Annotated in this window: 47 protein-coding genes; 23 read left to right on the top strand and 24 right to left on the bottom strand. The window is 61.4% G+C overall.

Going from position 1 to position 56810, the window contains the following annotated elements; genetic code table 11:
• Positions 1-110: 110 nt before the first annotated feature.
• Complete coding sequence (locus GHK62_RS11950) at positions 111-1109, top strand: ABC transporter permease (RefSeq protein ID WP_153439323.1); 999 nt, start codon at positions 111-113, stop codon at positions 1107-1109.
• Between the two features lie 25 nt (positions 1110-1134).
• On the opposite strand, the gene GHK62_RS11945 is transcribed toward GHK62_RS11950, so the two are convergent.
• Complete coding sequence (locus tag GHK62_RS11945) at positions 1135-2379, bottom strand: S41 family peptidase (RefSeq protein WP_153439321.1); 1245 nt, start codon at positions 2377-2379, stop codon at positions 1135-1137.
• Positions 2380-2655: 276 nt separating this feature from the next.
• Between GHK62_RS11945 and GHK62_RS11940 the strand changes: the two genes are divergently transcribed.
• Positions 2656-3129 (top strand): DUF1772 domain-containing protein, encoded by a 474-nt coding sequence (locus GHK62_RS11940; protein ID WP_153439339.1) that lies wholly within the window; start codon positions 2656-2658, stop codon positions 3127-3129.
• Positions 3130-3134: 5 nt separating this feature from the next.
• Here the strand turns inward: GHK62_RS11940 and GHK62_RS11935 are convergent, their stop codons facing one another.
• The 4 genes from GHK62_RS11935 to GHK62_RS11920 form a co-directional block, all read right to left on the bottom strand.
• Positions 3135-3695 carry a DUF1772 domain-containing protein gene (locus GHK62_RS11935; RefSeq protein ID WP_234886863.1) on the bottom strand — a complete coding sequence of 187 codons (561 nt, stop codon included), beginning with the start codon at positions 3693-3695 and terminating at the stop codon, positions 3135-3137.
• A gap of 19 nt (positions 3696-3714) precedes the next feature.
• Positions 3715-4845, bottom strand: coding sequence for a site-2 protease family protein (locus tag GHK62_RS11930; RefSeq protein ID WP_153439319.1), 1131 nt, complete (start codon positions 4843-4845; stop codon positions 3715-3717).
• A 150-nt stretch (positions 4846-4995) separates the two neighbouring features.
• Positions 4996-5298: a hypothetical protein gene (locus GHK62_RS11925; RefSeq protein WP_153439317.1), complete on the bottom strand. Its 303-nt coding sequence runs from the start codon at positions 5296-5298 to the stop codon at positions 4996-4998.
• 162 nt (positions 5299-5460) lie between these two features.
• On the bottom strand, positions 5461-6498 hold the full coding sequence (locus GHK62_RS11920; protein WP_153439315.1) for a substrate-binding domain-containing protein: 1038 nt from the start codon (positions 6496-6498) through the stop codon (positions 5461-5463).
• A 135-nt stretch (positions 6499-6633) separates the two neighbouring features.
• Between GHK62_RS11920 and GHK62_RS11915 the strand changes: the two genes are divergently transcribed.
• The 6 genes from GHK62_RS11915 (at position 6634) to GHK62_RS11890 (ending at position 12946) form a co-directional block, all read left to right on the top strand.
• Entirely contained in the window at positions 6634-7662 is a 1029-nt protein-coding gene (locus GHK62_RS11915; protein ID WP_184108777.1) for a Gfo/Idh/MocA family protein, read from the top strand.
• A gap of 8 nt (positions 7663-7670) precedes the next feature.
• The gene (locus GHK62_RS11910; protein ID WP_153439311.1) at positions 7671-8573 is read left to right on the top strand and encodes a sugar phosphate isomerase/epimerase family protein; all 903 of its coding nucleotides are present in this window, start codon (positions 7671-7673) and stop codon (positions 8571-8573) included.
• Positions 8574-8634: 61 nt separating this feature from the next.
• On the top strand, positions 8635-9864 hold the full coding sequence (locus GHK62_RS11905; protein ID WP_153439309.1) for an ABC transporter substrate-binding protein: 1230 nt from the start codon (positions 8635-8637) through the stop codon (positions 9862-9864).
• Positions 9865-10086: 222 nt separating this feature from the next.
• Positions 10087-10989, top strand: coding sequence for a carbohydrate ABC transporter permease (locus GHK62_RS11900; RefSeq protein WP_153439307.1), 903 nt, complete (start codon positions 10087-10089; stop codon positions 10987-10989).
• A complete protein-coding gene (locus GHK62_RS11895; protein WP_153439305.1) occupies positions 10986-11813 on the top strand; it encodes a carbohydrate ABC transporter permease in 828 nt (275 codons plus the stop codon). The genes GHK62_RS11900 and GHK62_RS11895 overlap by 4 nt, the downstream gene beginning before the upstream one ends.
• Positions 11810-12946, top strand: a complete 1137-nt coding sequence (locus GHK62_RS11890) for an ABC transporter ATP-binding protein (protein WP_153439303.1) — start codon at positions 11810-11812, stop codon at positions 12944-12946. Before GHK62_RS11895 ends, GHK62_RS11890 begins: the two co-directional genes overlap by 4 nt.
• Before the next feature lie 81 nt (positions 12947-13027).
• On the opposite strand, the gene GHK62_RS11885 is transcribed toward GHK62_RS11890, so the two are convergent.
• The 9 genes from GHK62_RS11885 to GHK62_RS11845 form a co-directional block, all read right to left on the bottom strand.
• Positions 13028-13783, bottom strand: a complete 756-nt coding sequence (locus tag GHK62_RS11885; RefSeq protein ID WP_153439301.1) for a FadR/GntR family transcriptional regulator — start codon at positions 13781-13783, stop codon at positions 13028-13030.
• A 20-nt stretch (positions 13784-13803) separates the two neighbouring features.
• Positions 13804-14772 carry a galactofuranose ABC transporter, permease protein YjfF gene (yjfF, locus tag GHK62_RS11880; RefSeq protein WP_153439300.1) on the bottom strand — a complete coding sequence of 323 codons (969 nt, stop codon included), beginning with the start codon at positions 14770-14772 and terminating at the stop codon, positions 13804-13806.
• Positions 14769-15794 carry an ABC transporter permease gene (locus tag GHK62_RS11875; protein WP_184108775.1) on the bottom strand — a complete coding sequence of 342 codons (1026 nt, stop codon included), beginning with the start codon at positions 15792-15794 and terminating at the stop codon, positions 14769-14771. The genes yjfF and GHK62_RS11875 overlap by 4 nt, the downstream gene beginning before the upstream one ends.
• A complete protein-coding gene (gene ytfR / locus GHK62_RS11870; protein WP_153439298.1) occupies positions 15791-17308 on the bottom strand; it encodes a galactofuranose ABC transporter, ATP-binding protein YtfR in 1518 nt (505 codons plus the stop codon). Before ytfR ends, GHK62_RS11875 begins: the two co-directional genes overlap by 4 nt.
• Before the next feature lie 142 nt (positions 17309-17450).
• Positions 17451-18413, bottom strand: a complete 963-nt coding sequence (gene ytfQ, locus GHK62_RS11865; RefSeq protein ID WP_153439296.1) for a galactofuranose ABC transporter, galactofuranose-binding protein YtfQ — start codon at positions 18411-18413, stop codon at positions 17451-17453.
• Positions 18414-18542: 129 nt separating this feature from the next.
• Positions 18543-19589: a glutathione synthase gene (locus GHK62_RS11860; RefSeq protein WP_153439294.1), complete on the bottom strand. Its 1047-nt coding sequence runs from the start codon at positions 19587-19589 to the stop codon at positions 18543-18545.
• A gap of 9 nt (positions 19590-19598) precedes the next feature.
• On the bottom strand, positions 19599-21473 hold the full coding sequence (locus GHK62_RS11855) for a flavohemoglobin expression-modulating QEGLA motif protein (protein ID WP_153439292.1): 1875 nt from the start codon (positions 21471-21473) through the stop codon (positions 19599-19601).
• Positions 21470-22300: an N-formylglutamate amidohydrolase gene (locus tag GHK62_RS11850; RefSeq protein ID WP_153439290.1), complete on the bottom strand. Its 831-nt coding sequence runs from the start codon at positions 22298-22300 to the stop codon at positions 21470-21472. Before GHK62_RS11850 ends, GHK62_RS11855 begins: the two co-directional genes overlap by 4 nt.
• Before the next feature lie 147 nt (positions 22301-22447).
• Positions 22448-22660 (bottom strand): hypothetical protein, encoded by a 213-nt coding sequence (locus GHK62_RS11845; RefSeq protein WP_153439288.1) that lies wholly within the window; start codon positions 22658-22660, stop codon positions 22448-22450.
• A gap of 361 nt (positions 22661-23021) precedes the next feature.
• Between GHK62_RS11845 and GHK62_RS11840 the strand changes: the two genes are divergently transcribed.
• Positions 23022-24767, top strand: coding sequence for an adenylate/guanylate cyclase domain-containing protein (locus GHK62_RS11840; protein ID WP_327791081.1), 1746 nt, complete (start codon positions 23022-23024; stop codon positions 24765-24767).
• Positions 24768-25045: 278 nt separating this feature from the next.
• Here GHK62_RS11840 and GHK62_RS11835 read toward each other — a convergent pair whose 3' ends face one another.
• From GHK62_RS11835 to GHK62_RS11790, 10 genes are all read right to left on the bottom strand, one after another.
• Positions 25046-25999: an alpha/beta fold hydrolase domain-containing protein gene (locus GHK62_RS11835; protein ID WP_153439284.1), complete on the bottom strand. Its 954-nt coding sequence runs from the start codon at positions 25997-25999 to the stop codon at positions 25046-25048.
• A 67-nt stretch (positions 26000-26066) separates the two neighbouring features.
• Positions 26067-27386, bottom strand: a complete 1320-nt coding sequence (locus GHK62_RS11830) for a glycosyltransferase family 4 protein (protein ID WP_153439282.1) — start codon at positions 27384-27386, stop codon at positions 26067-26069.
• The gene (locus tag GHK62_RS11825) at positions 27383-29602 is read right to left on the bottom strand and encodes a hypothetical protein (protein ID WP_153439280.1); all 2220 of its coding nucleotides are present in this window, start codon (positions 29600-29602) and stop codon (positions 27383-27385) included. The genes GHK62_RS11830 and GHK62_RS11825 overlap by 4 nt, the downstream gene beginning before the upstream one ends.
• A 10-nt stretch (positions 29603-29612) precedes the next feature.
• Positions 29613-30344, bottom strand: a complete 732-nt coding sequence (locus GHK62_RS11820; RefSeq protein WP_153439278.1) for a hypothetical protein — start codon at positions 30342-30344, stop codon at positions 29613-29615.
• A 10-nt stretch (positions 30345-30354) separates the two neighbouring features.
• Positions 30355-31617: a glycosyltransferase family 4 protein gene (locus GHK62_RS11815; protein ID WP_167528220.1), complete on the bottom strand. Its 1263-nt coding sequence runs from the start codon at positions 31615-31617 to the stop codon at positions 30355-30357.
• A complete protein-coding gene (locus GHK62_RS11810) occupies positions 31614-32456 on the bottom strand; it encodes a class I SAM-dependent methyltransferase (RefSeq protein ID WP_153439276.1) in 843 nt (280 codons plus the stop codon). The genes GHK62_RS11815 and GHK62_RS11810 overlap by 4 nt, the downstream gene beginning before the upstream one ends.
• Complete coding sequence (locus GHK62_RS11805; protein ID WP_184108773.1) at positions 32453-34696, bottom strand: glycosyltransferase family 2 protein; 2244 nt, start codon at positions 34694-34696, stop codon at positions 32453-32455. Before GHK62_RS11805 ends, GHK62_RS11810 begins: the two co-directional genes overlap by 4 nt.
• Positions 34697-34768: 72 nt before the next feature.
• The gene (locus tag GHK62_RS11800) at positions 34769-35428 is read right to left on the bottom strand and encodes a calcium-binding protein (protein WP_153439274.1); all 660 of its coding nucleotides are present in this window, start codon (positions 35426-35428) and stop codon (positions 34769-34771) included.
• Between the two features lie 381 nt (positions 35429-35809).
• Entirely contained in the window at positions 35810-37234 is a 1425-nt protein-coding gene (locus tag GHK62_RS11795; protein ID WP_153439272.1) for an HlyD family type I secretion periplasmic adaptor subunit, read from the bottom strand.
• Positions 37234-39000, bottom strand: a complete 1767-nt coding sequence (locus tag GHK62_RS11790) for a type I secretion system permease/ATPase (RefSeq protein ID WP_153439270.1) — start codon at positions 38998-39000, stop codon at positions 37234-37236. The genes GHK62_RS11795 and GHK62_RS11790 overlap by 1 nt, the downstream gene beginning before the upstream one ends.
• Positions 39001-39206: 206 nt before the next feature.
• Here GHK62_RS11790 and GHK62_RS11785 point away from each other — a divergent pair, with 206 nt between their 5' ends.
• The 14 genes from GHK62_RS11785 to GHK62_RS11720 all read left to right on the top strand — a co-directional run bounded on the left by GHK62_RS11785 (position 39207) and on the right by GHK62_RS11720 (position 56603).
• On the top strand, positions 39207-39779 hold the full coding sequence (locus GHK62_RS11785) for a MarR family transcriptional regulator (RefSeq protein WP_167528219.1): 573 nt from the start codon (positions 39207-39209) through the stop codon (positions 39777-39779).
• Positions 39780-39824: 45 nt separating this feature from the next.
• Positions 39825-41072, top strand: coding sequence for a glycosyltransferase family 4 protein (locus GHK62_RS11780; protein ID WP_153439266.1), 1248 nt, complete (start codon positions 39825-39827; stop codon positions 41070-41072).
• Positions 41073-41242: 170 nt separating this feature from the next.
• Positions 41243-42727, top strand: coding sequence for a DUF6212 domain-containing protein (locus GHK62_RS11775; protein ID WP_184108771.1), 1485 nt, complete (start codon positions 41243-41245; stop codon positions 42725-42727).
• Positions 42714-45392: a glycosyltransferase gene (locus GHK62_RS11770; protein ID WP_153439264.1), complete on the top strand. Its 2679-nt coding sequence runs from the start codon at positions 42714-42716 to the stop codon at positions 45390-45392. Before GHK62_RS11775 ends, GHK62_RS11770 begins: the two co-directional genes overlap by 14 nt.
• 37 nt (positions 45393-45429) lie before the next feature.
• A complete protein-coding gene (locus tag GHK62_RS11765; RefSeq protein ID WP_153439262.1) occupies positions 45430-46608 on the top strand; it encodes a polysaccharide pyruvyl transferase family protein in 1179 nt (392 codons plus the stop codon).
• A 45-nt stretch (positions 46609-46653) separates the two neighbouring features.
• The gene (locus GHK62_RS11760) at positions 46654-47826 is read left to right on the top strand and encodes a polysaccharide pyruvyl transferase family protein (protein ID WP_153439260.1); all 1173 of its coding nucleotides are present in this window, start codon (positions 46654-46656) and stop codon (positions 47824-47826) included.
• Positions 47827-47926: 100 nt separating this feature from the next.
• A complete protein-coding gene (locus GHK62_RS11755; RefSeq protein WP_153439258.1) occupies positions 47927-49039 on the top strand; it encodes a glycoside hydrolase in 1113 nt (370 codons plus the stop codon).
• A 52-nt stretch (positions 49040-49091) separates the two neighbouring features.
• Positions 49092-49973, top strand: a complete 882-nt coding sequence (rfbA, locus tag GHK62_RS11750; protein WP_153439256.1) for a glucose-1-phosphate thymidylyltransferase RfbA — start codon at positions 49092-49094, stop codon at positions 49971-49973.
• Complete coding sequence (rfbC, locus tag GHK62_RS11745; protein ID WP_153439254.1) at positions 49966-50529, top strand: dTDP-4-dehydrorhamnose 3,5-epimerase; 564 nt, start codon at positions 49966-49968, stop codon at positions 50527-50529. The genes rfbA and rfbC overlap by 8 nt, the downstream gene beginning before the upstream one ends.
• A gap of 10 nt (positions 50530-50539) precedes the next feature.
• Positions 50540-51610, top strand: coding sequence for a dTDP-glucose 4,6-dehydratase (gene rfbB / locus GHK62_RS11740; RefSeq protein WP_153439252.1), 1071 nt, complete (start codon positions 50540-50542; stop codon positions 51608-51610).
• A gap of 492 nt (positions 51611-52102) precedes the next feature.
• Positions 52103-52414 carry a type II toxin-antitoxin system HigB family toxin gene (locus tag GHK62_RS11735; protein WP_184108769.1) on the top strand — a complete coding sequence of 104 codons (312 nt, stop codon included), beginning with the start codon at positions 52103-52105 and terminating at the stop codon, positions 52412-52414.
• Between the two features lie 17 nt (positions 52415-52431).
• The gene (locus tag GHK62_RS11730) at positions 52432-52812 is read left to right on the top strand and encodes a helix-turn-helix domain-containing protein (RefSeq protein ID WP_153439250.1); all 381 of its coding nucleotides are present in this window, start codon (positions 52432-52434) and stop codon (positions 52810-52812) included.
• A gap of 630 nt (positions 52813-53442) precedes the next feature.
• The gene (locus GHK62_RS11725; protein WP_153439248.1) at positions 53443-54816 is read left to right on the top strand and encodes an ISNCY family transposase; all 1374 of its coding nucleotides are present in this window, start codon (positions 53443-53445) and stop codon (positions 54814-54816) included.
• Between the two features lie 359 nt (positions 54817-55175).
• Entirely contained in the window at positions 55176-56603 is a 1428-nt protein-coding gene (locus GHK62_RS11720) for an ISNCY family transposase (protein WP_153437736.1), read from the top strand.
• Positions 56604-56810 lie beyond the last annotated feature (207 nt).

Genomic DNA, 56810 nt, shown 5'->3' with positions numbered 1-56810 from the left:
AGACGCGCAAAGGACGCTGTAGCACTTTGAATTGCTGCATGTTTTTATCTTTAAATCGGCCACGATTTAAGGAAACATGCAGTGGCCGCGGAGAGAGACGAAGGTCGACGATGGCAACAACGCTGGAACGGACCATAGAACACAGACAACAAACCTGGCCGGCGGCGTTGCTCGCGAGCCAGACTTTCTGGGTGCTGATCGCGGTGATCTTCGCCTGCATATTCTTGTCCTTCGCTACAGACTCGTTCGCCACGGCGAAGAACCTCTACAATATCACCCGCAACGTGACTTTCGTCGCGATCATCGCTCTCGGCATGACCCTCGTCATCATTACCGGCGGCATCGATCTGTCCGTCGGATCCGTGCTTTGCCTGTGCAGCATGATACTCGCGGTCGTCATGCACGCCGGCTATGGCATCGAGGTCGGCATCGCCGCCTCGATCGGCACCGCGCTTCTGATCGGTGCCTTCAACGGGGTCATGATCGCCTATCTGGGCTTTCCGCCTTTTGTGATCACGCTCGGCATGCTGTCGATCGCACGCAGCCTGGCGATGGTGGCGTCCAACAACACCGTCGTTTTTCAGTTCGGACCGGACCATGACAAGTTGCTGGCCCTCGGCGGCGGCGCATGGTTCCTCGGCATCGCCAACCCGGTGCTCTACATGGTCGCGCTGGCGCTCCTCACCGGTTTCGTGCTGCGCTGGACCAAGTTCGGCCGCTACGTCTTTGCCATCGGCGGCAACGAACAGGCGGCCACCCTCACGGGCGTCCCGGTCAGAAGGATCAAGGTCGCCGTTTATATGATCTCCGCGCTCGCGGCCGGGATCGCCGGCATCATTCAGACCGGCTGGCTCGGTGCCGTCACCACCAATATCGGCGCTGGAATGGAGCTTCAGGTGATTGCCGCGGCGGTGATCGGCGGTGCCAATCTCGCCGGCGGTGTCGGCACGGCCTCCGGAGCATTGATCGGAGCGGCGCTCATCGAGGTAATCCGCAACAGTCTCGGCCTGCTCGGCATCAATGCCTTCTGGCAGGGCACCTTCATCGGCGGCGCCACGGTGCTCGCCGTCCTGTTCGACCGGATCCGCAATTTCCGGCAGAGCGAATAGGCACCAGCCTCATCGGAACTGCCGCTCAGCCCTTCGCCAGAACGCGCCGCATCTCCTCGATCGCGGCGTCGAACTGCGGATCTTTTCCCGCCGCGTAGGGCAGGCTGAATGGCACCGGAATGTCGGGCTCAACGCCTCGCCCTTCGAGCCGCAGCCCCTCGTCGATGACGGCATCCGAGACTGCCAGTTCCAGCAGGCTGTCGTCAGGCAGCAGATAAGCGCGGCCGGCGAGCAGAGCACCGGCCGTTCGCGTGCCGACGAGCGGAATTCCGTTCACCTTCAAGGCATAGGCGAAGAGTTCCAACCCGCTTCTGGCGCCTTCGTCGATGATCGCCACCACCGGCCGGCGCCAGCGCACATTGGCGAGCGTCTCCTTGCCATTCCGATTGATCAGCCGGAAAGTCGGCGTGTCGCCAACGAAAAGCTCGGCCGCATCGGCCGGCCCGCCGCCCCACCGGCCGCGCAGATCGACGATCACGCCCTCAGCATCCTTGAGGCGCCCGGTTGCAAGCTCGCGTGCGACAATGTCCAGTCCGTCTGCGGTCGAGAGCGTCCACAGCCGAAGATAACCGATCCGCCGCCCATCATGCTCCGTCACTTTGACGCTGTTCTCGATCGCCCTCTCGAATGTCCGCAGCGGCCTCAGCCGCTCGACGGCAACCTTGACGGCGATGGGCTCGGCACCCGCCTGACGCCGCAACCGCACCTCGACGTTTCGCCCGGCCTTGTCCCGAAAGGACTCGACTTCCCGGTAGGGGGCGCCATCCACCGAGAGAATCTCGTCGCCAACGAGAATTCCCGCGCGGTCGGCGGGTGACCCGTCATAGACATCGGTGACGAACCGCGGGCCAGTGCTTTGTGTGACCATGCCGATGCCGGCATAGTTCACTTCGCCGTCAGGCGGAAACAATCGCCGCATGTCGTTGCGTATGGCAAAGCGGAATATATCAACGAGTTCGAAGTAGTCGATCGTATCGCGTTTGAAGCGGGCGGTATGGGACGCACCGAGACTGGCGAGGATCGTGTCGATTGCCCTGTCGACCTCGGCCTGCGAACTCTTGGCGGTTAGCGGCACATCTTCAATCTCGTGACGCACCGTCGCGGCAAACCGATCGAGCGCCGCTGTGTCATGAAAGTTGTCGACCACGAGCTGCACGGCTCGGTCGAAGACCGGATGTCCCGATCGCGGCGGCTCAAGGGCGAAGGCGTGCCCGGTTGTGAGAAATAGCAAAAAGATGAAGGGGAGGGAGCCGACCGTCCTTGCGCGCATAGGCCGATTTCCGTTTCTGTTTCGGCTGCTGCATGTTTCCCTAGAACGTCGCCGATTTAGGGATAAAAACCTGCAGTAATTCAACGTGCTACAGCGTCCTTTGCGCGCCCAATGGAGACGCGCGGCGCTGTAGTATCGGCGAAACCGCGGCTGGATTGCGACGTTGGCAAACAACATTCCGTGATGTCGCGGCGCTTCCGGTGGTTTGTGAGCGCAGCCGGGAACAACGCCCAGGCGGGCAATGTTCGGTGATTTGTCATGGCTGAAAGACGAACAATGCCCTTATACCTGACTGCACTTGCCACGCTCTTGCTGACGGCGCTCAGTCTCGGCCCGTCATTTGCCCATGTGCTGGAGGCGCCGCCGCGGCTTATCGTGTGGTCGCCTGAACTCTGGCGAGAGGCGACAGTCTTCAACGGTCAATTCGAACTCTTTGCCCGGATCGGTGGCCCGCTGGACGTCGCGGCAATGTTGGCGGCGGCGTTGCTCACTTATCTGCTCGCGGGTGAGCGCCCTGCCGTCTGGTTTGCCTTGGCGGGCACCTGTCTGTTGGTACTGGGCCTCGGAGCGTGGTTTACACTCGTTGCACCGGTGAACGCCGTGTTGGATAGCTGGACGCCTGGTCCCATCCCGAGCGATTTCGCGTCGATTCGGTTGCAATGGGAAACGGGACATATGGTGGTCGCGGCGGCAAAATTCCTGGCCTTCGCGTCGATAGGCATAGCAGTGCTGGGGCCGCGGCTGCCGTAAATGGCTCAGAGCGCGACAGCCATCACAAGGAGGATGAAGCTGATCAAGCCAAACACCGCCCGTGCGACATGGGAAAATTCCCACTGATCACGCAGATTGGTCCAATCCGGATCATCGGATTGAGCAGGATCGCGCGAAGCGGCGAGCGAAAAGAATCCGGCACTCACGCCTCTCAATTCGACATCCTTCAGCCAGAAATTGTTCACCGGATGCGTCAGGGCCCAGTAGGTCGCCTGCATGGCCAATAGTCCGATGAAGGCTGAGGCTATCAGCCAGAAAGCCAGCGTGCCGGGAGGCGTCAAGAACAGGAGAATGGCGCTGAACAACAGGCCGAGAGGTTCGGCCGCACCTCCGATGGTAAAAAAGCCGGGATAGTAGATTGGTTGAATGGCGAAATACTGTTCCCTGGCCAATCTGAGCTTGCCCGGCAATTCGAGCGCATGCGCCAGCGCCAGCGCCATGGCGACAGCCACGATGGTGATCGTCAGAACCTGCAAGGCAAGGAACATTGTCGAACCCGTTTCCGCTTCAGGGGTCGAACGCTTCATCCCATGTTCGGTTCCCATGCATTCGCCGCTGAAAGATTCAAAAATGGGTGTATTCACCCTTGTCCCGGCGCAGGTGGCCGAAACGGAAGCTGCCGGATGCGGCCGCGCGGACCATCATCATTTCGCCGATCGTCTCATGGGTCATGAGACCGACGAGATGGTCCGAACCGTCGACCACCGCAACAGCGGGAGAACTTGTCTGCTGCATCAGCTTCAGGCTCTCTTCGAGACGTTTGCGATAGTGGATCCGCGGTATGTCGTTGCGCATCGCGGTGACGACCGGCGTCTCGGCTCCTCTTTCCTTCAGAGTGCGGATCATGTCGTCGCGTGTCAGCAGGCCCTCGAAACGCCCGGTGGCGTCGACGACGGGGAACTCGCGTTGCGTCGTTGCAAGCAGCATCTCGATCGCCTCATCGATGCTCGCCGAGCGGTCGAGCCTTGCGAATTCGGTGATCATGACATCGGCGATGAGTACACTGCCCGACACAGCGCGGATATGCGCGTTCTGTGCTTCGGCCGTCGCAGCCAGATAGACGAAGATGGCGATGAAGATCAGCAGCGGATTATAGAACAGGCCGATGAAACCAAAAACAAAAGCGAGACCCTGGCCGATTGCCGCGGCGATTTCGGTTGCCCGTGCCCAGGTGAGGCGCGAGGCAAGCGCTGCGCGCAGCACGCGGCCCCCATCCATCGGAAAGGCCGGGATCATGTTGAAAAGCACGAGAAACACATTGACCCCGGCAAGCCTTGCGAGAAAGCTCCTTCCGGGATCTTCGACTCCGGCCATCTGCTCCATGCCGACCGTTCCGCCGAGCGCAAGAAAGATGAGTCCCGCGATCACGACGTTGACGAGGGGACCGGCAATGGCGATCACAAACTCCTCGCGCGGTTCCTCGGGCATGCGTTCGAGGCGGGCCACGCCGCCGATCGGCAGCAGCGTGATATCCGGCGTCCTGATTCCGAAATAGCGCGCGGCGGCGATGTGCCCGAATTCATGCAGCACGACGCAGACAAAGACGGCGATGATGAAAACGATGCCTTCCCATGCGGCAGGCGCGCCGCCGATGCGGTAATGCATCAGCCATATCCAGACAAGCAGGAGCGCGAAGGTGACATGCAGCCGTATCGCCGTGCCGCCAATCGTTCCAATCCTGAGAGACCAACCCATGTGCGTCCGCTCCCGCGTCCAGTTGCCGGCAGGCAGGCGTCCTCTTCGATGACTTCGGCCGACGTGCCGACAACGCTATGATAGTCGATCACCTCGGCTTCGATATGGCGAAGATTTCCAATTGCGACGGTCGAGTTGCTTCAAAAAAGTTCAATAGGCCCGCGGCGGCACGAACAGACAAATTGTCTTGCTGTGTTCCTCACCCGCGGCGGAGCACCAATGGTAAAAGCCGTCCGGCGAGATCCGCACCCTCCCGTCGGTGTAGGGCAACACTTCGCCGGTGGCCCTGATGATATAGCCTTGCGGACGTTCGCTTATTGCCGTCTGGGTGACCTGCCGGCAATCCAAGTTTGAGCAGCAGGAATTCGGGTATTTCCATCCGCTAGGGGCGTCATGGGCAAAGGCGGTCGTTGACAAGCCGAGAAGGGCAGGGACGAGGAAAATTCCGCGCATCGCGATCTCCTTTCAGGACGGCTCCGACGGGGAATGGGAAGCCGACAATTGACCTAATTCCCCAAACGCCGGAATCGCTGAAATGATCCGTTGCGTCGGTCGGCACATGTTCAATTCGGGGGGCGGCTACAACGACGCCAGCCGCGGGGAGGATGCGGTCACTCAGCGCTGCGGGATGAGGAATGCATCGCTCTCGCCCTCGACAAGTTCCATGGGCCAGACCATGTTTGCCGGCGCGTCCGGGTAATGATCTTTGAACGCCGGCATGGCGGAAAGCAGGGTTTCCGCCAGCGCGATGCCTAGGTCGCGCAGCGACAGGCGGAAGCACGTGAGTGGTGGCGAGAGGAAATGCGCGTGCGGGCTGTAGCGGCCGATCACGGCGATGTCGCGCCCTGGCTTCATGCCAGCCTCGGAAAGCGCCTGGTAGAATCCGATCGCGATCGTCTCGTTGATCAGCACGATCGCCGTCGGCGGTTCGTCGAGTGCGAGTAGGTCACGAGCGATCTGGTAGCCGCCCGCCTCGTTCGGCGTCGAGCGGAAGATCAGATCCTCCTCCAGGGGTAGTCCGTGCTCCGCCAGCGCCCGGCGGCAGCGGTCGACGAAGATGTAGCCGAGATTCACGTCGTCGTGCGGCCGCGTGACGGCAATGCGCCGATGCCCGCGCGCAACCAGCCGGTCGATCGATGCCTGCGCCATGCCCTCGAAATCGAGATCGAGCCAGGGTTGGCCGGCATCCGTCAGGCTTCGGCCGAGCGTGACGAAGGGGATGTTGCGTTCGGCCAGGAATTCGATACGGGGATCGTCCCGCTGGGTTGCCGAGAGGATCAGCCCGTCGGCGAAGCCGCGGGCCACGACGCGGCGCAGATAATCGTTCGGATCCTCCTGCGACGAGCAGAGCAGGGCGACGAGATCGAGTTTGTGTCTGGCAAAGACCGCCTGAACGCCATCGAAAACGCTCATGAAGAATATGTCGCCCTGGCCGGTGATCTCCGTGCCGGTCTGCATCATGAAGCCAATGATATTGGTCGTGCCCTGCCGGAGGCTGCGGCCCGATTGGTTCGGGACGTAACCCAGGTCCGCGGCAGCCTGCAGCACGCGCTTACGGGTCTCTTCATTGACGTCAGGCTTGCCGTTGAGCGCCCGCGAGACGGTTCCTATGGAAATATCGAGATGTTGCGCAAGGCGCCGAATTCCCTTCATCCCGACCGTTATCCTCCGCCGTTCGTCCACTCGTGTCCGAATCCCTATTGACATGTTTCGGAAACTCCGCATAGTTCCGTAAACGTTTACGGTCGCCAAAACAAGGCGATTTCGGAGGCTTGCGGGAGGAGAAACGTGATTTTGCGCGCAGTTCTGTGCGGGTGCGGAGCTATGGCCAAAGGTTGGCTCAAGGCGATCGCCGCAAACCGCGAACTTCAATCATCGATCCGCATTGTCGGGTTCGTCGACGTGAATATCGATGCGGCCCGGGCGCTTGCCAGGGAGTTCGATATCGCGGACGTGATCATCGACTCCGATCTCGATGCCGTGCTGAGCGAAACCAAACCGGACCTGCTTTTCGACATCGTCGTGCCCACTGCCCGTCATGAGGTGGTTGCTGCAGGCTTCAGGCACGGCTGCCACGTGCTGAGCGAGAAACCGATGGCGACCTCGCTTGCCGCCGGCCGGGAACTCATCCGCCTTGCGGGCGAGGCAGGAAAGATCCACGCCGTCGTTCAGAATCGCCGCTTTATCTCCGGCGTGCGCCGTATCCGCCGCTTCGTGGAAAGCGGCGCGATCGGCAAACTGACCGGTCTCCATTGCGACTTCTTCATCGGCGCGCATTTCGGCGGGTTCCGGGAAGAGATGGACAACGTGCTGCTCTTGGACATGGCAATCCACACTTTCGATGCGGCGCGCTTTATCGCCGACAAGACGCCGCTCGCGGTCTATTGCCACGAAAGCAATCCGCGCGGCTCCTGGTACGCGCACGGTGCAGCCGCGAACGCCATCTTCGAGCTGTCGGACGACGTCACCTTCACCTATCGCGGCTCGTGGTGCGCCGAGGGCGCCAATACGAGTTGGGAGAGCCAGTGGCGGATCATCGGCACCGAGGGCACGTTGCTGTGGGATGGAGCCGAGAGCTTCCAAGCCAACAGGGTCGCCGGCAGCGAAGGTTTTTTCCGCGAACTGCTCCCGATCGAGGTCCCGGAACCGGCCGATCGGGCAGAGACGCATGGCCACGCCAGCGTGATCGCAGATTTCGTTGCGGCCATCCGCTCCGGCAAGAAGCCGGAAACGGCGAGCGACGACAACATCAACAGCCTTGCCATGGTGTTTGCGGCGATCGAAAGCGCTCGCACCCGGCAGCGCGTGACAATTTGAGGTATCTGATGAGCAATCCAGCCAAATCCATCCGCATCGGCACGATGGTCAGCGCCACCAAAGGCGACGCGGCCAGACGCATCGGCCAGATCGCCGACATGGGCTTCGAAAGCTTCGAGCCGTTCTTCTGGCAGACGACCAACGGGCAGGACCTCGCCGAGCTTGGCAAGCGCTGCAGGGAAGCGATCGGCGATCGCGACATCACGATCTCGACACTCGGTATGTTCGGCAATCCGTTGGAGGAGACCGACATCGACCTGCAGACGCTGCAAGGCTGGAAGGATTGCATCGACAATGCGCATCACTTCGGCGCGACCTGCGTCGCGGGGTTCACCGGCCGCATCCGCAATCGTCCGCTTACCGACAGCCTGCCGCGCTACCGGAAGATCTGGCGGGAGCTCGCCGCTCGCGCTGCCGACAAGGGCGTGAAGATCGCCTTCGAGAATTGCGCCATGGACGGCAACTGGGCGACCGGCGACTGGAACATCGCCCACAACCCAGATGCCTGGGAACTCATCTTCAACGAGACCCCGGACGAGCATATCGGTCTCGAATGGGAGCCCTGCCACCAGATGGTCTACCTGATCGATCCTCTGCCGCAGATCCGCAAATGGGCGTCGAAGATTTTTCACGTGCACGGCAAGGACGCGACGATCCGCTGGGACGTCATCCGCGAGCACGGCATCTTCGGCAAGGAAAAATTCGTCTTCATGCGTACGCCGGGTTTCGGCGACAGCAACTGGACCGACATCATCTCGGAACTGAGGCTCGCCGGTTGGTCCGGCTCGATCGACATCGAAGGCTGGCACGATCCGGTCTATCGCGATGCGCTTGAAATGACCGGCCAGGTCCACGCGCTCAATTACCTGAAGACCTGCCGGGGCGGCGATTTCGTCGTCCATCCGGTCTGAGACATGCCCGACGACCGGCATGGAGGATGCCGGTCGGGGAGAACCATGAGAGGAGGAGACTATGGGTATTCGCAGATTTGCAATCCTGGGCACCGTCGCCCTCGGCACCTCGTTGGCGGCATTCGCCGCCAATGCAGACGATGTGACGATCAGTGTTTGGTCGCTGGATCGGGACATTCAGCCGGCGCCGAACTTGATCAAAGATTTCAACAAGCTGAACACCGGAATTAAAGTCGAATATCGCCAGATCCAGTTCGACGACGTCGTCAGCGAGGCCATGCGCGCCTATTCGACGGGACAGGCACCGGACATCATAGCGGTCGACAATCCGGAACACGCGCTCTTTTCGTCGCGCGGCGCGTTCCTCGATCTCACAGACATGATTGCAAAATCGTCGGTCGTTAAGGCCGAGAATTACTTTCCGGGACCGCTCGCGTCGGTGACCTGGGAAGGGAAATATTACGGGATTCCCAAGGCGACCAACACGATCGCGCTCTACTACAACAAGGACATGTTCAAGGCGAAAGGCCTTGACCCGAACAAACCGCCGCAGACCTGGGACGAACTGGTGGAGGCCGCGCGCAAGCTGACGGACCCGGCCGCGAATGTCTACGGTCTCGCATTCTCCGCCAAGGCGAACGAGGAGGGGACATTCCAGTTCCTTCCCTGGGCGCAGATGGCCGGCGGCGGCTATGACAACATCAATACGGAAGGCGCGGTCAAGGCGCTCGACACCTGGAAGACGATTATCGACGAGAAACTCGCCTCTCCGGATAGTCTGACACGCGGCCAATGGGATTCGACCGGAACGTTCAATTCCGGCAATGCGGCGATGGCGATTTCCGGCCCGTGGGAACTCGACCGGATGATCCAGGAGGCGAAATTCGACTGGGGCGTAGCGCTGCTGCCGGTGCCCGACATCGGCGCCGAACGCTCCTCGGCGATGGGTGACTTCAACTGGGCGATTTTTTCCAGCACCGACCATCCCGAAGAAGCCTTCAAGGTGCTCGAATACTTCGTTTCGCAGGACGACAGGATGTTCAAGGATTTCGGCCAACTGCCGGCCCGCTCAGATGTCGCTATCCCGCCGACCGGCCAGCCGCTGAAAGATGCGGCGCTCAAGGTTTTCCTCGAACAGTTGAAATATGCCAAGCCGCGTGGCCCGCACCCGGAATGGCCGAAAATTTCCAAGGCCATCCAGGACGCGATTCAGGCGGCGCTGACGGGTCAGATGAGCTCCAAGGAAGCGCTTGACCAGGCAGCCGAAAAGATCAAGGCGGTTCTGGGCTGAGAAGAGCCGCCGCTTCGGTAGCGGCGGCAATCACCGGCGGATCATGAGGTCCGCACGAGTTTCCTCCCGAGAGAGGCGATCTCCGGCTTCGGCCGGGATCGCCACTGCATAGTCCCTTAAATCGGCTCAGATTTAAGGGACTATGCAGGAAATTTCAAAGCGTTACAGCGGCCTTTGCGTGTCTGAGCAGACGCGCGGCACTGTAAGGGGCAGGGGTAGCCAATGAAGAGAATCCTAGCCAGCGTGACGGACGGAAAAGGCTTCGACATCGGCCTCGTGCTGTTACCGCTCGCCTTCCTTTTCGCGATGTCCGGCCTGCCGCTCGTCTACAACGTCGTGATGAGCTTTCAGGAGGTCGACATGTTCAGCCTCGGCAGCATCGTCCGGCCTTTCGTCGGCTTCAAGAACTATGTCGACCTGTTCGCGCAGCCCGAAACCCGGCCCATTCTCCTCAACACCGCGCTCTTCGTCAGCGCCTCGATCGCCGGTCAGTTCCTCATCGGCTTCGGCCTCGCTCTGTTCTTCTGGATGAATTTTCCGGGAGCGTCGTGGCTGCGTGGGCTCTTTCTGGTTTCCTGGGTCATGCCCGGCCTGGTCGTCGGCGCCATCTGGAACTGGATTCTCTCTGGCGATTTCGGCGTGCTCAACTTCTTCCTGCGGGAGACGGGTGTCATCGAAGGCAACATCTTCTGGCGCTCCGATCCGAACTATTCCCTCTGGGCCGTCATCATCGCCAATATCTGGCTAGGCACGTCCTTCAACATGATCCTGCTTTCGGTCGGGTTATCGGGCATACCGAAGGACCTCTATGAAGCAGCCGAGCTCGACGGAGCCAACGCGCTCCAGCGGTTCTTCACGATCACCCTACCGATGATGCGTTCGACGATCGGGGCGATCGTCGCGCTCGGCCTGATCTTCACCCTGCGGCAGTTCGACCTCTTCGCCGGCATCACCTCGGGCGGACCGAACAACTCGTCCAACGTGACGCAATATTGGGCCTGGGACCTTTCGTTCCGGCAATACGACTTCGCCAAGGGTGCGACGATCTCGGTGATCATGATCGTCTTCGTGATGCTCGCTTCCGTCGTCTATGTGCGCTCCACCCGCCATGAGGTCCGAGGATGAGTGATCAATTGCGCAATCGGGTAATGCTCGCCGTCGCATTGTTGCTCGCGGCCATCTACCTCTTCCCGCTTTACTGGATGTATATCACGGCGCTGAAGACCGGCTCGGCGATGTTCGCGACCCCACCCAAATTTCTGCCCAGCGAGCCGCAATGGAGCATCTACTCCTATGTCTGGGAAAGCCGCAACATGGGCCGCTACCTCTGGAACTCGCTGGTCATCGCAGTAGGGGCCGTGTCGATCATCTCGGTGCTCGGCGTCGGTTGCGCCTATGTGCTGGCGCGCTACCGCAATGTCTGGGTGGATATCGGGCTGTTCCTCATCCTGATGCTGCAAGTGTTGCCGGCCTCGCTGATGGTGACGCCGATCTTCGTCGGTTTCTCGCAGATCGGCCTGCTCGAAACGCCGCGGCTTGCCGTCATCCTGGCGATAGCGGCCAAGAGCATGCCGTTCTTCGTAGTCCTCGTCCGGGCGACCTTCATGAGCGTGCCGATGGAGCTTGAGGAGGCGGCTCTCGTCGATGGCAATTCGCGTTTCGGCGCCTTCTTCAACATCGTGTTGCCGCTTGCCAGGAACGGCATCCTCGTCAGCGCCGTCCTGATCTTCATGCAGGCCTTCGGTGAGTTCGTCTATTCGAAGTCGATGATCCAGGCCGTCGAACTGCAGCCTGCGAGCGTCGGGCTCAATTCCTTCATGGGACCGAACACCAATGAATGGAACAACATCATGGCTTATGCCACGATCTATGTGACCCCCATCCTTGCCGCCTTCATCCTCTTGCAGCGCCGCATCGTTTCCGGCCTCACCTCGGGAGCCCTCAAATGACCCTTCAGATCGAGCTCAACGGCGTCAACAAGTATTACGGTGCCTTCCACGCGCTGAAGGACATCAATCTCGCGATAGAGGAGGGGACGTTCGTCGCCCTCGTCGGTCCGTCCGGCTGCGGCAAGTCCACACTGCTGCGCTCGCTCGCCGGGCTTGAGAAGATCTCGACCGGCGAGATGAAGATCGCCGGTCAACTGATGAACGATGTACCGCCGCGCAAGCGCGACGTTGCGATGGTCTTCCAGTCCTATGCGCTCTATCCGCATATGACCGTCGAGGAGAACCTGACCTACAGCCTGCGCATTCGCGGCGTGAAGAAGGCGGAAGCCCGCAAGGCGGCGGAAGAGGTGGCGTTGACCACGGGCCTGTCGCATCTGATGAAGCGTTATCCCCGCGAGCTCTCGGGCGGCCAGCGCCAGCGCGTCGCGATGAGCCGCGCCATCATCCGCCATCCCAAGGCTTTCTTGTTCGACGAACCGCTTTCGAATCTCGACGCGGCGCTTCGCGTGCATATGCGCAAGGAAATCCGCGCCTTGCACGACCGGCTCAAGGCAACCTCGGTTTATGTAACGCACGACCAGATTGAGGCGATGACCATGGCAGACCATGTCGTCGTCATGCGCGACGGCATCATCGAGCAGCAGGGTCGACCGCTCGATCTCTATGATCGCCCCGCTAACAAATTCGTGGCCGGCTTCATAGGCTCGCCCGCAATGAACTTCATACAGGCGATCGTCGGGGAAGATGGTGCGCACATCGTTCTCGACTTCGGCAAGACGCAGGCGAAACTCGCGATTGGAAGCCGCCTTTCACCGGGCACGCCCCTTACTGCGGGGATCCGCCCGGAGCACATCAAGATCGTTGCTGAAGGACAGGGTGCTTTCGACGTCCCGGTCGGCATCGTCGAGTCGACCGGCTCGGCCACTTTCATCGCGTCGGCGACCACGCCAGAGTTGACGATCGTCGAGACCGGCCGCGGTGGCGCGAAAAGCGGCGACATCATCGGCCTTGGGATAGACTTGGCGCAGCTGCATCTCTTCGACATCGCAACGGGCCGGCGGATCGAACTGCAAAGTGGCCGCGTCGGAATCGAGCCGCCGCGGCACCTCCACGTTGCGGGTCATGCGAGCTAGGCAATCGCCAATTCAGGCGGTTGCCTCATCTGAGAAAATCGCCATAACGCTTTGTTTTTGTGCATCCAGGCGTCCGGCGTTTCACGATCCACTCTGAAGAGGGATCGTGCCTACCCTTAGGTCAAGCATAAGTCGTTCCTGGCCCACCCGGATCACGTTCTCCATAGCACTTCGGGCACCGTCCTCATCGCGGCGTTGGATCTCCTCGACGATGCGGATGTGCGCCATCGCGACACGGTCGATGTCCGCCTCCTCGGGGCTTGGACTCGTAAGTTTGAAAACGCCGATCAACGCTGCTTCGATAAGGCTCCCCACCGTCCGCATGAAGGGATTGAGGGAGGCTTCGAGCAAATGGAGATGGAATTCGAGGTCGGCGTGCGCCAGCGTCTGGGCGCTGTGCCCGGCGTCGCCCATGGCAACGGCAAGCCGCATCATCTGGCTGATGTCCGCTTCGGACGCCCGCCGTGCCGCCAGCCCCGCGGCATAGGGTTCGAGGGCCAGTCTCACCTCGCTCAGGTGATGCAGGAAATCCCGGTCGACGCCTGCATTGAAATGCCAGGAGAGGACATCGCCGTCGAACAGGTTCCAATTCGTCCGCGGCATGACGCGCGTCCCGATGCGCGCACGCGGAAAAACGAGCCCCTTGGCAGCCAGCGTCTTCATCGCTTCGCGCAGGACCGTGCGCGAGACTCTGAAGCGCGCCGCAAGCTCCGCGTCGCCAGGCAGTATGTCGCCAACGGCAAATTCGCCGCCGACCACTGCCTGGCCCAACTCATCGACGACGAGCTGGTGACTTGTGCGCTTCCCCGGTCGTTTGGCGAAGGTTTCCGGCGGCATTCACACGGTCCTCCGCTCGCTCAGGCGCGTTGTCGGGCATCGCGCGACAGGTGGATGATCCCCTTCTGCAGAAGGATAAAGGCAAAGAGAAGCGCGCCGATCAGGATCTTTGTCCACCAGCTGGAGAGCGATCCGTCGAAGGTTATGTAGGTCTGGATGAGGCCCTGGATGAAGATGCCGACAAGCGTTCCGGCAACAAAGCCCGATCCACCGGTCAAGAGCGTGCCTCCGATGACGACGGCGGTGATCGCATCAAGCTCGACGCCGACCGCGGCAAGCGAATAGCCAGCCGACGTGTAAAGCGAGAAAACGATGCCGGAGAGGCCCGCGAGCAGCCCCGAGAGGGCATAGATCTTGACCGTTGTGCTTGCGACCGGGACGCCCATGAGCTTCGCCGTCGCCGTGCCGCCGCCGAGCGCATAGACGTTCGTGCCGAACCGGGTCCTGTGAGCGATGAGGATGCCGACGGCGAAGACGAGCAGCATCAGCCCGCCGATGAGGGTGATGCGCCCGCCGCCTGGCAGTTTGTAATAGAGCCCTTTCAATATTGCGTAGAACGGATGCTTGATCGGAATAGAATCGATCGACAGCACGAAGGCCATGCCGCGAGCGAGGAACATTCCGGCCAGCGTCACGATGAAGGCCGGCATTTCGAGATAATGGATGATCATTCCCATCAGCGCGCCGAAAAGCGTGGTTATCGCGAGGACCAGCGCGAAGGCCATGAGCGGGTGCATGCTCGTATGTTCCAGCACGACCGCCAGAAAGACCCCGGTGAAGGCGATGACCGATCCGACCGAGAGGTCGATGCCTCCCGAAAGAATGACGAATGTCATGCCGACGGCCGCGATGCCGAGGAAGGCATTGTCGGTTAACAGATTGCCGATGACGCGGGTGGAGAGAATGTTCGGATACTGGGCGGCGCAAAGCGCGTAGCTTAAGACGAAGATTAAGATCGTTGCCGTAAGCGGCAGATATTTCTGCTTCATTTCGCCTCCTGCTCGGTCGTTTTGGCCGCTCGCCGTGGGACAGCGAGGAAGGCAAAGGCGGTGCGGAAGCGCGGCGACTGAAGCACCAGGATGAAGACGATGATTGCCGCCTTGATGATGAGGTTGAACTCTGGCGGGAAACCGGAAAGCAGGATGCCGGTATTGATCGCCTGGATGATAATCGCCCCGAGCACTGACGCGGCGATGCTGAAGCGGCCGCCGAGAAGGGACGTGCCGCCGACGACGACGGCCAGAATGGCGTCGAGCTCCAGCCAGAGGCCTGCATTGTTGGCGTCGGCCCCCCTGATATCGGCAGCGGCGATGATCCCGGCGATCGCGGCGCTGAGGCCGGAAAGCATATAGGCGGCAATCAGAAGCACCGGCGTGAGAACCCCCGACAGCGTGCTCGCCTGGCGATTGACGCCGATCGCCTCGATCAGCATGCCGAGCGCGCTTTGCCTGACGAGCAGTGCGACGAGGACTCCGAAGACCAGCCAGACCACGACCGGCATCGGTAGGCCGGCAAAGGAACCGCTGCCGATGAAGATGAGGCCGGGATCATTGAAGGTGAGAATCGCGCCTTCGGTCACCAACTGGGCGATGCCTCGCCCGGCGACCATCAGCACAAGCGTCGCAATGATCGGCTGAATGTCGAGCACGGCGACGAGAATGCCATTCCACATGCCGCAGAGGACGCCGACCGCAATCGTTATGAGGAGGGTCTCGAAGAGCGAATGGCCGGCCGTGATAAAGGACGCGGCTACGGCACCGCAAATCGCCATGACCGCGCCGACGGAAAGGTCGATGCCCTTGGTTGCAATGACGACGGTCATGCCGATCGCCAGCAGCACGACAGGAGCGCCACGGTTGAGGATGTCGATCAGACTGCCGTAGAGGCGGTCGTTTTGAATTTCCAGGTTGAGAAAACCGGGAAATGTCATTGAAATCGCGATGAGAATAGCCGAAAGCGCAATCAGTTGCGGCAGCAATCGGGCGAGATAGGTCCGGAGGATCGGTATCACGATGCCCTCCGCTCGTTGGCCGCGGCAATCGCCTCGACGATCTGATGCGCGGTAATGCGCTCTCCGTCGAGTTCGGCGACGTGGGCGCGGTCGCGAAGAACAATGATCCGAGTGCTGTAGGCGACCAGCTCTTCGAGTTCCGATGAAATGACGATCAGTGACATGCCCTTCTCACGCAGCGATTCGATCAGCCTGACGATCTCGGCATGTGCGCCAACATCGATGCCGCGCGTCGGTTCGTCGAGGATCAGGAATTCGGGTTCGGTGGCCAGCCAGCGGGCGAGGATGGCTTTCTGCTGGTTGCCGCCGGAAAGCAGCTTGATCGGCTTTTCCCTGTCGGCCGTTCGGATATCCAGTGCCCGGATATAGAGGTCGGCCAGCCGGTTCTGCTCCGCGCGCGAGATCGGCCGCGTCCAGCCCCGTCTCGCCTGCAGAGCAAGAACGATGTTTTCGCGCACCGAGAGATCGCCGACGATGCCGTCGGTCTTGCGGTCCTCCGGGCAAAAGCCGAATTTTCGGCGAATGGCGGCACGAGGCGACGACAACTCGACGCGGCGGCCGTCGATTTCCGCTGTGCCGCTGTCGGCTCGATGGGCACCGAAAAGTACCTCTGCCGTTTCGGTACGGCCCGAACCGAGCAGACCGGCTATGCCGACGACCTCACCCGCCCTGACGTCGAGATCGAAAGGATCGATGCGTCCTCGCCGGCCGTAGTTCCTGAACCGGTAGCGCGGCTCGCCTTCCGCTGCGTGAGCCTCGGCTGCGTGAATCTCCGCCGCGAGTTCGCGGCCGATCATCATTGCGATCAGATCGCGGCGGTCGAGGTCGGCGGTGTTGCGCGTTCCGACAAGCCGCCCATTCCTGAGCACCGTGATGCGGTCCGAAATTTCGTAGACCTGCTCGAGGAAGTGGGTGATGAATATGATGCCGAGGCCGCGTGCCTTGAGGCGCCGGACGATGCGAAAGAGCATCGCGACCTCATGCGCATCGAGACTCGCCGTCGGCTCGTCGAGGATCAGCACCTTGCCCGAAAGGTCGACGGCGCGGGCGATGGCGACGACCTGCTGGATGGCGACCGAATAGCTCGCGAGCGCGCGGGTGACGTCGAGCTCGAGCTCGTATTCGGACAGAAGCTCGCGTGCCATGCGGTTCATCGCCCGGATGTCGACCATGCCGAAGCGGCGCGGCTGCCGTCCAAGAAACAGGTTCTCGGCGACGCTGAGGTTCGGCAACAGGTTCACCTCCTGATAGACTGTTCCTATCCCCAGCCGCTGGGCATCGAAGGTGTCGCGCGGGTCGACTTCGACCCCGTCGAGCAGGATGCTGCCGCCATCCCGGCGGTAGGCGCCGGTCAGGCATTTGATGAGCGTCGATTTGCCGGCGCCGTTTTCGCCGAGAAGCGCGTGAACTTCGCCTCGCTGGAGATGGAAGTCGACCTTGTCCAAGGCCTTGGTTCCGGGAAAGCCCTTGTCGATCCGGACCGCCGTAAGAATGTTGTCGCTGCTGGCTTGCATGGATACCGTCTCAGGAAAGTCGAGACCGGATGGAGACAACAGTGCCGCATCGCGGCGACGCCTGCTCGTTTCCGGTAGGACTCTCTTTGCAGAAGGGCAGAAGCGACCCGCACCGGATCTGCCGGGCGGGTCGCAAACGAGATCAGTAGCCGAGGCCCTTCTTCTCCTCGTAGACCTTCATCGGATCATCGGCTTGTGTATAAAGCTTCGATTCCGTCTGGATCCATTTTGCCGGCGCCTTGCCATCCTTGAGGTAGGCGGCAAGGGCGTCGAAGGCGGGACCGGCCATGTTCGGGGTCAGTTCGACCGTCGCGTTGGCTTCGCCCGCGGCCATGGCCTGGAAGATATCCGGAACGGCATCGATTGAGACGACGAGAATGTCCTTGCCCGGCTTCAGGCCGGCTTCCTTGATGGCCTGGATCGCGCCGACGGCCATGTCGTCGTTATGGGCGTAGAGCGCGCAGATGTTCTTGCCGCCGCCTTCCGCCTTCAGGAAGCTTTCCATGACTTCCTTACCCTTGGTGCGGGTGAAGTCGCCGGTCTGGCTGCGGATGATCTTCAGGTTGTCGTGGCCAGAGAGGGCCTGTTCGAAGCCCTTCTTGCGGTCGATCGCCGGCGACGAACCAGTCGTGCCCTGAAGCTCGACGACGTTGCAGGGCTTGCCGGCAACGGTATCGGCAAGCCACTTGCCGGCGACGTTGCCTTCGTGGACGAGATCGGAGGTCACAGCGGTCAAATAAAGATCGTCGGATGCGTCAACCGTGCGGTCGAGCAGGATGACAGGAATTTCCGCATCCTTCGCCTCTTGCAGGACTTCGTCCCAGCCGGTCGCGACCACGGGAGCGACAAGGATAGCGTTCACGCCTTGCGCGATGAAGGAACGAATGGCCTTGATCTGGTTTTCCTGCTTCTGCTGCGCATCGGCGAATTTGAGATCGATTCCGCGCTGCTCGGCCTGCTGCTTCGTCAGCGTCGTTTCAGCGGCGCGCCAGCCGGACTCCGATCCGATCTGGGAAAAGCCGACGACGAGTTCCGCGGCCGATGCGCTGCCAAAAGTGCAGGCAGCAAGAATCGTTGCACTCGCGAGTGCCTTCGCAAATTTCATGATTTCCTCCCAATGAAAGCTGCTCTCCATGCAGCTGCAGAGAAAAAATCATATAATATTACTTTTGTAAACTCACGTTTGAAATCATCCCGCATATTCGCGCCAGAAATCGGGCGGCCACTTGACGAGTCAAAGCGTCGCCAGCGTGCGGTTCGATAATGTCCCCGAATAGAGTTGTCGGATGCTCAGCTTGTTTTCCAGCGCGATGATGATGTCCTCGCTGAAGTCCACGCCGTAAAGCGCGGCGATCTCCGGGAGGGCTCCGGGACTGTAGACATTGATCTCCAGTATCTTGTCGCCGACGATGTCGAGGCCGACCAGGAACATTCCGTCTTCCACGAGTTTTGGTCGGAGCTTTTCCGCCAGGGCGAGGATTTCCGGCGTGACCGTTGCCGCTTCGGGCGTACCGCTGGCGTGCATATTCGAGCGCACATCACCCTTGGCCGGCACCCGGCGGAGCGCGGCATGAACGCCATCGCGCTCCAATGGCCGTCCGTTCATGAGAAAAAGGCGGACGTCACCGGCAGTCGCTTCGGGCAGGTAGGTCTGGGCGATCAGGTACCCTTCGCCGCTGGCAACCTCGAATATCTGATTGAGGTTGGCTTCTTCCCTGGAACTGATCTTGAAAACGTTCTTGCCGCCTGATCCCTGCAGTGGCTTCAGGATCACGCCATCAGGATGCGCATCGATGAAGTCCCGGATCTCCTCGATGCTCCGGGAGATCATTGAGACGGGGCGAACAACTTCCGGAAAACCTTGCAAATAGAGCTTGTTCTGGGCACTCGCCAAGCCAGCCGGATCGTTGACGACGATCACGCCGCGATCGGCTGCCAGATGTCCGAAATTCACGCCGGCATAGGCCGCCCAAGAACGCTTTTCGGCATCTTCCGAAGGATCGTTGCGCAGAAAAAGCACGTCGATGTCATTGGCGTCGATTGTCTTGATCTTTGCCCGCTCGTCCTTGAGCGCATTGAGCAACGTCTCCGGCTTTTTCGGTTTCGGGCCATGCAGGGTCGTGGCGCGGACTATCAGGCTGTCGTCGGAACGCAGCACGAAATCCCCCGGCATGACGTAGCAAACATCGTGGCCACGGGCGAGCGCAGCGAGCGCAAGCCAGGTCGTGGCGTAATAGGTGGCCTCGCCTTCGATGGAATTGACGAAAAAGGCGATGCGCATGTCCGGCTCCTAATGTTCGACCATGTCGAGCGGCGACATACCCGCGCGTGCTCTGGCCAGGCGCGAAGGTGCTTCCGGATTATCAAGAAATATAGGGTGCACGGCCGGCACACCAAGCAGCCCACGGGCACTCAGTTCCTGCATGACGCCAAAATGCGAAGCGGCGATCTTTCCCATCCAGAAGGGCTCCAAGGCGCCGTCGGCCGCCAGATGGGCGAGGAGTTGCAGAAGGCCGCGCAGATAGATCGCATCCTTGGCGAGACCCCCGCTGCGATAGACGCGCAGGACGATGTTGAAGGCATCGGCCTTCAAGAACCCGTGGTCCTCTACAAGCAGTCGATAAGCTTCCGGCAGCGATGCGCCATCAAGCATCGCGGCGCAGGCGATGACACGGGCGGCGATGAGGCGCAGCCGCTCGCTGCTCAAGCCGCCTGTCAGAAACTCCGCGAAGACCGCCAGCCCCTCCTGCATGCCTTCGTATCCGGCGAGGCCCGAGCGGAAAAGGCGCAAGCCCTGCGCCGAGCCGTTGAAATAGGTCAGCAGGTGGACGCCGATCTCGTGACTCAAGATCGGCTCGACGCGTTCGACTTCCATCGCCGTGCTGCGTGCAATGAGCAGGCGGTGGCCGGAAACCATGAGGCCCGAGGGAAGGTCATCACGCACTTCAACGGTGGCGTCAAAGCCGGCATAACGCCGCCGATACTCGGCGATCATCGCGCGCGCCTGTTGCTCAACGAAATAGCAATCGGCGTGGCGCTCCGCGACGCGCCCTTGGCCTCGATTAGCGTCTCCATCACCAGTACGGGTCAGAATATCCCGCGCAGCCCGCAAGAGTTCCCGTTCGACAGGGCCATAGAGGGCACGGCCGAATTCGATGAATTTTGCGCTCTCCCGGGCCGAAAGCAACGAAAGCTGAAGGTCGAGCTCCTGCTGCTTTTCGCGATAGAGCTGGTACAGCACCGGGTCTTCGAGGTGATCGAAGGCGATAGAGAAGAGCTTTTTCTTCGCCTTCTCGACCTCCAGCGTCAACGGCCGGTAGAGAAAGCGCGGGGCTCGCCGGTACTCGCTCGCGGCAAAGTCGCTCCATGCCGCGTCGGCATTGATCGGGGTCACCGCGAGCAGGAAATCGAACGTCGAGGCGACCTCGTCGATATGCCGATCGGCGCGTACCACGGCGTCGATGAAGGCCTTCCTGCCGAGCGCTCGATGCGTCGAGATGTTCATGCTTTTGGTGGCCCTGACGAAAGCCGCGAAGGCTTGCAGGCCCGCATCGAAGATACTGGCGATCAACCGTTCACGAAGCTGCGGATAGATGTTGCCGGACTCACGTTGCCGATAGATCGGTGCAAACCGCACCCGAAGACAGGGAAACGGTAGATCGAGCCCGTCGGCTTCACGAAGTTCCACACGCGGCGTGCGGAACTTCGCTTCGGTCGCCTCGGCGGCATTGGCGAATGCCTTGGCGGCAATCCGGGCGGGCCCTTCCGGGCTTGCCGTGACCTCGATCTTGAATGGCGGAAGGTATGGCGCGTCGTCGGTCAACAGTTCGTCGCGCGCAAGTTCGCCCATTTCCAGAACCATGAATGCACCAAGACGCCTCTTGAGCAGCGCGCCGACGGCTTCGACGACCGAGGCGGCAACCTTGGCATCGGGCGCAATGAGGTAGGATGCATTCGCTTGGGCAATCTCGCGGGCGACCGGACCGTCTTCGTCGCCGAAGATGTGCAGGCAAAGAAAAGGAAGCGCGCGGTCGATATGCAGCCGTCCGCCGTCAGGAAGGTCCTTTCGCACGGCCTTTCCGGCCTTGAGGCATACCAGGATCTCGGCGAGCCAGTCGGGCGTATCTGGAGTGTCCCGAGGCGCGGGCGCGGCGGAACGTTTCATTGGTCCGCTCCCAAAGCGTTGACAAGCGACGGCAGCGTCGACGAGACGAGCTTCCTCAGGGCTACAAGCGCCTCCATGTTCGGCTCGCCCGTCCACTCGTCCATGAAGAATTTCTTGAATTCGACGGCAATGGCGCAGCCCGTGTCGGGGAAGCGCTCATGGATAAATCGCGTCTGTTCACCTCTGCCCTGAAATGCGATGTTTTCGCGGACGTCGAGCCGCCGCCCGTGGAAGTCGGTGGAGCGCAAGGCCTTGACGAAAGCATCCACCACTCTTGCCCATTTGACGCGATCCATCGAAAACGTGCCGATATTGACCTCCGGTGCGGCTTCCGCTCGCGTCGCTTCCGCTTCGGGGCCGCTGCGCCGGTGGTTGTAGCTGTGGACGTCGAGAACGACGAAACGCCCATGGCGCCGCTCGATGCCCGCCAGCATCGCTTCGAGCATCGCATAATATTCGTCATGCATCGCCAGCGATGCCTCGACCAAATCGTGCGGGGGCTGACGGGTCCAGACTTTGAGACCCCAGGCCTGCTCCGGCCTCACATATATCGCACCGTCGCGGGGGCGATTGACATCGACCTCAAATCTCGACCGATGAACAACAATCCGGTTCGGGAAATCGCGGATGATGAACTCGGTGAAGGGATCTTCCTCGCGCAGCCGCTCCGCGGCCGATAGAGTAATGAGACGTTCGACCGCGCCGCGCACCGCGTGGCCATTGTGAATGGCCGTGGCGAGGATCGGAGAGTCACCACGATGCTGTGTCCACCATTCGTCGTCGAGACACTCCGTCAACACCTTGCTCGGGCAATCCGGTCTATTCATCTCAACGCTTTCGCAGCCGTATTCCGCGTATCGGTGACACAGCTACAATTCAGAAATGAACTTTTCGGTTCCGCGCATGGGCGCAAAAGATGAGCCGCGTCGCGCGGCACAGTCTGGCCCTCATGCGAAATCAGTCGGGCTTCCGCCTCATGCGCGATTGATCGTAGGCAGCAGGAGTTGTACCTCGCGCTGTCTTTCCGGTCCCAGTATCTCGACGTTTTTCCTCCAGAACGCCTCGGCCGCCACAGGCTCCGGCTCCCAGTTTCTGACCGAGGTCTGGTTATCGTCGATCACCACCCGGCGATGACCGCCGAGGCGCAGGTATTCTTCTGCCAATTTGCAAGCGTTTGTTCGTTCCATGGCCCTCACTCCAGGCTGTTCCGGGGTGTTCGACTCGGCGGCGCCTCGCCGGATACTGCATATCCGAAACGTTCCGGGCGCATGGACGTTCCCGAAACACAGGCCTTCGCGAAACGAGGCGCTCGTCCAACCGATGTCCATGATATTTATACGCGCTTGGCACCGCCTTGTTCAACACTGCGCATCGGTTGAGGCTATCGCTCGGCGAGCCCACGCCGGCCTCGCCGTTCCGGCTCGACGCGCGCTACGCCTGTTTGCGGTCGATAATGCCTTCGGCGAGACCGTGTGATACCATTCGGCGTTTCATCGAGCTGGGCGGCGCATGCATCGGAAGCTGGCTGCAATTCTGGTTGGGGACTTCGTGGCTTCGACGTCGGCGATGGAGCTCGACGAGGAGCAGACGATCGCGCGCGTCGTCTACTGTATGAGCCTCATCGGCGAGGTCGTGGCGAGTTTTGGCGGTAGGGTGTTCAACACGGCAGGAGACGCGATCCTTGCCGAATTTTCGAGCCCGGTGAATGCGCTGAGGGCGGCGATGGAGGCGCGACTGGCCATCGGATCCGTGCCGCGCACGTGCACGCATGACATGCGCTTTGGCCTGCATCTCGCCGACGTCGCGGTCGTCGGCGACGACCTGCGCGGCGATGGCGTGAACATTGCCTCACGTATCGAAGCCTCCGCCGAACCGGGGGAGATCGAGGTCTCGGAGGCGCTCTACGATCAGGTCCGGCGCGTATCGCCCTGCGCCTTTGAAGCGATCGGCGAACGGCACCTGAAGGGCGTGTCGGAGCCGGTCAAAATCTACCGCGTCGGCGCCGCCATGGACCGCCACCGCTTCCAGGTCGCGCCGACGCGGGCGCCACCGCCTTCATCAATCAGGCCGACCTCCGTGGCTGTCGCTCCGTTCACGACGGCGTCGGTCGCGGATCAGGACCAAACGTTTCTTGCAGAGGGGATGACCGACGACCTGACGCTCGAACTCAGCCGCCTGAAGAGCCTTTTCGTCACCTCGCGCTCAGCCTCGATGGTGTTGCGAACGACCGATCCGGTTGAGATCGGTAAGTCGCTCGGCGTGCACTATGTCGTTGCAGGCTCCATCCGCAAGGCCGGCAGCTATGTCCGGCTGAACATCTCGCTCGCAGGGACGGAGCGGGGGCACCTGGTGTGGTCGGATCGCATTCAACGTCCCTTCGAGGAAATTCTCGACGTCATGGACGAGATCACCGCCCGCGTTGCGGCAACCGTTTCCGGTCGGATCGAACAGTCCGAACTCGCCGCAGCGCGTCTGAAGCGGCCAGAAAGCATGTCCGCCTACGAACATTATCTCCGCGGCCTCGACCATCATCGGCTGGCTGGGGTGGCCGACTTTCACCTTCACGAGGCGATGCACTGGTTCGAGAAGGCGATGAAGGCAGATCCGAGCTTCGGCCGGCCCTTCGCGATGCATGTCTGCTCCTGGAGTTCGCTGCCGAGTTTCGATCTCCGTCTCGGCGAGTTGCAGACGGCGCATGCGCTGGAACTCGACCCGACAGACCCGGAGGCGCACCGTGTCATGGGCTCGCTCAAGATGAAAAGGGGCGATTTCGCCGCCTCGCGCTTCCATCATGAGAAAGCCATCGAGATGGCGCCGAACGATGCTTACACGATCGGGCGATGCGCCGCGTTTTATCTCTTTGCAGGCGAGCCCGAACGAGCGCTCCAGCTTCTTGACCGCGCGGAAACGCTCGATCCGTTTCTACCGGTTTGGATAACAGAGGAGCGCGTCGCGTCACTGTACACGCTCGGACGTTACCAGGAGATGTTCGAGGTCTCGCACAAACTGCCATTCCAGACGCGACGCACTTACATTTATCGGATCGCAGCGCGCATGGCCTGTTCAGACCTCGACCGCGCCAGGCAGCTCGTCTCGCAGGCCCTTGCGCTCGACCCGACGCTCTCGGTCGAGTATTTGCGCATGCAGGAGCTTTTCGAGGATGCAGCGATAACAGCGAGCCTGGTTGATCGAACGTGTGCCGCAGGGCTCCCGTCTTCGCCGGCGACAGGCGAGATTGCTCACGTCGCCTCTTCGCATAGTCGCAACGATGTGGCGCAAAACACGCTGCCATAAAGGATCGCCACACGGCTACATGCGATCTGGCCGCCGTGCCGACGCCGCGCTGCGCCGCGGCTGGAGCGTTGCATGCCTGCAAGCGCGCGAGTTGTTCGAAGGACGTCGGATAGTGGAGGGGCTTGCAGTCCGCAGGACCTGAAGTTCTCTTTCGCCGCTACGGAGCTCCCCCAAGGTGACTTGAGGGTCCCGTGCCTAGAGCATCCTGCTTTCAAGTGGAATCACTGAAAGCAGAAAAGATGCTCTAGATTCAAAGTTCGAGAGCGTCCTTTGCGCATTCATTTGAACGCGCGGCGCTCTAGATTGTGCGAAGCCATGCGGCTATCAAGCTCTTGTAGCCGGCGCGCGAAGCCTGGATCGCCCGGTCGCAGCGCCACGACCTCGGCTAGCTTGTCGCGAGCAACCGCAAGTTCCCCGTCGCGGATATGGCGGTTGGCGCGGTGATAGAGGAAGTTGACCCGTTCGATGGCCGAAAAGCCGCCGCCAAAGCGCCGATGAACCCGGTCGGCCCAGGCGGGATGGCGGGCGATTGCCGCGATCGCGATCTGATAGGGACGCATGGGTGCGTCGACCCGGGCTGCGTGGGCCAGGGTGTGCAGGCTCCGGCCGTCGTCTGCTCGGCAGGCCTCGATAAGCGAAAGGGCGCGCGCGGTTCCGGTGAATGCCCGGACCGTGCCGTGCCCCGTCATGTGCACCGGGATGAGGCGCGTATCCGATTGTAGCGTCGCAATCCTCTCGGCGTGGCGACGATCGACGGCATGGAAGGGGTCGTAGAAAATATAGGCGCTGCCGGCAGCGTGGTCCGCTGCAATCCCCATATTGGCATGGAGATCGGGCACGAAATGACGCGTGAAGCGGCCGTCGAAAGGCACGGCCTTGGGGTCTATCGAGAGTTGCGGGCAAAAGGCGATGGCGACGGTGGCGTCGAAGCGGCGCCGGTAGCGCAGCGCCGCGTAGCCGCCTTGCGAATGGCCGTAGAGGATGCGCTCCGACGCTGCGCGAAGTATCGGCACCGCCGCGCTCACCGCCTTCACGACGCTTGCTGCGGGAAACCAGTTCGGCCGCCTGCTGATGAAACCGAGCGCGGCAATGTCCGCTTTCTCGCAGAGCCGCTGACCCCAGAAGCGGTGGCCGTTCGCCTGCATTTCCATTTCATTGAAGGTGACGAGAAGGTACGCCGACGATCCGGGGCGATGTATCACCTCGAGGTTTTCGTCGGAATAGATGAGCATGTGGAACTCCGGGCCTCGATATCACTTCACTCTTCGGGAAATATGACGCGTTTCCTCCCAACGCGGTTCAGGCGGGCAGCGGGACCGGATCGTAATGTCCACCAGCCATCGCGCTCCGCTTTTCCCCGAGCAGCCGGCGATAGAGGTCTGCATGGGCGCTGGCGGCATCGACATGGCTGATCGGCCGCCGCAGGGTTGCATGCAGCCGATCCCAAACCTTCGGCTCGCCAAGCACTTCGATGATCCGATCGGCCAGGTCCTGGGCGCTGCCGGCACGAAAATGCAGCCCGTCCCTTCCGTCCCGAACCTTCTCGGCCATGCCGCCGATGTCGGAGCAGATGATCGGCCGACGGTGATGCAAGGCCTCCTGGATAACGACGGGCGAGTTTTCCCACCAGATGGACGGCAGGACCACCCAGTCGACGGAACGCATCAACCGCGGCATGTCCCCATTTTGATAGGCACCGTAGAAGCGCACCCTGCGGCCGGCTTCATCGATAAGCTTCTTGATCCTGTCCTGGAATTCCGTTGGCTGGCGTTCAAGGTTGCCGCCGAAGATCATCAGGCAGGAGTCCTCGCCCCATATCTCCTGCGGCACGCGTGAAACAGCATCGATCAACACATCAATGCCTTTAAACGGCGTCATCTGCCCGAAATAGGCGAAGCGGTTTCGCCGGCCGGTCTGAGCCGGCAGGTCTCGCAGCGGCGCGATCTCGCCAGGCACTATTCCATTGTCGATCACAGAGAGTTTCTCCGCGTCGATTCCCCATTCGACATACCGCGTGGCGAGGAACATGCTTGGAGAGACGAAGGCGTCGGCAAGGCCGAGCATGCCGCGCAAGAACTGTTCGCGCTTCAGGAAACGGGGGACGGGGATTTCGGGAAAACATCCGTGGCAACTGATTGGAGAAGCCTTGCTGCAGAGTTGACCTGACGGTCGCTTCACCATTTGCCCGTGATTATGGCAGATGGACAGATATTCGTGGAAGGTCACCACGATAATCGCTTCCGGTAGTGCCTCGCGAAGGGCGTAGAGTGCCTCCACCCCCATGCCGATCAGGTGATGGAAGTGGACCACATGAGGTGTGACGTCGCCGACAAAGCGCAGGAGGTCGCGACGGATCGCTTCGGTATCACCGTTAGAGAGGAAGAAGTGATCGTAGTCGTCGAGGTGGAAGAGGACTTCGTCAGGTGCGAGACGGTGGCTCATGAGCGCCGACGCACCATGGCGTGGGACGGGATGGCCTACGCGGGCCAGATAGATCGATTCGACACCCGGCAAGGCGTTCAGGCCCTTGTGAAGGCTATGGGACGCAATCTCCGCGCCCCCGAGCGACATCGCCGGGTGGCCATGTGAAACAACGAGAACGCGGAGCCGGTCGCTCATGCGGAGACCTCTTCGAGCCAATTGCCTGCACTTTCCGAGGCCGAAGCCCAACGCGCAGCGAATATTCTTCGGTCGATCCGCTCAACGAGGGGAGCGAGTGTCGCCGTCGCTGCGCTGGACGTTTCATCGGCCCCCAGCATCTGCACCGATGGTAGCCAGTAGGAGGGTATTCCCGCGCGGTTGAACCTGAGGCCAAGGTCCAGCCCTTTTTGCTGGGAGCCGAGATAACCGCCGGAAAAACCTCCGGCGGCGAGGAAGGCTTCGCGCGGCATGATGCAGCACTCCAACGACGCTGCCGCGACCTGGGTCAATTTGAGGCCGGTTACGGCGCTCAGCGGATAGCCCGCATACCGACTCGATGCCGGATACTCCGATTGGCCGGCCGGCCAGCTTCCGGCCCAACGGACCGAATGGTCCTCATAGGCAAGCGTGGGGGAAATGACTCCCCCTTGTGCTTCATGGGCGGCCACGAGCTTGCCGTACCAGCCGCCTCGGAGCGGCAACAGCGTGCCGGCAAGCAGAACCACTGTCTCTTGTGACAGTGCCCGTACCCCCGCTTCCAGAAGGTCGTAGAGATCACCGGTCTCCTCAGCGGCCATGAGCTTGAGCGACAGCCGGTAGAATTGCGCGAGTTCCTTGATGCGGCCGGCCTGCCGCCGAAAGCGTTCCGCGGGCATGACGAGCACGATAGGCGCCACGCGGGTCTCTGGATCGAGCGCCAAGAGTCCTAGGAGGGGGGCAATATCTCCGTCTTCGGAGTCCTCAGCTGCGATGATGATCGGCGGACCGCCTGCCTGCTCGAAAGGACCAGCGTCGACGGTGGCCCCAATCCATGGAGAATTCCTCTCCGATGCGCACAGGAACGGAACGATCTGGCGATCGACGATTTCCGCGAGCCCCCAGTGTTCCGGATCGATGGAACTGATCTGGCGAAGGGCGGCCATGCGAGGCGGAACGCGCACCGGTGTGAGGGGTATGAAGGCGCGACGGGAATCCGTGAGCGTCAGCTCCAGATGGAGGGGTGCAGCCGAATCCCAACCGAGGCCGCTCGCAAAGGCGATGAAACCGTGAGAATGGTTTCCATGGCCGAATGCGCTCCGGAACGCCGGCTCGTCGGCGAATGCTTCCGTCACGTCGGAGCGCTCGATCCGGGTCCAACGATCGTCGATCCGCGCTGCTGTCCGCTCGGCACAGAGCTTGACGCTCTTGACGTGGGCTTCGGGGTCGAGCAGCCAGCCCGAGATCAGGAGAGCGCCGCCGTTTGCCTGAAAGGCGAGGTCGACTCCCATCCGCACGGGAACGGGGAGGGTGGAGACGGTCTCGCGGCCCTCGAAGCTGTTTGCGGCGGCGCGCAGTTCCAGAAGAACCTGCGGCGAGCTGCGGGTCTGAAGCAGCACGGAGCGAACATGGCCGGGGGTCTCCGAAGGGCCGGCAATCTGCCGGTGTTCATGGACCGGCGCATATCGCCAACCTCCGCGCCCGCGATAGACGAGCCCCTCGATGTCACGAACACGGAGCGGCTCTTTTGTTGAAAGCAGCCCGACGAAACCCGAGCCTCCCGCCGGAACGTCCGGACGGAGAAAGGCGGCAATCCCACAGTCGCAAACCACGGGCTTGCCGCTGTTCACCAACACGCGGCAAACGCCGGGTTCGATGTTGCGGCCCCATCCCTTGACGAAGATTACTCCATCGTGAGTTTCGCCAAGGAGTTCTACGAAGCCGTCGCTTCCCTTTCGGGACTGCAGCAGAACGATTATCGCCGAGAGCCTTCGCGGGCCGATGGACTCTTGCATCAGCCCGTCGACCAGCGAATCCAGCACACTGCCGAGTTGATCCCCGGCAAGTTCGGCCAGGATCGCGGAGGCATCACTCACCGGGACTGACCGCGGCGTAAAGATCAATCGCTTGCCGGACTCCTCCTCGCCGAAGCGAAGGGTCGCGAGCGGGCGATCGGTTTCCTTTATCGGCAGCAACGCCGCGAACCCATGTGTGGCCGCAGTAGAAGGCAAGGCCAAGCGCCAGCCGGTGATGGAGGCCGTCACCCGGGTGGCTACGTCGTCGTTGATCTCCGCCGAAAAGGTTCCGGCCATCGGTTCGCCGGTGCCGATGACGAGCAGAAGTCCTTCGTCGATGGGGGAGGCGAGCACTCGCCCACCCCTCATGATCCTGGCGGCAAGCTGGGAGGGAAAAGGAAGGGCTTGTTCTACAGCGACCATGTCGAGCCCCTCACGCGCCCGTGAAAAGTGCGAGGCCGGCGCCGGCGGCAAAGCCCACGAGAACGAAAAGCAAGAGCAGCAAGGGCTTCAACTCCGCGTTCGAGCGCTTCTGCAAGCCGCCAAGGTTCTTCTCCATTGCCGCCACGACGCCATCGAGCCGCATGAGGTGGACATCGAGATCGTCCAGCCGTTGCGCGACTTCGGAGCGGAGGCTTGCAACGGCATCGCCGATCGCGGTCAAACCTTGTGTCTCTGTTTCGCCGCTCTCGTCGTTCTGCGTGCGTAGGAGAGAGCGCTGCGACACCTGCAATTGTCGCTGCGCTGCCATCAGGACGTCGAGCTTGTCGAGAACCTTCGTCAGCGGCGCGGCAATGAGGGCTTCGGCCGCCTGCTCGTCGGGGCGGGGGACACGAAGTCTCCGCTCCGTGCCTCGTCCATCCAGGGCCGTCACGATGAGTTCGGACGTGCGCGTGGCTGCCGCCTCCGGCAGAGCGATCTCGAAGGCGTGGCTGCCATCGCCGATGCCGTTACGCTTGAGGTCGGGGCGATTGCGGTCGGCGACCGCCTCGGCGATCACGCTGCCATCGAGGATCACGCGGATGGTGAGCCGCTTGTCGGGCGTGGCCGGATCGAATGCCCAACCGAAGACGCGGCCCTGATCGATCGCGTCCACCCGGCCGTTCATGGGCCTCGCATTGTCCTGTTCCGGGGCGCCGGTTGATTTTTCGGCAACAACAGACATCGATTTTCCTCTATGCCGCTTCGATACGTGCCGGCTCGATCGCATCGATCAGGTCGAGATAGCGTCGTGCGGTCGTATCAATGTCGTCGGGCTCGCGGGCGTTTGTGGAAAGGCGCTGGCCCAAGGCCGGATCTTCCACGAAGCGGCGCATGGCGGATGCCAGCGCACGCGGATCGTTGGGCGCGACGGTAAGTCCATTGACACCGTCGGCGATCATCTCGGCCATGCCGCCGATGTTGCTGACGATGACTGGCCGGCCGAGGGCCTGCGCCTCCTGGATGACCAGTGGCGCATTCTCCCACCAGATCGAGGGAACGATCGTGCAGTCGACCGCGGCGATGAGGTCGGCGACATCCTCGCGGCGATACGGGCCGCGCTGTTGCACCACGGGAGCCGTTTCGCCAAACAGCCGCGTGATCTCTTCCCTGAAACTTTCGCTCTGGAAAGGGGCACCGCCATGGACGCGCAGCTCGAACGGTACGCCGTCGGCAATGAGCTGTCTCGCCGCCTCCAGCAGCACCGGTACGCCCTTCCACGGATTGAGATTGCCGAAATAGCCGAATACGGGTCGGTCTGCATTGATCCGAGGCGGGGCGGCGGGGGCGTCTTTCCGTGGCAGTCCGTTCGGAATGACGCTGATTGCATCTTCCTCTAGCCCCCATTCTATGAAGCGCTGCCGGAGGAATCGGCTCGGTGCAACGAAACGGTCCACGTCGCGAAGCAGGGCCTTCAGATGACTTTCGCGCAATACGAAGCGGTCGAGGGCTATGTCCTTGAAGCAGGCGTGGCAGCGGTCGGGGCTTGCTTTGTGGCAAAGTTCCTTGCCGGTTGTGCGCACCATCAGCCCGTCGTGATGGCAGATAAGATAGTAGTCATGCAGCGTCATGACGATCCGGCACTCCGGTAATGTGCGGCGGACGATATGCGGGAACTCCGCGCCGAGCAGGAGCAGATGGTGGATGTGCACCACGTCTGGCCGGAACTCGCGCAACAGTTCCGCGAGGTCCGCAACGACGCCGTAGAGATCGATCTGGCTCATGAAGAAGCGGTCGAAGTGACCGGACCACAACAAAACTTCATCGCCTGCGGGGCCGATCCCCTGAAAGCTCGTGCCAGGCCGCGCCTGGCGATGGATCTGGTTTACGGCGCCGAGGAAGAGCGTTTCGCAGCCGGCCCGCCGGTAGGCTCGGAACAGGTCGTGCGCGAAGATCTCGGTGCCTCCGGGATGGAGTGCCGGATGGTTGTGGGCGGCAACGAGAATGCGCATGCTCAAGCGCCGCTCCCCCGCTGCTCGGCAACAAAGACATCCTGATAGTGATCCGCGGCCTGCCCGCGCCAGGAGCCGAGCGACTTTGTGATCGCTGTGAGACCGGCCCGGCCAAGAGCACCGTCGAGGAAACCGTCGTCGAAGCCAACCGCGGCAAGCCGGGGCAGCTCGGGGACGAACCAGCAGGGCCCGTCGCCATCGCGCTGGAACGCCAGGCGCGGATCGCGCCTGCCCGTTTCATTTGCTGCTGCAACGGAGTCGACAACGAAGGCGGTCATGAACAGGCGTCCGCCCGGACGAAGGAGCCGGCCGATCTCGCTCAGATAGACGAGGACCTCGTCCGGCGGCAGGTGAGTCACGATCGATGTCATGATGACGAAATCGAAGTGACGGTCGGCATAGGGCAGTTTCAATGCCTTGCCGCTGATCTTGCCCTGCGGATTGTAGAGGTCGTGCGCGATGTCGACCCGCTGGAACGCGAAGTTCGGGTAGGCGGGGGTGACAAAGCGCCGGCACCAGGCGATGCCGCCTTCGACGGGGTCGATGCCACTGTAGCGCCCCTTCTCGAAGTCCAGATACTGGGTGAGCGGAACCGCCATCCGGCCGATACCGCAACCGATGTCGAGCACGCGGCTTTCCGGCAGCAATCCGCCCATCCGTATGAAATGGCCGAGGAATTCGGCACCGACCGCCTTGAAGTCGCCATCGCCGACGAAAACGCTATCGGGGGCCGGTTGCGGCAGAAAGCGGTTGCGCAGGACGGCGTCCTGTAACCACTCAACCCGATCCTCACGGGCAGGCGCCGAGGCCGGCGTGCTCTCTTGACGCAGCGCGATCTCGCTCATGCGGCACTCCTTGCTTCTGCTTCGCCGCCGAAGGAGGCGATTCCTTCACTGCCGCTGCCGGCAGCCATCAGGTCGGCGATGTCGTCGTTCCAGCGCTCGGAGTGCAGCCAGGAATTGTATTGGCTGGCGACACCGCGCATGTAGTCCTGGCTGCGGCGGATCGACCGGCGCTCGAAATGATAAAGGCAGGCCGATGGCTCATAGCCAATGTCGTAGCCGCACCTGCGGATCTTGAGGCACAAATCACTGTCCTCGTAATCGCCGATGACATAGTCCTCGGTGTATCCGCCAACGCGTTCGTAGATATCCCGCCGCGTGACCAGGCATGCGCCGGTAACGCCCGGAACGGAGCGAGCGACCTGCGCTGGCGCATAGTCACCCGGCATGCCCTTGTGGAAGTGGTGGTTGAGCCACACGCCGTGCCGGTCGCGCGCGAAGTAAAGCCCGGCATGCTGCAGTGAACCGTCCTCGAAGATGAGCTTCGGACCAATGGCGCCGAGCCCTTTCTGTTCCATGAGCGGCCGCATGAGCGCCTGCAACCAACCGGTTGATGTGGGCACGACGTCGGAATTGAGCATCACCAGCACGGTGCCTCTTGCAAAGCGCGCACCGGCGTTGCAGGCCCGGGCATAGCCGCCGTTGCGGTTCATGACCACGAGCTTCATCGGCAGGCCGTGGAGCAGATGGAAGCCGCCAAGCAGGTGTTCCGTCTCGTCCTGGATTTCGGGAGAATCCAGCACATAGATGATCTCTGCGTTCTTCGCGAGCCAAGGGTCCGTCGCCATGCCGGAGAGCTGGAAGCGCAGGAAATCGAGAACCCGGTACAACGGCACGACGATCGAGACGATCGGCGCCTCCTGCGGCAGGCCGTAGTCCTTCGTGTAGTCGACCTCTATCGTCCTGCCCAGGCGCCGTTCCACATCCTGCAGCGCCGGGGCAAGTATCGTGCGGAAGGCCTGGTCGATGGCGTGCTGCGGCGGGACTGCACGCAGGATGCGGTTGCGCTGTGCCGTGGGCTCGAAGGGCTGCGGCTTCGGCACGAGAGGCTTCACTGCGCCGGAGGCAAGCCGCATCTGGAAGCGCGGCTGGAGGAGGGTGCCCAATGGCTCATTGAGCGGCAGCCAGGCAACAAAGCCGGTAACGTCCGTTCTGGAGTCCTCTTTTGCTCCACGCGCCCAGGCGGGAAACTCATACCAGTTGCCATCGAGTGGCACCACCGTGCCATCCTCTTTCAGGTAGTCGATCCCGGCGAGAATGCCCGTGGGGTCGTGCGACCAGCCACCGGCGAGCAGACCGCCCGAAAGGGCGAGAGCAAGGTCGACCTCGGCGGCGGGATGCATCGGCGATTTGCCGATCTGGCGTGCAGGAAGCGGGGTGCGAAGCTGCAGGTCGGCGGCCATTGCCGCGCCGCCTTCCGGCACACCCGACAGTGAGCGGACGACAAACTCGCGCAGTTCGGGTGCGCGGCCACGTTCGGTCCACCAGGCTTGAAGGCTCGGGTAACGCGGATTGCCGGGAATCAACTCTCGGACCGCAACGCCCCTTTTCCCCTGCAGCACCAAAGACTGAGGGAGCCTCGAACATTCGACGATCAAATGGCACGGCCTCAGGTTCTTCTCCCCGTGGATGCCAATGCGAGACTGTGAAGCGAGCGGCAGAAGGACGTTCGCGCTGAGGGCGTAGACGGCGCTGATCTCGCCGAAATCAGCACTGATGGCGGTCTCGACAAGGTATCGTCCTTCAGCGACGGGGCAGGCGACCTTGGCGGGCCTCGACCGCGAGGTGAGCGCGTGAAGCGCGTCCTCGACAACGCCGACAAAAAGCGGATCCCTGGACATTCGGAACGCGCTTCGCCAGGCGGTCAGCAGATTGCTCAGAAATTTGATGCAGCCCTCCGGCGCAAGCTCGGCAAACAGGGCCTCGACATCGAAGGGGGGCAGTTCACCGACGGGCCGAAGGGTAACCGTTTGAAGGTTGCCGCTCTCGGTCGAAATCTGCCCGCGGGCCGGTTGCTCGCCGGGACGCATGGCCCAGAGGATGCGCTGGCTGCCGGTGGTGAGTGAAAGCGTGGTGCTGACAAGCGGGACCGGTTGGTCTTGCATGACGAGTGTACACTTGGCTGCGGAGGGCAGCCTGGCGGGAACATCAAGGATCAATACGGCTACATCGGAGCCGAGCCGAAAGGCCTTCGCATCGCCGAAAACAACGCTGGCGCCCCTCGTACGGTCGTCGAACGTCACACGCCACTCCTCTGGACGGTTTGCAAGAGATGGCACGCCCCACGGGAGGAGGCAGGGCGCGCCCGTTCAAACTTAGTGGACGGTGAAATAGTTCTCGGGATGAGCCTGAATATCTTCGGCGTCCGCGTTCACCAGCGTCAGGGTGTCGCCATGGCCGAGGTCGATCACGACATTGCCGCCGACCTGGGTGATGCGTGAAGCGAGATCCTCGGGCGCCGTGACGTCCAGACCATTGATGCCCTTTGCGATCTGCAGAACGTCCTCACCGGGGGTGAAGTCGAGGATAACGTCGTTGCCGCCACCGCCATCGAACACGAAGACATCGCTGCCGTGGCCGCCGACCAGGAGATCGTTGCCTTCGCCGCCATTGATGATGTCGTTACCGGCGCCACCGTAGAGCAGGTCGCTGCCCTTGCCGCCGACGAGGAAGTCGTTGCCTTCGCCGCCAAGAAGGATGTCGTTACCCTTGTCGCCGTCGAGCAGGTCATCGCCCGCTCCGCCGACCAGGTTGTCGTTACCCTTTTCACCATAGAGAAGATCTGTGCCTTCGCCGCCGAAAACTGTGTCGTTTCCGTCGCCGCCGAACAGCAAGTCGTCACCTCCGTCTCCGAAGATGATGTCGTGCCCCTTGCCTCCGTTGACGAAATCATCACCCCCGTGGGCGCGAATGAAATCGTCAAAGCGAGAGCCAAACAGGGCGTCGTCGTATGCGCCGCCTTCTAAAGTGGCCATCTGCTTACTCCTCTTCGTCGTTTGATGCATGCATCATCGGCAGGGAGCCGAGATTGCGTGCCGGAGTGTGCATCGCAAAAAATGGGAAGGCAACATCCAGAACAGGAATAAAATCGTGTAGTTTCGACATTATTTTCGTATTTTTACGAAGAGTCGGAATATGTGCCAATATTGGTACAATATATTTTTAGGAGTTATTATTATCGCAATGCTCGTAAATCGCTTCAAAATTCAAAGTAATTTGTGCGATGCGATCGTCGTCTACCGCATGCTTCCTTAAATCGGATCCCGATTTAACAATAAGAACATGCAGCGATTGAAAGTGCTACAGCGGCCTTTGCGCGTCCGATTGGACGCGCGGCGCTGCAGTGGAATTTTCCGTCAATCTTCCCGAAATGCCCGGTTGAAGCTGTCGGTGACCGGGGAAACGAGATAATCGATTGCCGAACGGGCCTTGTGCACGATCAGCACCTCGGCGGGCATGCCGGGATAGAGGCGGATATCGGGATTGGCGGCGAGGGATTCCGGGGCGACCTCGGCACGTGCCACGAAGTAGGAGACGTTGGATTTCTCATCCACCGATTGGTCGGCCGCGATATAGGTGATCTTGCCGTCGAGTGGCAGATGGGTGCGCTGATTATAGGCGGTCAGGCGGATCTGCGTCTTGGAGCCGATTGTTATGCTGTCGATGTCGCGCGTGCTGACATGCATTTCGACAAGCAGCGGCTCGTCCTCGGGGACGATGTCGAGCAGAGGCTGGCCGGGGGTGACCGCGCTGCCGGGCGTCCGCAGCTGTATGTTGGCAATGACGCCGGCCTGGGGAGAGCGGATATCGAGGCGGCGCAGGACGTCCTCCGCGGCGATCATTCGCTCCTCGACATCCGCGAGCTCGAGCCGCGCGGTGGTGATCTCTCCGGCGATCTCCGACTGGAAGTCGCTTTCTATTCCGGTCAGCGCGAGCTCGGCGCCGGCCATGGCTTTTTCCGCCTGGGCCTTGTCACCGGCGACTTCACCGCGCGTTGCGGCAAGTTCGCTGAGCCTGCCATCGATCTCGATGAGCTTCGAGCGCTGGGCAAATGCCTTGTCGACCAAGGTTGCGATTGCGCTCCGCTGCTCGTTCATGAGCTCGATCTGGCGCTCGGTCGCCTGAAGCTGCGCGGCGAGAGACTTGGCCTTCTCGGAATATTCCTCGATGGTCTTGCGCTGGATCTCTACCTTGCCCCTCTTGGCTTCGCGGCGCTTCTCGAAGAACGCTGTCTCTGCCATGACGGCATCGTGAGCGGCCGTGTCGTCCGTGCCGTCGAGATCGACGGGAAAGGCTATCTCCGCCGCTCCTGCCTGTTCGGACCTGAGACGCGCAAGCTTTGCGATCAGACCGACACGCCGGCTTTGCAGTGCCTGGAGGTCGGAGCGGGCACGCGTGTCCTCGAGCTTGATGACCGGCTGCCCGGCCACGACGTGATCGCCCTCCTGAACCAGGACGCGGCTCAGGACACCGCCTTCGAAATGGCTGATCGTCTTGCGCTTGGAGTCGACGACGACGGTGCCGCTGCTGACCGAGGCGCTGCTGAGCTCCGTCGAGAAGGCCCAGCCGAAGAATCCTCCGAAAGCAACCAGGATCGTCGTCAGCCCCGCAATGACGAGGCGCCTGATGGGTGAACGGGTATGGTCCTCCGGGAGGTCGTGTTCAGGCGCGGCCGCGGAAAGCGGCGCACCTGCACGGACCGGCAGGCGGCGTTCCGGATTGTCGGCCTTGACGAGGGGCTGAGCATCCACGCGAACGGGCAGGATCGGTTCTTTCATCATCAGGCGGTACCTTCGCGACGTGTTTCACCCGGGATCATGGATGCGACAACGTCCGTGCGCGGGCCGAACTGGGTGACGCGGCCGCCTTCGAGCACGAGCAATTTGTCGGCGACCTGCATGATGGCCGGCCTGTGGGCGATGAGGATGACAATGGCTCCGTCGCGGCGTGCGTCTTCGACCGCGCGGATGAGGGCTCGCTCGCCGATCGCATCAAGATTGGCGTTGGGTTCATCGAGGACAATGAGACGCGGGCGGCCGTAAAGGCAGCGGGCGAGCGCGATGCGCTGCCTCTGCCCGCCGGAAAGCGTCAGCTGCCCTTCGCCCACCGGCGTATCGTAGCCGAGCGGCAGGCGCCCGATCATGTCGTGGACGTCGGCGAGCCGTGCCGCATCGAGCACCATGTGGGGATCGCTTTCTTCCATGCGGGAGATGTTTTCGCGGATCGTTCCCTCGAGGAGGGAAACAGACTGGGGGAGGTAGCCTGCCACCTTTCCGAATGAACTGCGCTCCCAGAGATAGACATTGTTGCCGTCAAGGAAGACGCCACCAGCCCTGGGCCTGAGGATGCCGACAAGCAGCCGCGCCAGGGTGGACTTGCCGGCGGCCGAGGGGCCGACGATACCCAGGACCTCCCCGGGTGACAGCGAGAAGGAGATGCCCTTAATGATCGGCACGTCGACGCCGGGAGCGGCGTAGACCAGCTTGTCCACGACCAGGTCGCCCTCGGAGCGCGGAGTCGGCATGGTCTGGCGGACCGCAAGGTCTTCGCCGAGCGCTGTCTGGATCCGGCGCCAGCCGGCTATAGCCAGTATCCATTGCCGCCAATTCTCGATGACGGAATCGAAGGGCAGCAGCAGGCGCCCGACGAGAATGGTCGTCGCCATCATCGCGCCGGGGGAGATCTCCTGTTTCATCACGAGCAGGGCGCCCGCGCCGAGCGATATCATCTGAATGGCAAAGCGCAGGCTGCGGGTAATCGAGGCCATCGCCCTGCTTCTGATTCCGCTGGCCTCCAGCACGCTGAGGGCGTGCAACTGCGCGGCGCGCCACTTATTCGCGAGAGCCGGCAGCATTCCCATCGCCTCTATGGCCTCGGCGTGGCGTAATGTCGCACCTATTTTCGAGACTGCCTCAATATTAGCCTGGCTTGCCTCTTTCATGAGCTGTCGGGTCAAAAGGTCGTTGAGGAGGCCGCAGCAGACAAGCACCGCCACGGAAATCGCCCCAATCATCCCGAAGAGTGGGTGCAGCAGAAAAAGCACGCCCAGAAAAATAGGTGACCAGGCAGCGTCCAGCGGAGCGCTGACCGCCGATGAGGTCAGAAAACCGCGCAGTTCGGTCAGGTCCCTCAACGACTGCGTCGCGCGGGCAAGCCCTTGATCGGCCGAGGCTTGCACCGCAGCGGTGAGAACCGGCAGGTTCAACCAGCGCACCACGGCACTGCCCATCGCCTGAAAGGTAAGGGCGCGGATGAAATCGAGCACGCCGAGAACGACAAGCGCGCCGAGTGCCAGGATCGTCAGCATCACGAGCGAGTCCATGCTCTGGCTATTCAACACCCTGTCATGTACCTGCATCATGTAGAGCGGCATGGTGAGTTGCAGGAGGTTGATACAGGCGCTGAGCAAAGCTGCATAAAGAAGTGTCACAACAAAGACGCGACGGGCACGCAAGACTAACATCCTTGGGTTGATCGTCCCGTTTTGCGACGGCTTTGGCCCGATTTGGCCCTTGCTAATCATTTGATTCGGAACAGTATTACGCATTGGCGATTTTTCCGGATAAGGGGTGTAAGCGAGGGCGCGATCTGGGTCAGATTCACTCAAATCACAGTATTGCTGCGATCAGTGTGGCACAATAAAGATCGCTTGCTCAAGATCAGGAAATTCGGGGGGCAGGGGCATCATGAATTTGCTTCAAGTTTTGAAGTAAATTTCCGAATTTTTGAAGTAAGTTCCCAATGGAGAGAGGGATGAATCATAGGATTCACTATCCGTTCGCAAACTTCGCAGACACGGTGGCAGTCCTGCCTGCCAGCGACACGATGAGGAAGATACCAGACAACCCTGAAAGCGATCGCGACGCAGACGGTCCGCTGATCAGCTATTTCGAGCTGGCTCGTGTCATGGAGCGCGCCAGCCGACGCTTTTCCGGCCTGCTGCGCACGGAACTTTCCAAGATCGGCGTCGACGACATCGGGCCGGCGCAGGCGATGGTACTTCTGGCGATTGGGGAGGCGGAGCTCTCGGTGGGCGAGCTCCTGGACCGCGGCTACTACATGGGGTCCAACATCTCCTATTACCTGAAGCAGCTCGGCGACGGCGATTACATCGACCGAATCGCTTCGCAGCGCGACAAGCGATCAGCCCGCATCCGGCTTTCGGAGAAAGGCAGAAAGCTTTGCGCCAGCCTGCGCGAAGCGGCGAAGTCCTATGAGCGCGCCCTTACCCATGGGGAGCAGGACCGGCGAAATCTCGAGACCGCCTTCCAAACACTGCACCGTCTCGAACTGGTCTGGGGCAATGCCGCTCGTTACGGCATTTGATGCGTCTTCGGGCAACGGTTCCTGTTTTGCGGCGGGTTTGAGAACATGCATGTAGCATTTGTGCACCGGCGCGGTTTCGGCCAGTTCGCGGCCCTCGCTCGCCATCTGGCAGAGGCGGGCAACGAGGTGACCATCGTGACCGAGACTGTGGATCAACGGATCCCTTCGGTCCGGGTGGTCCGGCACCGGGCGGAACCGGGTCCGCGGGCCCATCCGCAAATGGCGCGACATCTCGGCGCGCCCGACCACCATGTGAGGATTGGCCATCGGGTCGCGGAGACCTTCGACGCGATGGCACGCCTCGGCCAGGTCCCCGATGTCATCCTCGGCCACATAGGATGGGGCAGCATGATGTTTGTGAAGGATGTGCTGCCGCGCGTACCCGCACTTGGATATTGCGAGTTCTTTTATCGTGCCGAAGGGGCGGATGTCGGCTTCGCGCCGGATGACAAGCCCGATTCGGAGACCCGCAAGAGATTGCGTCTGCGCAACATCGCACAGCTCCTGTCGCTGGAGGCGATCGAGGGGGGTATCAGCCCGACCAATTGGCAGAGAAACCTCTATCCGGCCGACGCGCAGCAGCGCATTGCGGTGTGCCATGAAGGCATCGACACACGACGCTTCCGACCGGATCCCGCGGCTTCGCTGAGACTTCCCCATGGGCGCGTGCTCAAGGCCGGCGACCCCGTTATCACCTTCGTCGCGCGCGACCTCGAGCCTTATCGGGGTTTCCCACAGGCGCTAGAGGCGGCCGCAAAGGTCGTCCGGCGGCATCCGGATGCGCTGTTTGTTTTTGTCGGCGGCGACGGCGTGAGTTATGGAGCGCCGCCTCCCGGTGGAGGACCGTGGAAGGACCACCTCCTTGCGTCACTGGATCTCCCGCGCGAGAGGGTTATTTTCCCGGGCGTCGTGGCACATTCCGTGCTTCGCCAGCTCTTTCAGATCTCCGCGGCCCACCTTTACCTGACCTATCCCTTTGTCCTGTCCTGGTCGGTGCTCGAGGCGATGGCGTGCGGCGCGCTCGTTATCGGATCGGACACGACCCCGGTTCAGGAGGTCATCCGGTCGGGCCGCAACGGCCTTCTTGTCCCATTCTTCGACACGGATGCACTCGCCGAAGCGATACTCGGAGTGCTCGAACGTCCGGACGATTTCCGTGCACTGCGCGCTGCCGCACGCAGGACGGTCGAACAAAGGTTCAGGCTGGAGGATTGCCTCGCGCGGCAGTTGACGTTGATCGGTAATACTACCGGAAAGACAACGGCTTTTTCGGCAGAGACGCAATTTGCGTGAATATTGCTTCAAGTTTTGAAGTATAAAATCGAAGAGAAACCCCAAGATTTTACTATTGTGCAGTGCGGCATGCCTCGATAGGTGTTGAGCGATGAATTTCGGGGGCGAATTTATTCATTCGCTGAGCAAGCTTCATCCTCGACACAATCGATTTATTCTGGGGCCGCTGCGTGCAAGAATTGACGTCTTCTAGCGTGAGGCAATCGCCGGCGAAGCGAAGGCTGGTTGTAGCATCCGATCGGGACCGGGCAGATGTCGAAGGAAGCGACATCGAGCATCTGGTCCACTATCTCAAGGCGGAAACAGACTCCCGCATTCCTCTACAGAACGCGTTCCCGCTGATTGCGCTCGCTTTTTCTGACGAGGCGGAGGCGGACCTGACCGAGGGACTCGCGTCCCTGCGTGCCTTGGGAACGATCCCCGAGATACCGCTTCAGCGGCTCGATGCGAGGAGAAAGACGGAGAGCTTGGCGCTCGTTCGTGCGCTGGTCGAAGGCGGGGTGGGGCGGCTTGCCGGCTTCGCCGCCTCGGTAACGTCCGAGCTCGCCATCCTCCGGCGCGAGCGCGAGGCGCTGCTTGAGAACTACCGCGCGCTCGAGGACGCGTTCCAGGCTCGCAACTGGGAGCCGGTCACCGAGATCTTCGCGCACGATCCTTATGTCGATCCGAAGGACGAAGGCATAGGGCAGCTTCTCGCGACCGGGTATGTCGAACAACTCCTGCCGGTCTCCAGTCTTGGCGTGGCGGGCGTCGCGCTACATCTCCACTCCGTCCCGAAGGATGGTGGCGAGCTGGTCGTGATGCTCGGCTATGTCGAGAGCGGGGAGGGCGTGGCCGAGTGGACCGTGCCCTACGCACAGGTGGCCGCAGGCTGGAATTTCTTCGCACTGCCGCGGGCTTGCGGAGGCGGAGCAAGGACGCTGCGGCTCAGGGTCTCCACAACCGGTACGGAGATGGTGGGGCTCTCGCTCGGCTATCCGATCGCAAGCGAGCGTTATACGGCCCGGTCAGACGCCGCTCATGCCGATCTCGACCTCCGGCCGCTTGCATTCCGGGTGTTTACAGGGCTTGCCGGCGTCAGACCGGCGCGCATGCCCAACATGATCGCGCCGACCGCCTTGCTCGAAGGGCATTTCATCGAAGACTATCGTCTGGCGGTCGAGCTCTTGAGCCAGATTGTCGACGTGTCCGTCACGCCTGTGGTTCCTGAGTTCCAAACCGTCCGCTTTCTTGAGCACGAGCACGCCGTGGTTTGTCACCCGCTGCCGAGCGGAATTTCGGCCGGCACCATCGGTCGCGCCGTCGACCCTGGCACGATTTCCTTCTCGGCAAGCGCCGTCATCGACCATCCGCAGGGCGCGCCCGCGGCCGTGAGCTTTCTGCTCGCGCCCGCCAATTCGAATGCGCGATCCGAGGTGGCGGAGCTGGCGCGCAAGGGAGCGGCCAAGCCTTCGGCATTCTTCAGCGGCTGGCGCGAAGTCACTGCCCAGCAGGCGATCAACATCAACTTTCAACTGGATAAACCCGTGCGCGAGCCCATGGATCTGATGATCCTCAGCCGCGCTGTAACGGACACGGTCGATTTTTCGTGGCTCAAGGTGTCCGGCTTCCGGTTGGTCAAGCAATCCGCAGGGGCGTCGCATGTCCGGCAATAAGGACGTTTCGGACCTGATCGCGGTCGCCATGCCGCTCTACGGTCACGCGGCCCTTGTGCTGGAGGCGATCGAATCGGTGCTCGCATCGGCCGTCTCCGAATGCAGGATTGCGGTGGTCGTGTCGGTCGACGGCGATCCGCGGCAGGAGACCTTCGACCAGTTGCTCCTCTATGCTGCTGCCCATCCGACGGTCCATGTGCTTTTCGGAGCGAATGCCGGACCGGGTGGCGCGCGCAACCGCGCGATCGACTATGTGCTCGAAAACTTGCCGGAGGCGCGAGCGGTCTACTTCCTCGATGCCGACAACCGCGTCCTGCCGGGCACGATCGAAACCCTCTACCGCCAGCTTGCCTCAAGCGGCTGCGGCTGGGTCTACACCAATATTGACACCTTCTCAGTGAGCTGGCGGGCGCACTACGGCAACCGCTACTCGCGGCTTGTCCACTGCATCACCGACAACATCTGCGACACGGGCTCGATGATCTCGATCGACGTCTTCCGTGCCGGCGTGCGCTTCAACGACGACAGGCAAAACGGTTTCGAAGACTGGGAGTTCTGGCTGTCCTGCATCGAACATGGCTTCGTCGGAACGCCGTGTCACGACACGACGTTCGAATACCGGCTACGAGCGGAAAGCCGCTTCAAGGAGGCGAACAGGGATCGTGCCGCCTCGGTGAGCTTCTTGAGGAAACGCCACAGGGCACTTTTCCAGCGTCCTATGCTCGTTGATTTCGAACATGAGGAATGCCCGCGCTATCTCTTTGCGCGGACGGAAGACGCGGCGATCTCCTTCTTCACCGATCCGACCAAGTCGCCGCAGAAGCTTCGCCTCGACGATATCATCCCGTCCTTTTGGGCAAGTATCGGCGAGCCGGACAACGTCCATTTCCCGCCGTTCCTGATTGCCGGAAGCGGCGCCACCCTCGATCTCCTGCTGCGCTCGCGCATGCTACCGAACGTGCTTTCGCATCTGGAGCGCTTGAGCGAGAAGGCCAATGTCGTCTTCGTCCAGCTCGGCAATGACGCCGCACAGCGCAAGATCGAGCCGGTCTTCCATGAGGCCGGGGCGCATGTGGGGCATGCCGATCTCATCTTCTTGCCGACCTCGCTCGTGCGCGACGTGATCCAGAACAATGCGCTCGACTGGTTCGCGTCGATCGGCAACCAGCAGGTATGGCCCACATCGGCGGTGCTGAAGGTGCGCTTTCCCTTCCCGAGAACCCTGCCGCGCCGCTCGCTGATCACGCCGCAGCAGGTGATGATCAATTGTGTCAACGCCATCGCGACCAGTCCGCTACGCCGGACGGCCGGCCGGCGCTGGACCTGGCGCCCGGCGCGGCTCGTGCCTTACGCAGAACTCCACAAGGCACTTCGCCACGAGCTCGGCGGCTCGCCGGTGCTGCCGCTCGGGCATAGCGAAGGAGGCAAACGAACCGCGGCACTGCTCGTTCCGAACGCGTCATTCGGTGGCGCCGAGAAGGTCGTCTATGCTGCGGCGCGTGAATTGAAGGCGAATGGCTACGAGACCCATCTGTTTGTGTTGGGCACGTCCAGGATGGACGTAATCGACGAGTTCGACGCGAGCTTTGATTACATACACTTCTGGGACCAGGGCATTCCCGCCTGGGGCGGCTCGGGCTCTTTTCTGGGGCAGGACTTCATAGCCGAGGGGCATGAGGTCGATTGGTCGGCACTCAAGGGTCAGCTTTCCGGATTCGACCTCCTAATCAACAATCATGTCATGGCGGTGCACCCGCTCATCGCGCGCCTGCGCTCCGAAGGTACCCGCACCGCCTGCTATCTTCACGTCGTCGACAATACGGGCTTCAAGAGGCCCGCCGGACAGCCGTTCGCGGCAATTGCGCATGAGCATTGCTATGACGCGTTCCTGACCTGCTCGGAGCAGCTCAAAATCTATCTGCACAGCTTCGGCGTCCCGCACGAGAAGACCTTTGCTGTCCCCAACGGCGCGAGCTTCTCCGTGCCGCCCAAGGTCCTGGCAGAGGTTCTGTCGGTCAGGCGGATCGAGCGCAAGGACGATCGGCTCCGGGTCCTCTACATGGGCCGGCTCGACCAACAGAAAGGGATCGACCGCCTGGCTGCTGCGATCGCGGAGCTCAGGGCCTCGCGCGTACCTTTCGACGCCCGGGCGATTGGCGGCGAGATCCTCGCGGACGCCACCATATCGTGGACGGATCGACTGAAGGATCTTGGCGTTGACGTGCGCCCGCCGGTGTTTGCGAGCAAGGACCTCATCAAAGCCCTGGGTTGGGCGGATGTTCTTCTGATGCCATCGCGATGGGAAGGGGCGCCATTGATGATCGCCGAGGCGCAGCAACTCGGCTGCGTTCCGATCGCGACCGCCGTCGGCGCCGTCGACGAGCTCATAATCGATGGCGAGGACGGCATCCTGATCGACGCTGCCGCCGATCCACAGGTGGTGCGCGACATGGCGAAGGTCATCGCGGAAGTGGCCCACAATCGCGAGAAACTCGCGCCTCTCATGGAGGGGTGCCTGAGAACCGCTGCACGCCGCTCATGGGCATCCTCCTTTTCCGAGTTCCTCGGCTGGTGCGACCGCTCAGTGAACAATTCATCGCTTTCGCGCTCGACGGTCATACGTCAGCGCGAGACATCCAATCCCGAGGTTGCGGCGGTGGGCTGACAAGCCCGCGCCGGTTTCAAGAAGAAGGGTCTATTGCATGCGTCCAAGAATCCTCGTGACGGGAATTCCTGGCCACTACACGCGCCTTGCCAACGGCGCTCACGGCCTGTCGGTGTCCTATTCGGAGCGGCAGAAACAGCCGGAGACGAAGGAGGAGTTTCTTCAGGAGCTTCGCAACATCAGCAACACCGGAAACTACCTGATCGGCGAAGGGGCGCTCCGCGCGATCGCGCCGCATGCGAAGCAGGTGCCGTTCTGGCATCTCTACAATTGCAGCAAGAACGGTGTTGGTCTGGAGGAGTTCAACGCTAATTTCGACATATGCGTGTTCACCTGCGCTAACCTTCTGCGCAAGGGCCTCTCCGCCGACGCGGAAGCCGAGGTCCTGAGCAAGCTCAAGATGCCGATCGTCATGCTCGGCATCGGTCTACAGAATCGCCGGGATCTCGAGAACAGCCTGCCCGAGGGCACGAAGCGGCTCCTGAACGTTCTGAAAGAGCGGGAGCACTATTTCCTCACGCGCGGATTCGAGACGGCAGGCTTCCTCAAGGACCAGGGCTTTACCTACGTCCAGCCGACGGGCTGCCCCTCCGTCTATTTCATGCCGCACAACATGCGCGCGTCGCTGAAGAAGCTGCCGCATGTGAAGATCGGCAAGGCGCGGACGATCTTCTCCGGCTATCTCGGCGCCAATCACGATACGATTGTCGATGCCCATGCTCTGGCGCCCGAAGACTCGCGCCCCCAATACGTGATCCAGGACGAGTTCCTGCACTTCGACATGAACGTGGAGGAAAATGGCGACGGGCGCGTCTATGACTCCGCCTCCGGTTCGATGCTCGGCGAGCTCAGCTATCCGGGCACGGATCGGCTGAAGACATCCTTCGACATCCGCACCTTCTTCGACACGAACCAGTGGCGCGCATGGGCGTCGTCCATGGACTTCAATTTCGGGCGGCGCTTCCACGGCTCGATCATCGCCATGCAGGCGGGTGTGCCAAGCCTGATGGTGGCGGTGGACGACCGGATGCGCGAGATGCTCGGCTATACGGGCCTGCCCGCGGTCGATGCCATCGATGTGGATAACGCGGAAGATCGGGCCGAGTTCGTCGCCGATCACCTGGCCGGGCTCAACGCATCCGAACTCATCGACAGATATTCCGATCGCGAGCGCACCTTCCGCACGGCGCTGCGCGAAATCGGGATCGGGCAATAAACCTTCGCGGGCGCGGTCCCGGACTTCAGAAAATCAGGTGTTTCGATGCGTGTCTTGCTTACAGGAATCCCGTCATATCTGCAGCGTACCGTCGCGGGCGTATCCGGGTCGGAGGTCCGCCACAGGCCCTATTTCGATGAGGTCAGGACAAAGAAGGATCTCATCGACCAGGTGCGGAAAATCGCCAATACCGGCAACTATCTGATCGGCGAAGGAGCGGCCAGCGCTTTGCGTGGACACGACGTCACCTATGTGCCGTTCTGGCATCTCGCCAACAGCCGCAACTCTGACGAGGTCTACGCGCGCTTCAACGAGGAGTTCGACATCTGCGTCTTCGCCTCGGCCAATCTCTTGCGGCCCGGCTACTCTGCGGATCTCGAAGCGGAAGTATTCGACAAGCTGAAGATGCCCGTGGTGGTGATGGGCATCGGCATACAGCGCAGGGAAGGGCTCAAGGAAAATCTGCCGGCCGGCACCCTCAAATTCCTAGATGTGCTCCGAAACAAAGAGAGCTTCTTCCTGACCCGTGGTTATTTCACCGCCGAGTTCCTCCGCGAGCAAGGCATGAAATCCGTGAGGCCCACGGGCTGCCCGTCGCTTTTCTTTGCTCCGAACGAGATGAAGCGCTCGCTCACCGCTCTCGCCAATCCGGAGCTGGCGACGGCCCAAAAGATCGCCTTCGGCGGCTATCTCGGCAGCGTGGCCGATACCATCGTCGATGCCCATGCGCTCCTGAAGCCCGACAGCGTTGCAAGCTACGTCGTCCAGGACGAGGTGGTCGCCTACAATCTCTCCCTGCCCGGGGAGGACGACGTGCATGTCTACGACCGGGCAAGCGGACGTATTACGGGACAGACCGAATACAAGCATTCCGAGAAGTGGCAGAGGAAGCATGAGCTGCTGGTCTTCTTCGACACCAATCAGTGGCGAAGCTGGGTCAGTTCGCGCGATCTCTGCTTCGGCCGCCGGTTCCATGGTTGCATCATCGGCATGCAGGCCGGAGTGCCTTCGCTCATGATCGCGGTCGACGATCGCATGCGCGAGATGCTGGAGTTCATCGGCTTTCCCTATATGGAGGCCGCGATCTGGAACCGCGAGACGGACAGGAGGGCCTATCTTGGGAATTTCCTTTCCAAGATCGACTCGCAGGCAGTCATCGACCGGTACTCGGCTTGTGAGGCCAACTTCCGCACTGCTCTCGCGCATGTCGGCCTCTAGAGCATTATGCAGTCAGGTGGAATCACCTGTCGTCGCACAAGTGCGGCAAAAACAAACAGGTAGATCGGTTGCGCGAACGCACCTGAGTGCATCCCGCTCTATGCTGTGGAAAGGGCCGGCGGCAGTCGTCTTCAGCGGATGGCTTGCGCTCGTCCAGCCTGCCTGTGCCGACGACGTCCCGGCTGCTCGGATCGGGATAAACCGCGTAAATCTTGGATGGCTGTCTCACAGCGAGCAGGAGAGGGTACTCAAGGATATCGCCGCGAGTGGAGCGACCGACGTGCGCCTTTCCCTGTCGCGACCGGTGGACAAGAGTATCGAGGCGCTGGCCATTGCCAGTCGGCTTGGTCTCAGGATCCTTCTCGAAATCCAGCTTGCGAACAAGAGCTACTACCCGGAGAGTGCCCGCCCGCGGACAGGCTTCGGGCGTCTATGGGACGTCTATCGTCTCTCCGATCTCGATATCGATCGGTATCGCAAGGGTTTGCGCGATGCGCTCCGGCGCATCGATGCGCTGGGCATTCGCCTGGAGGCTATCGAGCCCGGCAACGAGATCAACCATGCCGGCTACAACGGGGACCTTGCTGTCTACCGGAAGCCGGGCGCTCCGACGCCACGCACGATCGCCGATCTTAAGGACCGGCTGGCGTTCGAACGGGGGCTGGACAATTACGTCCGCGTTCTGGAGATCAGCCGCGAGGAAGTGCGTGCCACGGTGCACAGCCGCAAGGCAACCGTCGTTTCCGCCGGGCTTTCCGACGCGAGCGCCAAGGAGGCCGACAAGCGCGGCCTGGAACGGCTCGATCCGCGCGTGTTCGTCGCGGCGCTTCGCAATCGGGGCGCCGAGAGCTTCATCGATGCCTATGGCATCCACATCTATCCGGGCCGGAAAGCGGCGGGAGCGCTGGCGACCCGTGTGAACAGCCTCCTCGATTTCTGCCAGGGAGCCGATCAGGGCAAGCCCTGTTGGGTGACGGAATGGGGCATTGCCAATACCGCGCGTTCGTGCCCCGTCGACGATCGCGCGCGAGAGGGAGCGGTGCGTGCCATGCGCGCAACGCTCGGCGAACTGATGGCGACGGGTCGATTGTCGGCAGCCTATTACTACGATTGGGACACGGAACCCACCTACAGACTCTGGCGCTGCGGTAAGTTGAGCCCCGCCGGTGCCGCCGCGATCCGGCCTGCCGAAATCGAAGGGCGGGCGAGATGACGGGAACGTTCACCAGCCGCGGGCGGAGTTCAACGGCGACAGGAGACACCGCATGAAGGGGATCATTCTTGCAGGCGGCAGGGGGACCAGGCTCTACCCGGTGACGATCTCGGTTTCGAAGCAGTTGCTGCCGGTCCACGACAAGCCGATGATCTATTACCCGCTCGGCACGCTCATGCTGGCGGGAATTCGCGATTTTCTGGTGATCACCATGCCGAGGGACAGGCCGCTGTTCGAGGAGTTGCTTGGCGACGGAAGTCAACTCGGCCTCTCGATCTCCTATGCGGAGCAGTCCGAGCCGAACGGCCTTGCGGAAGCTTTCATCATCGGCCGGCAATTCGTCGGGGAAAGTCCGGTCGCGCTGATCCTCGGAGACAATATCTTCTACGGCGCAGGCCTTCCTGAGCTCTGCCGGGAGGCCGCGGCCCGAAAAAGCGGCGCCACGATCTTCGCCTATCGCGTGGACGACCCGGAGCGTTACGGGGTCGTGAGCTTCAACGGCCGCAGCGGCCGCGCTGAGACTATCGAGGAGAAGCCGGAACGCCCGGGATCGAGCTGGGCCGTGACGGGCCTCTACTTCTACGAGAACAGCGTGCTCGACGTTGCGGCCTCGATCAGACCGTCCGCCCGCGGCGAACTGGAAATCACCGACGTCAATCGCGCCTATCTCGACCGGGGGGACCTTCATGTCTGCCGTCTCGGCCGGGGCTACGCCTGGCTCGATACCGGTACCCATGACAGCCTGCACGATGCCGCCTCCTTCGTGCGTACGATCGAGCATCGCCAGGGCGTGAAGATCATGTGCCCGGAAGAGATCGCCTTCGAGCTCGGCTATGTCTCTGCCGATGAGGTGCTCAAGCGCGCTGCCTTACTCGGCAAGAACGAATACACGATCTACCTTCAGCGACGCATCAGGGAGCTTGCCGATGCCTGAGATAAGAGCCCTGGGCCTCGACGGTGTTCTGGAAATCATACCACGCAGGTTCGGCGACGAGCGGGGCTTCTTTTCGGAGACCTACAATGCCGAGGCTTTGCTGGCGCATGGCATCCGGCTCGCTTTCGTGCAGGACAACCACTCCTATTCCGCAATTGTGGGCACGTTGCGCGGCCTGCACTACCAGCTTCCGCCACGCGCTCAGGCCAAGCTCGTTCGGGTCGTGCGGGGGAGGGCGTTCGACGTGGTCGTCGATATCCGCAAGGGCTCGCCGACATTCGCGCAGTGGATTGGTCTCGAACTCTCGGCCGAAAGATGGAACCAGATTCTGGTGCCCGTGGGGTTCGCCCATGGTTTTGTCACCCTCGAACCGGAGACGGAGGTCCTCTACAAGGTGAGCGAGCACTATTCCGCAGAACATGAGCGCGCGATCCGCTTCGACGATCCGCAAATCGGGATAAAGTGGCCCGTGGACGCCGATCTTTTGCGATTGTCCGCGAAGGATCGGGACGCATCGTTGCTGGCCGATGCCAAGCTCTTCGATTTTGGCCGGTGAGGGGGCAAGCATGCGTGTTCTCATCACAGGTGGCGCCGGCTTCATCGGCTCTGCGGTCTGCCGGCATCTTGTTGCCAATGGCGCCGAGCGGGTCGTCAATGTCGACAAGCTGACCTATGCTGGCAATCTCCAGTCGCTGCGCGCGGTGGACAATCACCCGAGCCATGTCTTCTACCGGGCGGATATCCGCAACGAGCAATCGCTGCTCGACATCATGCGCCTCGAGCGCGTCGATGCTGTCATGCATCTCGCGGCCGAGAGCCATGTCGACCGATCGATCGACGGGCCCGGCGCATTTGCGGAAACAAACGTCCTCGGCACGGTCCGCCTGCTTTCAGCGGCATTGGCCTACTGGTCGGAGCTTGGCCCAACAGCGCGCGAGCGGTTTCGCTTTCACCATGTCTCCACCGACGAGGTGTTCGGGGACCTCCCATTCTCCGGCGGCGTTTTCGTCGAAGAGACGCGCTACGCGCCTTCGTCCCCCTACGCCGCCTCCAAGGCGGCGGCGGATCATTTCGTTCGTGCCTGGTATCAGACTTATGGGCTGCCCGTGGTGCTCTCGAACTCCTCCAACAATTACGGACCGTTTCATTTTCCCGAGAAGCTTATCCCCCTGACGATCATCAATGCGATCGAGGAAAAGCCGCTGCCGCTCTACGGATCGGGAGCGAACGTTCGCGACTGGCTCCACGTCGACGACCATGCACGCGCGCTGGATCTCGTGATGAGGAAGGGGAGGCCAGGGGAGAGCTACAACATCGGCGCCCGGGCCACGCGCAACAATTTGTCGGTGATGGAGAGCATCTGCGACCTGCTCGACATCCGCCTGCCGCGCAAGGGCGGAAAGAGCTATCGCGATCTCATCACGCTTGTCGCCGACCGGCCCGGTCACGATCGGCGCTATGCGATCGACCCTTCCAAGATCGAGCATGAGCTTGGCTGGAGGCCGACGCGGGACTTCGAGGCGGGTTTGAGCGACACGGTCGATTGGTATCTCGCCAACGGCTGGTGGTGGGAGCCGATCCGGCGCGAGCGCTACGACGGCGCACGTCTCGGCGGACGCCATCGGAGTGTTGCGTGAAAATTGTCGTGACAGGCTGCAAGGCGCAGCTGGCAGAAAGCCTCGTAGAACGGGCGCGTGGGCGGCCGAATAGCGAGGTCATCGCGGTCGGGAGGCCGGATCTCGATTTGGCCCGCGCGGAAACGATACGGTTTCCTCGTTGCGGTTGTCGTCCGGCGCCTAGCCCTAGAGAAGTTCCATGACGGAGGGTCCCCGCGCGGCAAATTGAATGTAGGGAAACGAGCTAAGCTACTTTGAAACGTCGATTGACATAGCCTGGATTTCTTAATGCAGTCGAAGGTCGTCGAGGCGGACGAGACTTGGTTACGAAAGGACAGCCGAGGTTGACATGCCAGGGCGGCTCATTCCGGCCAGTTTCGCGCCAAAAGCTCTCCTAGACTGCATTCCGTCGATGTTGCTTTGGTGGTAGTTGAGAGTGCCCGCCAACAAAGTTTCCAAATTGGGAACTTCACGCTTGTTTCCAAATTGGGAACGCGCTAAATAGGAGTTCGAGTGAACGTTATCGCTAAATCCGCGCTGGTGAATTTTTGGAACAGCTTGCCGAAAGGAGCTCCCAGAGAGACCGCGGAAGCCGCGATGACGGAATGGTACACCACCGCATCGAAGGCGAGTTGGAGCAACTTTAGTGAGCTGAAGAAGACATTTAACTCGGCTGATATCGTGGCGGGCAACAAGGTTATTTTCGACGTCGGTGGCAACAAGTACCGCATCGTGGGGCTGGTCGCGTTTCGGTCAAAGCGGATTTTCGTTCTGTTTGTCGGGACGCACGCCCAGTACGATGCGATTGACGTCAAAGACCTCTGACGTGAAAGGAAGTCGACATGTTGGATTTGAAAGCTTTTCGAACGCTTCAGAGTGAGGCCGAGTACAACGCCGCGCTGAAGGAAGTTCGGCCGTATTTCGAGAACGAACCCGATGAAGGCTCTGAGGAAGCTGCACACTTTGACGCGCTCGTGCTTCTAATCGAACAGTACGAAGGTAAGCACTATCCAATCCCGACGGCGAGCCCGGTTGAGGTGGTCAAGTCGGTGATGGCTGCGAACAATTACACGCGCGCCGATCTCGTTGCGGTTATTGGCTCCAAAGCGCGGGCGGCCGATCTTTTGAACGGCAAGCGGGAAATTAATCTGGATCAGATCCGAAAGCTCAGCAAGGAATGGAACATTCCCGCTGGCGCGTTGATCGGCGACGTCGCGGCTTAAGGGATACCACAACCAATAACTGAAGCGCTCGGCGCCATGACCACTTTAAGGTGACCTAAATACCCAAGCCGAGGCCTTCTTCAGTTCGACACCGTACCATCATTGTTGGACACGCTCGTCCCCGGGCTCTGGAACTCGGAATCGCCAAAAAAGCTCCCGCCCGGGAGCAGGTTGACGGTGACCGATTGCCCCGTGGAGTGCCAGCCGGGGTTGCTTCCCGAACAGTCGTAGACGCCAGGACGCGTTTCGACGCAAACCAAACCCCGGAGCGGGTAAAATCAATATCCATTCCGATTCAACCAGTTGGTGATTGCTGCGGCTCAATCTAACCGAAAAAGCGTTACGGTCGAAATTGGACTTTGGGGCATATTCCTGCTGGACGAGCATGTACCATTTCGCCTGTATGCTGAGTACGCAGTTGGTACGTGCGAGTAACCAAACAATCAGCATGCGGATTGGCGACTCTTGGGTCGATCGCGTGGGTGATCGGTCCAGTGTACCTAAACGACCGTACAGTTCCATAACATAGATTATGCGATCGTTTGGTGTAGCCGCAAAGTTAAAGTGTCCTGATCCTGCAAAGTAAGAATGTCACTCTCCCCGGGTTTTCGATGACCTGGGAGATTGCGGATGGGATTGATTGCGATGAGCGAGCGCGATCTGCAGCGGATAGAAGTTTTGTCGAAGGTGATCGCCGGGCGCATGACGCTTGTGTCGGCGGCACATGTGCTTGATCTGAGTACCCGCCAGGTACGTCGTCTGATGGATCGGATTGAGACGAGCGGTGCGGCGTCGATCCGGCACAAGGCGATCGGCCGGCCATCGAACAACCGGATCAGCGACGGTGTTCGGGATTATGCAGTGGCACTCGTTCGCGAGCGCTATACGGATTTCGGGCCGACGCTGGCGGCCGAGAAGCTCGCCGAGCGCGATGGATTGCGTGTCTCGCGCGAGACGTTGCGCCAATGGATGTCGGAGGCCGGCCTGTGGCTGTCGCGCGAGCAGCGGCGGACTTTTCATCAGCCGCGATTGCGGCGCGAGGCCTATGGCGAGCTGGTGCAGATCGATGGATCCGAGCATCGCTGGTTCGAGGATCGCGGTGACCCATGTTCATTGCTGGTGTTCATCGACGATGCGACCGGCAAGCTGATGCAGTTGCGGTTCGTACGCTCGGAAAGCGCCTTCAGCTATTTCGAGGCGCTGGAGCTCTATCTGAAGGCGCATGGTGCGCCGGTCGCCTTTTATTCCGACAAGCATTCGGTGTTCCGGGTGGCGAAGAAGGACGCCAAGGGCGGCCAGGGCATGACCCAGTTCGGGCGTGCGCTTTGTGAGCTAAACATCGAGATTCTTTGCGCAAACTCGAGCCAAGCCAAGGGCCGAGTCGAGCGGATGAACCGGACGCTCCAGGATCGGTTGATCAAGGATCTGCGCCTGGAGGGTATCTGCGGCATGGACGACGGCAACGCTTTCCTGCCAAGGTTCATGGAGCGCTATAACCGGCAGTTTGCCATTACCCCTGCCCGGGCCGATGATCTGCATCGGCCGCTGAACCTTGCCCCGGATCGGCTGCGCGACGTCCTGTGCAAACGTGAGCAGCGTTATGTCGGTGCCCAGTTGACGTTTTCGTTCGAGCGCCAGCGGATCATGCTGGAAGAGAACGAGGTGACGCGTGGGTTGGTGGGCCGTTATGTCGAGACCTATGCCTTCGCCGATGGCCGGCTGGACGTGCGCTGGAAGGGGCATTCCCTGCCCTACAGGACGTTCGACAAGGACCAGCGGGTGACGCATGCGGCGATCACCGAGAACAAGCGGCTTTCCGATGTGCTGGCCTATATCAAGGAGCGTCAGGATCAGCGACTAACGCCGAAGGTCAAGACCAACAGCGAGAAGATCGGCTACACGCCGCGGGGCGGCAAGCCGGGTCGGAAGGCGGATTTTATGAACGACCCCACCGTCATTGCCCGACGGCGACAAGCGCTCTCTGACCTCGATGCGGCGGAATGATCGGCTGCTCCAACTGTCAAAGCTAAAGCCGGATGGTGCGTCTCACCCGCCCCCTCCCTTCCCTTGCAACCCGGCCCAGCCGGTCCGGTCGGGGGCTTGCCTCAGTGCAGGTGGACATGTCGAGTGTCGCATTTCTAACTGGCTGAAGACGCGCCCAAAGTGACATTTCTACTTTGCGCAACAGCGGACATTTCAACCTCGCCGCCACAGTTGATGTAGCGGCAGTTTAGAGATGCGACATATGAGCCAGTTAGAGATGCGACAGTCGTCGCCTCTTGGGATGCTGGTCAAACGTCAACGTTTGGAAGGAAGACTGGCGAGGTGAAGCGTGGTTGAGACCATGAGCGTTCGGAGTCGTCATGTCTTGTTTGATCACCATGTCGCAGAAGGAATTGCATCGTCTTGAACTGATCCAGCGGATTCGCGGGCGCAGCCTGACCGTCGTCGAGGCGGCCGCGTTGCTTCGTCTTAGCCGCAGTCAGGTCCACCGGCTGTTGCAGGCCTATGACCAGGCCGGCGCCGACGGTCTCGTCTCGAAGAAGCGCGGCCGTCCGAGCAACCGGCGTTACAGCGAGGACTTCCGCAACCTGGTGCTCGACCTGGTGCGTGAGCATTACCTGGATTTTGGACCGACGTTGGCCGCCGAGAAGCTGCTCGAACGCCACCGGATTGCCGTCAGCAAGGAGACGCTGCGTCAGTGGATGATGGAAGCCGGCATCTGGGTGTCGCGACGCGAGCGCAAGAAGCGGGTTTTCCAGCCGCGCGGCCGGCGCGATTGTTTCGGCGAACTCGTTCAGATCGACGGCTCGCTTCATTGGTGGTTCGAGAACCGCGGACCCAAATGCGCCCTGCTCGTCTATATCGACGATGCCACCGGCAAGCTCTTGCATCTGCGCTTCGCCGGATCGGAGAACACCTTCGACTATCTGCACGCGACGAAGGCCTATCTGCAGCAATGGGGCAAGCCGATCGCCTTCTACAGCGACAAGCATGGCATCTTCCGCACCACCCATGCTTCCAAGAAGGACAGAACCAGTGGCCTGACGCAGTTCGGCCGGGCCCTTTATGAGCTCAACATCGACATCATCTGCGCCAATACCCCGCAGGCCAAGGGGCGCGTCGAGCGCGCCAACCAGACGCTGCAGGATCGGCTGGTCAAGGAACTGCGGCTGCGCGGCATCGACTCGATCGCGGCGGCCAATGCCTATGCGCCGGAGTTCATGGCCGACTTCAATCGCCGCTTTGGCAAGGCGCCGCGCAATCCGAAGGACATGCATCGGCCGTTTGCCGCGCATGAGAACCTCGATGGCGCCATGTGCCGCAAGGAGGTCCGCAAGCTGTCGCAGTCGCTGACGCTGCGCTATGACAAGGTGATGTTCATCCTCGATCCGACCGACCTCGCCACGGCGCTCGCCGGCAAGAAGCTCATTGTCTGCGACTATCCCGACGGCCGCCTCGAGATCACCCATGAGGGGACGTCCCTGCCCTACAGAGCCTTCGACACCTTACGGTCGGTGCACCGCTCCGAGGTGGTCGAGAACAAGCGCCTTGATGACATGCTGGCCGTGGTCGCCGAGATGCAGGCCGGACGAGAGCAACAGCGCAGCAAGGGCGGGCCGCGCCGCACCGGCCAGACGGACCACATGTTCGGCATACGCGACGGCAGCCAAAGCAATGGCTACCAAAAGCGCGGCACCAAGCCTGGCCGGAGGACGGATTTTACCAAGGATCCGGTGGTCATCGCCAAGCGCCAGCAAGCCCTTGCGCAGCTGAAGGCGGCGGAGTGATCGGGGTGTCAAAGCTAAAGTTTATCTTGCCGCTGGAGCCATCCGCCGCCGACCGGGCTGCGCAACCCTGACCAGCTCCACCCGGCCGGCGGCTATCGTCTGCGTACTTTGTAAATATAGCAACTTGCAAACGAAGTAATAAGGAGTAGGATGACGTCGCGTTTCTAATTTGACTACTTTGTCTCATCTTTAAATAGCTGTGACATT

Origin of the sequence: Sinorhizobium terangae (assembly GCF_009601505.1) — a bacterium.
Taxonomy (GTDB): Bacteria; Pseudomonadota; Alphaproteobacteria; order Rhizobiales; family Rhizobiaceae; genus Sinorhizobium; species Sinorhizobium terangae.
This window is presented reverse-complemented; position numbering and strand designations above follow the sequence as displayed.

Coding starts and splice junctions, on each gene's coding strand:
- GHK62_RS11790 (WP_153439270.1), bottom strand. CDS start 39,000: ATGCGTAATACTGTTCCGAATCAAATGATTAGCAAGGGCCAAATCGGG.
- ytfQ (WP_153439296.1), bottom strand. CDS start 18,413: ATGAAATTTGCGAAGGCACTCGCGAGTGCAACGATTCTTGCTGCCTGC.
- GHK62_RS11725 (WP_153439248.1), top strand. CDS start 53,443: ATGGGATTGATTGCGATGAGCGAGCGCGATCTGCAGCGGATAGAAGTT.
- GHK62_RS11800 (WP_153439274.1), bottom strand. CDS start 35,428: ATGGCCACTTTAGAAGGCGGCGCATACGACGACGCCCTGTTTGGCTCT.
- GHK62_RS11885 (WP_153439301.1), bottom strand. CDS start 13,783: ATGCCGCCGGAAACCTTCGCCAAACGACCGGGGAAGCGCACAAGTCAC.
- ytfR (WP_153439298.1), bottom strand. CDS start 17,308: ATGCAAGCCAGCAGCGACAACATTCTTACGGCGGTCCGGATCGACAAG.
- GHK62_RS11720 (WP_153437736.1), top strand. CDS start 55,176: ATGTCTTGTTTGATCACCATGTCGCAGAAGGAATTGCATCGTCTTGAA.
- GHK62_RS11810 (WP_153439276.1), bottom strand. CDS start 32,456: ATGAGCGAGATCGCGCTGCGTCAAGAGAGCACGCCGGCCTCGGCGCCT.
- GHK62_RS11770 (WP_153439264.1), top strand. CDS start 42,714: ATGTCCGGCAATAAGGACGTTTCGGACCTGATCGCGGTCGCCATGCCG.
- GHK62_RS11845 (WP_153439288.1), bottom strand. CDS start 22,660: ATGGAACGAACAAACGCTTGCAAATTGGCAGAAGAATACCTGCGCCTC.
- GHK62_RS11940 (WP_153439339.1), top strand. CDS start 2,656: ATGCCCTTATACCTGACTGCACTTGCCACGCTCTTGCTGACGGCGCTC.
- GHK62_RS11785 (WP_167528219.1), top strand. CDS start 39,207: ATGAATCATAGGATTCACTATCCGTTCGCAAACTTCGCAGACACGGTG.
- GHK62_RS11825 (WP_153439280.1), bottom strand. CDS start 29,602: ATGGTCGCTGTAGAACAAGCCCTTCCTTTTCCCTCCCAGCTTGCCGCC.
- GHK62_RS11910 (WP_153439311.1), top strand. CDS start 7,671: ATGAGCAATCCAGCCAAATCCATCCGCATCGGCACGATGGTCAGCGCC.
- GHK62_RS11895 (WP_153439305.1), top strand. CDS start 10,986: ATGAGTGATCAATTGCGCAATCGGGTAATGCTCGCCGTCGCATTGTTG.
- GHK62_RS11850 (WP_153439290.1), bottom strand. CDS start 22,300: ATGAATAGACCGGATTGCCCGAGCAAGGTGTTGACGGAGTGTCTCGAC.
- GHK62_RS11945 (WP_153439321.1), bottom strand. CDS start 2,379: ATGCGCGCAAGGACGGTCGGCTCCCTCCCCTTCATCTTTTTGCTATTT.
- GHK62_RS11855 (WP_153439292.1), bottom strand. CDS start 21,473: ATGAAACGTTCCGCCGCGCCCGCGCCTCGGGACACTCCAGATACGCCC.
- GHK62_RS11795 (WP_153439272.1), bottom strand. CDS start 37,234: ATGATGAAAGAACCGATCCTGCCCGTTCGCGTGGATGCTCAGCCCCTC.
- GHK62_RS11890 (WP_153439303.1), top strand. CDS start 11,810: ATGACCCTTCAGATCGAGCTCAACGGCGTCAACAAGTATTACGGTGCC.
- GHK62_RS11730 (WP_153439250.1), top strand. CDS start 52,432: ATGTTGGATTTGAAAGCTTTTCGAACGCTTCAGAGTGAGGCCGAGTAC.
- rfbC (WP_153439254.1), top strand. CDS start 49,966: ATGCCTGAGATAAGAGCCCTGGGCCTCGACGGTGTTCTGGAAATCATA.
- GHK62_RS11900 (WP_153439307.1), top strand. CDS start 10,087: ATGAAGAGAATCCTAGCCAGCGTGACGGACGGAAAAGGCTTCGACATC.
- GHK62_RS11930 (WP_153439319.1), bottom strand. CDS start 4,845: ATGGGTTGGTCTCTCAGGATTGGAACGATTGGCGGCACGGCGATACGG.
- GHK62_RS11950 (WP_153439323.1), top strand. CDS start 111: ATGGCAACAACGCTGGAACGGACCATAGAACACAGACAACAAACCTGG.
- GHK62_RS11835 (WP_153439284.1), bottom strand. CDS start 25,999: ATGCTCATCTATTCCGACGAAAACCTCGAGGTGATACATCGCCCCGGA.
- GHK62_RS11765 (WP_153439262.1), top strand. CDS start 45,430: ATGCGTCCAAGAATCCTCGTGACGGGAATTCCTGGCCACTACACGCGC.
- GHK62_RS11760 (WP_153439260.1), top strand. CDS start 46,654: ATGCGTGTCTTGCTTACAGGAATCCCGTCATATCTGCAGCGTACCGTC.
- GHK62_RS11935 (WP_234886863.1), bottom strand. CDS start 3,695: ATGGGAACCGAACATGGGATGAAGCGTTCGACCCCTGAAGCGGAAACG.
- GHK62_RS11780 (WP_153439266.1), top strand. CDS start 39,825: ATGCATGTAGCATTTGTGCACCGGCGCGGTTTCGGCCAGTTCGCGGCC.
- GHK62_RS11925 (WP_153439317.1), bottom strand. CDS start 5,298: ATGCGCGGAATTTTCCTCGTCCCTGCCCTTCTCGGCTTGTCAACGACC.
- GHK62_RS11820 (WP_153439278.1), bottom strand. CDS start 30,344: ATGTCTGTTGTTGCCGAAAAATCAACCGGCGCCCCGGAACAGGACAAT.
- yjfF (WP_153439300.1), bottom strand. CDS start 14,772: ATGAAGCAGAAATATCTGCCGCTTACGGCAACGATCTTAATCTTCGTC.
- GHK62_RS11905 (WP_153439309.1), top strand. CDS start 8,635: ATGGGTATTCGCAGATTTGCAATCCTGGGCACCGTCGCCCTCGGCACC.
- GHK62_RS11920 (WP_153439315.1), bottom strand. CDS start 6,498: ATGAAGGGAATTCGGCGCCTTGCGCAACATCTCGATATTTCCATAGGA.
- GHK62_RS11755 (WP_153439258.1), top strand. CDS start 47,927: ATGCTGTGGAAAGGGCCGGCGGCAGTCGTCTTCAGCGGATGGCTTGCG.
- rfbA (WP_153439256.1), top strand. CDS start 49,092: ATGAAGGGGATCATTCTTGCAGGCGGCAGGGGGACCAGGCTCTACCCG.
- GHK62_RS11860 (WP_153439294.1), bottom strand. CDS start 19,589: ATGCGCATCGCCTTTTTCGTCAATTCCATCGAAGGCGAGGCCACCTAT.
- rfbB (WP_153439252.1), top strand. CDS start 50,540: ATGCGTGTTCTCATCACAGGTGGCGCCGGCTTCATCGGCTCTGCGGTC.
- GHK62_RS11830 (WP_153439282.1), bottom strand. CDS start 27,386: ATGAGCGACCGGCTCCGCGTTCTCGTTGTTTCACATGGCCACCCGGCG.